58 protein-coding genes and 1 pseudogene (2 of these 59 only partly in view) are annotated in these 54,934 nt (G+C 60.8%); 31 read left to right on the forward strand and 28 right to left on the reverse strand.

Going from position 1 to position 54,934, the window contains the following annotated elements; all coding sequences use genetic code 11:
* A protein-coding gene (ilvD, locus tag ACQ4OB_RS07550) for a dihydroxy-acid dehydratase (RefSeq protein WP_102615414.1) crosses the window boundary here: on the forward strand, positions 1–168 show its end. 1,515 nt of this gene lie to the left of the window's left edge; 168 of the gene's 1,683 nt are visible here — the last part of the coding sequence; its start codon lies beyond the left edge, outside the window; it ends in the stop codon at positions 166–168.
* Positions 169–190: 22 nt separating this feature from the next.
* Here the strand turns inward: ilvD and ubiT are convergent, their stop codons facing one another.
* The 7 genes from ubiT to norR all read right to left on the reverse strand — a co-directional run bounded on the left by ubiT (position 191) and on the right by norR (position 6,894).
* The gene (ubiT, locus tag ACQ4OB_RS07555; RefSeq protein ID WP_074876082.1) at positions 191–661 is read right to left on the reverse strand and encodes a ubiquinone anaerobic biosynthesis accessory factor UbiT; all 471 of its coding nucleotides are present in this window, start codon (positions 659–661) and stop codon (positions 191–193) included.
* Positions 655–1,545 (reverse strand): U32 family peptidase, encoded by an 891-nt coding sequence (locus ACQ4OB_RS07560; protein WP_430955396.1) that lies wholly within the window; start codon positions 1,543–1,545, stop codon positions 655–657. The genes ubiT and ACQ4OB_RS07560 overlap by 7 nt, the downstream gene beginning before the upstream one ends.
* Before the next feature lie 10 nt (positions 1,546–1,555).
* Positions 1,556–2,551 carry a ubiquinone anaerobic biosynthesis protein UbiU gene (gene ubiU, locus ACQ4OB_RS07565; protein WP_074876078.1) on the reverse strand — a complete coding sequence of 332 codons (996 nt, stop codon included), beginning with the start codon at positions 2,549–2,551 and terminating at the stop codon, positions 1,556–1,558.
* Between the two features lie 76 nt (positions 2,552–2,627).
* Positions 2,628–3,863, reverse strand: a complete 1,236-nt coding sequence (locus ACQ4OB_RS07570; RefSeq protein ID WP_430955397.1) for a molybdopterin molybdotransferase MoeA — start codon at positions 3,861–3,863, stop codon at positions 2,628–2,630.
* Positions 3,860–4,414 carry a molybdenum cofactor biosynthesis protein B gene (moaB, locus tag ACQ4OB_RS07575; protein ID WP_430955398.1) on the reverse strand — a complete coding sequence of 185 codons (555 nt, stop codon included), beginning with the start codon at positions 4,412–4,414 and terminating at the stop codon, positions 3,860–3,862. The genes ACQ4OB_RS07570 and moaB overlap by 4 nt, the downstream gene beginning before the upstream one ends.
* Before the next feature lie 230 nt (positions 4,415–4,644).
* On the reverse strand, positions 4,645–5,292 hold the full coding sequence (gene pdxH, locus ACQ4OB_RS07580; RefSeq protein ID WP_430955399.1) for a pyridoxamine 5'-phosphate oxidase: 648 nt from the start codon (positions 5,290–5,292) through the stop codon (positions 4,645–4,647).
* Positions 5,293–5,364: 72 nt separating this feature from the next.
* The gene (gene norR / locus ACQ4OB_RS07585) at positions 5,365–6,894 is read right to left on the reverse strand and encodes a nitric oxide reductase transcriptional regulator NorR (RefSeq protein WP_074876070.1); all 1,530 of its coding nucleotides are present in this window, start codon (positions 6,892–6,894) and stop codon (positions 5,365–5,367) included.
* Positions 6,895–7,050: 156 nt separating this feature from the next.
* Between norR and ytfE the strand changes: the two genes are divergently transcribed.
* Positions 7,051–7,725, forward strand: a complete 675-nt coding sequence (ytfE, locus tag ACQ4OB_RS07590; RefSeq protein WP_430955400.1) for an iron-sulfur cluster repair protein YtfE — start codon at positions 7,051–7,053, stop codon at positions 7,723–7,725.
* A gap of 121 nt (positions 7,726–7,846) precedes the next feature.
* On the opposite strand, the gene ACQ4OB_RS07595 is transcribed toward ytfE, so the two are convergent.
* Entirely contained in the window at positions 7,847–8,287 is a 441-nt protein-coding gene (locus ACQ4OB_RS07595) for a CopD family copper resistance protein (protein WP_074876066.1), read from the reverse strand.
* A gap of 25 nt (positions 8,288–8,312) precedes the next feature.
* Entirely contained in the window at positions 8,313–9,503 is a 1,191-nt protein-coding gene (locus ACQ4OB_RS07600) for an NnrS family protein (RefSeq protein WP_430955401.1), read from the reverse strand.
* Between the two features lie 610 nt (positions 9,504–10,113).
* Here ACQ4OB_RS07600 and ACQ4OB_RS07605 point away from each other — a divergent pair.
* Together ACQ4OB_RS07605 and ACQ4OB_RS07610 are read left to right on the forward strand one after the other, a co-directional pair.
* Complete coding sequence (locus ACQ4OB_RS07605; protein WP_076031340.1) at positions 10,114–10,797, forward strand: Crp/Fnr family transcriptional regulator; 684 nt, start codon at positions 10,114–10,116, stop codon at positions 10,795–10,797.
* The gene (locus tag ACQ4OB_RS07610) at positions 10,794–10,991 is read left to right on the forward strand and encodes a protein DnrP (protein ID WP_430955402.1); all 198 of its coding nucleotides are present in this window, start codon (positions 10,794–10,796) and stop codon (positions 10,989–10,991) included. Before ACQ4OB_RS07605 ends, ACQ4OB_RS07610 begins: the two co-directional genes overlap by 4 nt.
* A gap of 81 nt (positions 10,992–11,072) precedes the next feature.
* On the opposite strand, the gene ACQ4OB_RS07615 is transcribed toward ACQ4OB_RS07610, so the two are convergent.
* From ACQ4OB_RS07615 to ACQ4OB_RS07640, 6 genes are all read right to left on the reverse strand, one after another.
* Complete coding sequence (locus ACQ4OB_RS07615; protein ID WP_430955403.1) at positions 11,073–12,914, reverse strand: nitric oxide reductase activation protein NorD; 1,842 nt, start codon at positions 12,912–12,914, stop codon at positions 11,073–11,075.
* Between the two features lie 76 nt (positions 12,915–12,990).
* Positions 12,991–14,421 carry a cbb3-type cytochrome c oxidase subunit I gene (locus ACQ4OB_RS07620; RefSeq protein ID WP_008156281.1) on the reverse strand — a complete coding sequence of 477 codons (1,431 nt, stop codon included), beginning with the start codon at positions 14,419–14,421 and terminating at the stop codon, positions 12,991–12,993.
* A gap of 3 nt (positions 14,422–14,424) precedes the next feature.
* Positions 14,425–14,865, reverse strand: coding sequence for a c-type cytochrome (locus ACQ4OB_RS07625; RefSeq protein WP_008156283.1), 441 nt, complete (start codon positions 14,863–14,865; stop codon positions 14,425–14,427).
* 263 nt (positions 14,866–15,128) lie between these two features.
* Entirely contained in the window at positions 15,129–15,386 is a 258-nt protein-coding gene (locus tag ACQ4OB_RS07630) for a cytochrome C oxidase subunit IV family protein (RefSeq protein WP_074876058.1), read from the reverse strand.
* 10 nt (positions 15,387–15,396) lie between these two features.
* Positions 15,397–15,984, reverse strand: a complete 588-nt coding sequence (locus tag ACQ4OB_RS07635; protein ID WP_430955404.1) for a cytochrome c oxidase subunit 3 family protein — start codon at positions 15,982–15,984, stop codon at positions 15,397–15,399.
* Positions 15,968–16,771 (reverse strand): CbbQ/NirQ/NorQ/GpvN family protein, encoded by an 804-nt coding sequence (locus tag ACQ4OB_RS07640; protein ID WP_074876054.1) that lies wholly within the window; start codon positions 16,769–16,771, stop codon positions 15,968–15,970. Before ACQ4OB_RS07640 ends, ACQ4OB_RS07635 begins: the two co-directional genes overlap by 17 nt.
* A gap of 199 nt (positions 16,772–16,970) precedes the next feature.
* Between ACQ4OB_RS07640 and ACQ4OB_RS07645 the strand changes: the two genes are divergently transcribed.
* From ACQ4OB_RS07645 to ACQ4OB_RS07695, 11 genes are all read left to right on the forward strand, one after another.
* The gene (locus ACQ4OB_RS07645) at positions 16,971–18,659 is read left to right on the forward strand and encodes a cytochrome D1 domain-containing protein (protein WP_430955405.1); all 1,689 of its coding nucleotides are present in this window, start codon (positions 16,971–16,973) and stop codon (positions 18,657–18,659) included.
* A gap of 24 nt (positions 18,660–18,683) precedes the next feature.
* Positions 18,684–18,998, forward strand: coding sequence for a c-type cytochrome (locus ACQ4OB_RS07650; protein WP_074876051.1), 315 nt, complete (start codon positions 18,684–18,686; stop codon positions 18,996–18,998).
* Between the two features lie 18 nt (positions 18,999–19,016).
* Positions 19,017–19,340 carry a c-type cytochrome gene (locus tag ACQ4OB_RS07655; protein ID WP_430955406.1) on the forward strand — a complete coding sequence of 108 codons (324 nt, stop codon included), beginning with the start codon at positions 19,017–19,019 and terminating at the stop codon, positions 19,338–19,340.
* Complete coding sequence (locus ACQ4OB_RS07660; protein ID WP_430955407.1) at positions 19,337–20,515, forward strand: cytochrome D1 domain-containing protein; 1,179 nt, start codon at positions 19,337–19,339, stop codon at positions 20,513–20,515. The genes ACQ4OB_RS07655 and ACQ4OB_RS07660 overlap by 4 nt, the downstream gene beginning before the upstream one ends.
* A 1-nt stretch (position 20,516) precedes the next feature.
* Entirely contained in the window at positions 20,517–20,975 is a 459-nt protein-coding gene (locus ACQ4OB_RS07665; protein WP_430955408.1) for an Lrp/AsnC family transcriptional regulator, read from the forward strand.
* A complete protein-coding gene (locus ACQ4OB_RS07670; RefSeq protein ID WP_076031349.1) occupies positions 20,972–21,487 on the forward strand; it encodes a siroheme decarboxylase subunit beta in 516 nt (171 codons plus the stop codon). Before ACQ4OB_RS07665 ends, ACQ4OB_RS07670 begins: the two co-directional genes overlap by 4 nt.
* Positions 21,480–21,923, forward strand: a complete 444-nt coding sequence (locus ACQ4OB_RS07675) for an Lrp/AsnC family transcriptional regulator (protein WP_430955409.1) — start codon at positions 21,480–21,482, stop codon at positions 21,921–21,923. The genes ACQ4OB_RS07670 and ACQ4OB_RS07675 overlap by 8 nt, the downstream gene beginning before the upstream one ends.
* Complete coding sequence (locus ACQ4OB_RS07680) at positions 21,898–22,413, forward strand: siroheme decarboxylase subunit beta (RefSeq protein WP_102615403.1); 516 nt, start codon at positions 21,898–21,900, stop codon at positions 22,411–22,413. Before ACQ4OB_RS07675 ends, ACQ4OB_RS07680 begins: the two co-directional genes overlap by 26 nt.
* Before the next feature lie 181 nt (positions 22,414–22,594).
* Positions 22,595–23,773 carry a heme d1 biosynthesis radical SAM protein NirJ gene (nirJ, locus tag ACQ4OB_RS07685; RefSeq protein WP_430955410.1) on the forward strand — a complete coding sequence of 393 codons (1,179 nt, stop codon included), beginning with the start codon at positions 22,595–22,597 and terminating at the stop codon, positions 23,771–23,773.
* 69 nt (positions 23,774–23,842) lie between these two features.
* Entirely contained in the window at positions 23,843–24,682 is an 840-nt protein-coding gene (cobA, locus tag ACQ4OB_RS07690; protein ID WP_102615401.1) for a uroporphyrinogen-III C-methyltransferase, read from the forward strand.
* Complete coding sequence (locus tag ACQ4OB_RS07695) at positions 24,679–26,172, forward strand: nitrite reductase (protein WP_074876033.1); 1,494 nt, start codon at positions 24,679–24,681, stop codon at positions 26,170–26,172. The genes cobA and ACQ4OB_RS07695 overlap by 4 nt, the downstream gene beginning before the upstream one ends.
* Before the next feature lie 13 nt (positions 26,173–26,185).
* Here ACQ4OB_RS07695 and ACQ4OB_RS07700 read toward each other — a convergent pair whose 3' ends face one another.
* From ACQ4OB_RS07700 to ACQ4OB_RS07710, 3 genes are read right to left on the reverse strand one after another with little or no spacing between them, the layout of a single operon-like run.
* Complete coding sequence (locus ACQ4OB_RS07700) at positions 26,186–26,824, reverse strand: response regulator (protein ID WP_074876031.1); 639 nt, start codon at positions 26,822–26,824, stop codon at positions 26,186–26,188.
* Positions 26,821–28,083 carry a histidine kinase gene (locus ACQ4OB_RS07705; RefSeq protein WP_430955411.1) on the reverse strand — a complete coding sequence of 421 codons (1,263 nt, stop codon included), beginning with the start codon at positions 28,081–28,083 and terminating at the stop codon, positions 26,821–26,823. The genes ACQ4OB_RS07700 and ACQ4OB_RS07705 overlap by 4 nt, the downstream gene beginning before the upstream one ends.
* Positions 28,084–28,085: 2 nt before the next feature.
* Positions 28,086–28,208, reverse strand: coding sequence for a hypothetical protein (locus tag ACQ4OB_RS07710; RefSeq protein ID WP_430955412.1), 123 nt, complete (start codon positions 28,206–28,208; stop codon positions 28,086–28,088).
* A gap of 158 nt (positions 28,209–28,366) precedes the next feature.
* Between ACQ4OB_RS07710 and ACQ4OB_RS07715 the strand changes: the two genes are divergently transcribed.
* The 6 genes from ACQ4OB_RS07715 to ACQ4OB_RS07740 all read left to right on the forward strand — a co-directional run bounded on the left by ACQ4OB_RS07715 (position 28,367) and on the right by ACQ4OB_RS07740 (position 33,497).
* Positions 28,367–29,551: an ABC transporter substrate-binding protein gene (locus ACQ4OB_RS07715; RefSeq protein ID WP_430955413.1), complete on the forward strand. Its 1,185-nt coding sequence runs from the start codon at positions 28,367–28,369 to the stop codon at positions 29,549–29,551.
* Between the two features lie 30 nt (positions 29,552–29,581).
* Positions 29,582–30,541 (forward strand): YVTN family beta-propeller repeat protein, encoded by a 960-nt coding sequence (locus tag ACQ4OB_RS07720; RefSeq protein ID WP_074876026.1) that lies wholly within the window; start codon positions 29,582–29,584, stop codon positions 30,539–30,541.
* Entirely contained in the window at positions 30,538–31,269 is a 732-nt protein-coding gene (locus ACQ4OB_RS07725) for an ABC transporter ATP-binding protein (RefSeq protein WP_430955414.1), read from the forward strand. Before ACQ4OB_RS07720 ends, ACQ4OB_RS07725 begins: the two co-directional genes overlap by 4 nt.
* Complete coding sequence (locus tag ACQ4OB_RS07730; protein WP_074876023.1) at positions 31,266–32,057, forward strand: ABC transporter permease; 792 nt, start codon at positions 31,266–31,268, stop codon at positions 32,055–32,057. Before ACQ4OB_RS07725 ends, ACQ4OB_RS07730 begins: the two co-directional genes overlap by 4 nt.
* A gap of 163 nt (positions 32,058–32,220) precedes the next feature.
* Positions 32,221–32,778: a PQQ-dependent catabolism-associated CXXCW motif protein gene (locus ACQ4OB_RS07735; RefSeq protein WP_076031358.1), complete on the forward strand. Its 558-nt coding sequence runs from the start codon at positions 32,221–32,223 to the stop codon at positions 32,776–32,778.
* Between the two features lie 56 nt (positions 32,779–32,834).
* Positions 32,835–33,497, forward strand: a complete 663-nt coding sequence (locus tag ACQ4OB_RS07740; RefSeq protein WP_074876021.1) for a response regulator transcription factor — start codon at positions 32,835–32,837, stop codon at positions 33,495–33,497.
* A gap of 124 nt (positions 33,498–33,621) precedes the next feature.
* On the opposite strand, the gene nahK is transcribed toward ACQ4OB_RS07740, so the two are convergent.
* From nahK to ACQ4OB_RS07760, 4 genes are all read right to left on the reverse strand, one after another.
* Positions 33,622–36,216 carry a hybrid sensor histidine kinase/response regulator NahK/ErcS' gene (nahK, locus tag ACQ4OB_RS07745; RefSeq protein ID WP_074876020.1) on the reverse strand — a complete coding sequence of 865 codons (2,595 nt, stop codon included), beginning with the start codon at positions 36,214–36,216 and terminating at the stop codon, positions 33,622–33,624.
* Positions 36,185–37,348 (reverse strand): nitric oxide-sensing protein NosP, encoded by a 1,164-nt coding sequence (gene nosP / locus ACQ4OB_RS07750; RefSeq protein ID WP_074876019.1) that lies wholly within the window; start codon positions 37,346–37,348, stop codon positions 36,185–36,187. Before nosP ends, nahK begins: the two co-directional genes overlap by 32 nt.
* Positions 37,349–37,620: 272 nt before the next feature.
* Positions 37,621–38,805 carry a porin gene (locus ACQ4OB_RS07755; RefSeq protein WP_074876018.1) on the reverse strand — a complete coding sequence of 395 codons (1,185 nt, stop codon included), beginning with the start codon at positions 38,803–38,805 and terminating at the stop codon, positions 37,621–37,623.
* Positions 38,806–39,014: 209 nt separating this feature from the next.
* Positions 39,015–39,821, reverse strand: coding sequence for a sulfite exporter TauE/SafE family protein (locus ACQ4OB_RS07760; RefSeq protein ID WP_430955415.1), 807 nt, complete (start codon positions 39,819–39,821; stop codon positions 39,015–39,017).
* 161 nt (positions 39,822–39,982) lie between these two features.
* On the opposite strand from ACQ4OB_RS07760, the gene ACQ4OB_RS07765 reads away from it, so the two are divergent.
* On the forward strand, positions 39,983–40,846 hold the full coding sequence (locus ACQ4OB_RS07765; RefSeq protein ID WP_074876015.1) for an MBL fold metallo-hydrolase: 864 nt from the start codon (positions 39,983–39,985) through the stop codon (positions 40,844–40,846).
* A gap of 148 nt (positions 40,847–40,994) precedes the next feature.
* Here ACQ4OB_RS07765 and bkdR read toward each other — a convergent pair whose 3' ends face one another.
* Positions 40,995–41,483, reverse strand: coding sequence for a Bkd operon transcriptional regulator BkdR (bkdR, locus tag ACQ4OB_RS07770; RefSeq protein ID WP_017339472.1), 489 nt, complete (start codon positions 41,481–41,483; stop codon positions 40,995–40,997).
* A 185-nt stretch (positions 41,484–41,668) separates the two neighbouring features.
* Between bkdR and ACQ4OB_RS07775 the strand changes: the two genes are divergently transcribed.
* The 6 genes from ACQ4OB_RS07775 (at position 41,669) to ACQ4OB_RS07800 (ending at position 48,567) form a co-directional block, all read left to right on the forward strand.
* Positions 41,669–42,904, forward strand: a complete 1,236-nt coding sequence (locus ACQ4OB_RS07775) for a 3-methyl-2-oxobutanoate dehydrogenase (2-methylpropanoyl-transferring) subunit alpha (RefSeq protein WP_074876013.1) — start codon at positions 41,669–41,671, stop codon at positions 42,902–42,904.
* 1 nt (position 42,905) lies between these two features.
* Entirely contained in the window at positions 42,906–43,964 is a 1,059-nt protein-coding gene (locus tag ACQ4OB_RS07780; RefSeq protein WP_074876011.1) for an alpha-ketoacid dehydrogenase subunit beta, read from the forward strand.
* Entirely contained in the window at positions 43,965–45,236 is a 1,272-nt protein-coding gene (locus tag ACQ4OB_RS07785; protein ID WP_074876009.1) for a dihydrolipoamide acetyltransferase family protein, read from the forward strand.
* A 3-nt stretch (positions 45,237–45,239) separates the two neighbouring features.
* Positions 45,240–46,622 (forward strand): dihydrolipoyl dehydrogenase, encoded by a 1,383-nt coding sequence (gene lpdA / locus ACQ4OB_RS07790; RefSeq protein ID WP_430955416.1) that lies wholly within the window; start codon positions 45,240–45,242, stop codon positions 46,620–46,622.
* 234 nt (positions 46,623–46,856) lie between these two features.
* On the forward strand, positions 46,857–47,876 hold the full coding sequence (locus ACQ4OB_RS07795; protein ID WP_102615392.1) for a branched-chain amino acid aminotransferase: 1,020 nt from the start codon (positions 46,857–46,859) through the stop codon (positions 47,874–47,876).
* Between the two features lie 163 nt (positions 47,877–48,039).
* Positions 48,040–48,567 carry a serine acetyltransferase gene (locus tag ACQ4OB_RS07800; RefSeq protein ID WP_074880639.1) on the forward strand — a complete coding sequence of 176 codons (528 nt, stop codon included), beginning with the start codon at positions 48,040–48,042 and terminating at the stop codon, positions 48,565–48,567.
* On the opposite strand, the gene ACQ4OB_RS07805 is transcribed toward ACQ4OB_RS07800, so the two are convergent.
* Complete coding sequence (locus ACQ4OB_RS07805; RefSeq protein WP_430955417.1) at positions 48,545–49,459, reverse strand: LysR substrate-binding domain-containing protein; 915 nt, start codon at positions 49,457–49,459, stop codon at positions 48,545–48,547. The genes ACQ4OB_RS07800 and ACQ4OB_RS07805 overlap by 23 nt on opposite strands.
* A gap of 105 nt (positions 49,460–49,564) precedes the next feature.
* On the opposite strand from ACQ4OB_RS07805, the gene ACQ4OB_RS07810 reads away from it, so the two are divergent.
* Positions 49,565–50,173 (forward strand): LysE family translocator, encoded by a 609-nt coding sequence (locus ACQ4OB_RS07810; RefSeq protein WP_008149720.1) that lies wholly within the window; start codon positions 49,565–49,567, stop codon positions 50,171–50,173.
* Here the strand turns inward: ACQ4OB_RS07810 and ACQ4OB_RS07815 are convergent.
* Positions 50,170–50,934 (reverse strand): ArsR/SmtB family transcription factor, encoded by a 765-nt coding sequence (locus tag ACQ4OB_RS07815; RefSeq protein WP_430955418.1) that lies wholly within the window; start codon positions 50,932–50,934, stop codon positions 50,170–50,172. The two genes, ACQ4OB_RS07810 and ACQ4OB_RS07815, sit on opposite strands and share 4 nt — an antisense overlap.
* 82 nt (positions 50,935–51,016) lie before the next feature.
* Between ACQ4OB_RS07815 and ACQ4OB_RS07820 the strand changes: the two genes are divergently transcribed.
* Positions 51,017–52,138 carry a cytochrome P450 gene (locus ACQ4OB_RS07820; protein ID WP_430955419.1) on the forward strand — a complete coding sequence of 374 codons (1,122 nt, stop codon included), beginning with the start codon at positions 51,017–51,019 and terminating at the stop codon, positions 52,136–52,138.
* A 21-nt stretch (positions 52,139–52,159) separates the two neighbouring features.
* On the opposite strand, the gene ACQ4OB_RS07825 is transcribed toward ACQ4OB_RS07820, so the two are convergent.
* Positions 52,160–53,041, reverse strand: a complete 882-nt coding sequence (locus ACQ4OB_RS07825) for a LysR substrate-binding domain-containing protein (RefSeq protein WP_074875995.1) — start codon at positions 53,039–53,041, stop codon at positions 52,160–52,162.
* A gap of 140 nt (positions 53,042–53,181) precedes the next feature.
* Between ACQ4OB_RS07825 and ACQ4OB_RS07830 the strand changes: the two genes are divergently transcribed.
* On the forward strand, positions 53,182–54,213 hold the full coding sequence (locus ACQ4OB_RS07830) for a D-cysteine desulfhydrase family protein (protein ID WP_074875993.1): 1,032 nt from the start codon (positions 53,182–53,184) through the stop codon (positions 54,211–54,213).
* 3 nt (positions 54,214–54,216) lie between these two features.
* Here the strand turns inward: ACQ4OB_RS07830 and ACQ4OB_RS07835 are convergent.
* Together ACQ4OB_RS07835 and ACQ4OB_RS07840 are read right to left on the reverse strand one after the other, a co-directional pair.
* Positions 54,217–54,372 (reverse strand): annotated as a pseudogene (locus tag ACQ4OB_RS07835) (FKBP-type peptidyl-prolyl cis-trans isomerase); the annotation flags it as partial.
* A 37-nt stretch (positions 54,373–54,409) separates the two neighbouring features.
* Positions 54,410–54,934, reverse strand: the 3' portion of a protein-coding gene (locus ACQ4OB_RS07840) for a hypothetical protein (RefSeq protein ID WP_430955420.1). The gene runs 15 nt beyond the window's last position; 525 of the gene's 540 nt are visible here — the last part of the coding sequence; its start codon lies beyond the right edge, outside the window — the gene reads right to left on this strand; its stop codon occupies positions 54,410–54,412.

The raw sequence follows: 54,934 nt of genomic DNA on the forward strand, positions 1-54,934 counted from the left end.
GACGCCGAAACACGGCAGATTACGGTCGATGTTTCAGACGCCGAACTGGCCGAGCGCAAAACCCGCTGGGTGCGCCCGGAACCCAAGTACAAACGCGGTGTGCTGGCCAAATACGCGAAGACCGTGTCCAGCGCCTCGGAAGGCGCCGTAACGGACAAATACCTCTAGGTGTTCAGGAATGGCCTGGCGGTTACCCTGCCGCCAGTCCCTTCCCGGCCCGCTCCAGATTGCGCCACAACCAAACCGGCAGAACATCAGGGTCAAGGCTGTCGATCAGGTTCTTCAATGCCAACCCCAACTCCGTATCGCCCTCAATCACCAAACGCCGGCGAAAGAACAACGTGTCCGGATCTTCCTGACGGCTCGCCAGCAATAAAAACTCGCGCCAGTTACCGCTGATCGTCACATGCGCCGTGGCGTGTTCGGCAATTCGCAACCCGTCACGAGTCAACGTCAGGAACCACGACAACCCCAGGTCCGGGATCCGCAAGCACAACCAACGCCCGCGCAAAACCTCAAACTCGCCATCGCGTAACGGCCCGGCGAGGCAGCGATTGAGCGCCTGTTGCAACGCCAGGCGCTGCACGGCAAAAGGCACCCGGCGCACCAACGGCAACAACCGGTCGGCGCCTTTCAGCAGCCATTTCTTTCGATTCAACACAGGCCAACCTCCTCGACACGCAACATACCGGCCTGGCCATGCCAGTAACCGTTGCAACCGTCGACGAACAACGGCGGTGTCTCGCCCAGACGAACCCGTTGATAGGCCGCGATCACCTCGGCCATGCCCTGAGCGCGGGGGCTCAGACGCAACAGATCGGCGCCACAGGCCACCAGCCCGGAGTAATCCGCCAGCAGATTGGTCACCTCCGCTGACATCGTTTGAATACCGTTGATGGTGAACAACGCCTGCCCTTCCTGACTGGTCAGCGGCAAGCCATCGGGGTAGTTGAGGCAGCAAAACCGGCAGTCGTCCTTGGGCAGGTTTTCCGCCCGTGCGGTGAAGCAGCGAGCGGAATAGGCCAACGGCAAATGCCCATAGGCAAAGATCTCGACTTCCGGCACCTCACGGCCCAGTTCGCGCACTTGCTCGAGCACATCGCCAATCAGCGCCGCGGAGCATTCCACCGGCGGCACCCACCGGGTCATCCCGCAGTCCAGCAGTTGCGCGAGGGTATGACCGTTGTACACATTCAGCGCCGGACCACCCACGAACGGCAATTTGCGCCCGGCCAGAAACTGCACCGCGCCCATGTCGTTGGCCTCCACCAGCAATTGGCCGTTGTCGCACAGCCGCCGCAGGCTGGACAGTTCGGACGCCGCTTCGATCAGCGTCAGGCTGGAGATCACCAACTGCGCCTGGCTGCATTCCTGCAACTCGCGCCCCAGCCCTAGCCATTGATCCAGCGAAAAGGCCCGGCGTTTCGAACACACGGTTTCGCCCAGGTAGATCACGTCCAGCGGCAAGGCCGACATTTCGGCGTAAAAGTTGCTGAGTTGCTCTTTATCCCAATAAAACAGGACCGGTCCAAGGCTGAGTTTCATGTCGCCTCCCTCATTGCCATGATCGATGGTAAGCACCCAGGGTGGTCTGGCTGCCTTCGGACAAACCGGCCAGCACCTTGCGCCATTCCTCCTTGACCCGAAAACTGCCCGGCGAGCCACGATGGGCATCCAGTGCCGCACGCCAGACGCGGGTGACTTGTTCGACATAGGCCGGGCTGCGTTGCCGGCCTTCGATTTTGACCGCCTCGACGCCGATGGCCGTCAATTCCGGCAGCAAGTCCAGGGTGTCGAGGCTGGTAGGTTCTTCCAGCGCATGAAAGCGTTTGCCGCCGACCAGGAAACGGCCCTTGCACAGGGTCGGGTAACCGGCGGGTTCTTCGGGGGTGTAACGGTCGATCAGCACTTCACTGAGCCGCGCGCTCAAGCCTTCGGCGTCGTCGCTCCAGCGCACCGCTTTGGCCGGTGAGCAGACGCCGCACAGGTTCGGCGACTCGCCGGTGATGTAGGACGACAGATGGCAACGCCCTTCGGCCATGATGCACAAGCTGCCGAAGCCAAACACTTCGATGGGCACCGGGCTGCTCGCGGCGACCTGGCGCACTTGCGCCAAGGACAACACCCGCGGCAGCACCGCACGTCGAATGCCGTAGCGTTGCGCGTAAAATTCCAGCGCCGCAGCATGGGTCGCCGAACCCTGGACTGACAGGTGCAGCGCCAGTTGCGGATGGCGCTGGCTGGCGTAGTTGAGTACTCCGGGGTCGGCGGCGATCAACGCATCCACACCGAAATCGGCGGCGCGATCGACCGCCCGTTGCCAGCGTTCCCAGCCCTTGGGTTGCGGGTAGGTGTTGACCGCGACGTAGAGTTTGCGTTGATGCTGGCGGATGTGGGCGACCGCCGCGTCGAACTGTTTGTCGTCCATGTTCAGCCCCGCGAAGTGCCGGGCATTGGTGTCATCGCGAAAACCGACATACACGGCATCGGCGCCTTCGCGCACCGCCGCTTTTAGCGCAGGCAGGTTCCCTGCCGGGCAGACCAGTTGCATGGGTGATCCTCATGGAAAAACGCGCTGCCAGTCTAGCGAGACCGGCAGGCGCGGCCTTGACGGCAATCAATTGCGATCAATGCATCAGGTCGGCGAAGGACAGGAACATCACGTTGTCGTGCTTGAGCACTTGCTGCTCGCACTCGATCACCGCCAGCCCATCGGCCCAACACGCGGCGCTCAACATCGCCGAACTTTGCTGAGGGTGCAGCTCCACGCGCAACTGGCCGTCAGCACCCGGCGTCAGTCGAGCCCGCAGGTACTGCCGACGCTTGTTGCGCTGCAACCAGTCGAACCCGGCGGGCACGGCCATTGGCAGCGGCAACACGTCTTTCACGCCCTGGGCCCTGAGCAGGAACGGTCGCACCACCACCAACGCGGTAATCAGCGCCGCCGAAGGATTGCCCGGCATGCCGATCCAGGGTTTGCCGGCCACTTCGCCGAAGGCCAGCGGTTTGCCCGGCTGAATCGCCAGCCGCCAGAAATCCAGGCTGCCGAGTTCCTCGATGGCCTGCTTGAGGTGATCTTCCTCACCGACCGAGACGCCGCCGGAACTCAACAACAAGTCGCATTCCGAGGACGCCAGGCTCAAGGCATGCCGGCTGGCCGCCAACTCATCGGCCATGACGCCATAGTCATGTACCTCGACACCCCAGCCACTCAACAACGCCGCGAGACAGTAGCGGTTGCTGTTGTAAATCTGCCCCGGCGCCAATGAGTCGCCGGGCTCACGCAGTTCATTGCCACTGCTGAGCAGGCACACCTGCAGCGGTCGATAAACCTCGACCCGCGCAATGCCCGCGCCGGCCAGCAACCCCACTTCTTGCGCGCGCAGGCGTTTACCGGCCTGGAGCAACAGGTCTCCCCGGCGAACCTCCTCCCCTTCCTTGCGCACGTGATCGCCAACGCTTACGGACGGGAACCAGACGCGCTCGCCATCGATCCGGCAGCGCTCCTGCGGCACCACCGTGTCGGCACCCGGCGGTAATGGCGCGCCGGTGAAAATCTGTACCGCCTGCTGTGCGAGCAAGGGGGATTTCGCCTGATCGCCCGCCGCAATTCGTCCGCCAATCGCCAAATAGCCGCCGTCCGGTGGCAGGTCAGCGGCTCTGAGGGCGTAACCGTCCATGGCGCTGTTGTCCCAGGCCGGCAGGTTGACGGGGGAATGAATGTCCGCCGCCAGCACCCGACCCAAGGCTTGATCCAGACCGATCTTTTGCGCCAGGGGCGGCGGCGGTGCCTGCTCCAGCAGATGGCTGATGGCCTCGTCTACCGGCATCAGTTGGCCGAGGTCGCACACCCGGCCAGTCATGAGCGTGTCTCGCAGGCGTCGATGACCCGCTGCGCTTGCGGCTTCAAATGCGGGGCGAAATTGCACGGGCCGGTGCGGCTGTCCAATTGTTCGAGCAGGATCTGGTTCCAGGCAGTTCGACACGCACCGGGCGAACCCGGAACGCAGCACACCAGCACGCCGTTGCTCATCCCGGCCAGTGCCCGTGACTGCAGACTGGACATGCCGATTTCCGCCAGGGACACCTGACGGAACAGCTCACCGAAGCCTTCCACGCGTTTGTCCAGTAACGGCAAGACCGCTTGCGGTGTGTTGTCGCGCGCGGTGAAACCGGTGCCGCCGGTCATCAGTATCACTTGAACCTGAGGGTCGGCGATCCAGTGAGAGACCTTGGCGCGGATCTGATAAATGTCGTCCTTGACCAGGTCACGGTCGATCAATACATGCCCGGCCGTTTGCAGCAAATCCGTCAGGGTCTGCCCCGAGGTGTCGGTGTCAAAGGTGCGCGTATCGCTGATGGTCAGCACGGCGATGTTCAGGGGTTCAAACGTGCGTTGCGCCAGATGGGCCATATCCAAGCCTTCCCGTAAATGAGGGTATGGGACAAAGCCTGAACCGGAATTCCCGGTGAGCCTATTCCTCCAAGGAGGTACCTCGACAGGGACATAAGCAGAATGTGTCGGGCACACAAAAACCTGTGGGAGCGAGCCTGCTCGCGATAGCGGTGTGTCAGGCAACATCAATGGTGACTGACACACCGCTATTGCGAGCAGGCTCGCTCCCACACTGTCTCCCATCGCTATCAGGGCGCCAGTCGGTTGCGCTGCCAAACACCATCGCGCAACCGGTAATCGAGGCGGTCATGCAAGCGGTCGGCACGGCCCTGCCAGAATTCCAGACGCTCAGGGCGCAAGCAGTAGCCGCCCCAATGTTCGGGCCGCGGCACGGTCTTGCCGGCAAAGCGCTGGATGGTTTGGAGCAACAGCGATTCGAGCTCGGCCCGATTGGCCAAAGGCCGGCTTTGCGGCGAAGCCCAGGCGCCCAGGCGACTGTCCTGCGAGCGGGAATCGAAGTACGCATCCGACAGCATTGGGTCGAGCCTGGAGACCTGGCCTTCGATACGCACCTGACGCTCCAGCCCCGGCCAGAAAAAGGTCATCGCCGCATGCGGGTTGGCAGCCAGTTGCTGGCCCTTGTCGCTCTGGTAATTGCCGAAAAAGGTGAAGCCTTCATCGCTCAAGCCCTTGAGCAGCAGGACCCGGCAGTGCGGGCGCCCTTCACTGTCGACCGTCGCCAACACCATGCTGTTGGCTTCGACAGGCGCGCGCTCGGTGTCGCGGGCCAGTTGCAGCCATTGCCGGAACATCGCCATCGGGTCGTCCAGCGCCGAGTCGTCTTGCAGGCCAAAAAGGGTGTAGTTACGGCGCATCTGGGCCAGGGAAAGGGGCATGACGGTGATCTCCAAAAAGGTTCTGCCCAGTGTGCAATGCACAGCGCAAGACCACCTTGACCACCATCAACCTTATTTGAGACGCAGACGCCGAGCCAGTTTGTGCAGGTTGCTGGGATCGACTTCCAGAATCCGCGCGGCGCTGGCCCAGTTTTCCCCGGACAGGCTCAAGGCCTGGAGGATTTTCTTGCGCTGGTAATCGTCGACCGCTTCACCCAGGGGCTGGAACGGCTCATCAGCCGTGACGTCCAGTGGATTTTCGACGACCGCACCCTGCCCGCCCACGGCACTGTCGAGGTCCAGAATCTCGGGCTCCAGGGTCATGATCAACGTGCGACTGGTGCCGCGACTGAGCTGCTTCAACGCGGCCCGGCTGATCACATGCTCCAGCTCACGCACGTTGCCCGGCCAGGTGTACGTCAGCAGCGCTCGCTCGGCCGCCGGCGACAGACGCAAACCGCGCAAACCGAGCCGCGCCCGATTGAGTTCAAGGAAATGCCCGGCCAGCATCAATACATCGTTACCGCGCTCGCGCAGCGGTGGAATCGGCACCGGGTACACCGAGAGCCGGTGATACAGATCGGCCCGAAACAAGCCGTCGCGGATGCTGTCCGGCAGGTGCCGGTTGGTCGCGGCGATGATGCGCACATCGACATGCAACGGCTTGTCGGCGCCGAGGCGCTGGATCTCGCCGTTCTGCAGGGTGCGCAGCAGCTTCGCTTGCACGGCCAATGGCAATTCGCCGACTTCATCGAGAAACAGCGTGCCACCGTTGGCCGCATCGAAACGTCCGGCACGGTCACTGGTGGCACCGGAAAACGCGCCTTTGACATGGCCGAACAATTCACTCTCTGCCAGAGACTCCGGCAACGCCGCGCAGTTGACCTGTACCAGCGGCTTGTGACTGCGACGCGACAGACGATGCAAGCGCCTTGCGAACAGCTCTTTGCCGACGCCGGTCTCGCCCAGCAGCAACACCGGCAATTCGGAGTCGGCCAGCACGTCCAGTTCATTGAGCAACTGATGCAGCACTTCACTTTGCCCGAGGATTTCGCCTTCATCCGCCGGCCGCCGCACGTCTTGAATATCGCTGCGGGACAAGCGCAGGCTGCGGTTTTCCTGCTCGAGCCGGGTGACTCGCACGGCGGCTTCGATCTGCAAGGTGCAGCGCTTGAGTTCTTCCCGCGCACGGCTGTCGAAGGTCCCGGCGTGCAGCGCATCGAGGGTGATCGCGCCCCAGATCCGCCCCTCCACGTACAGGCTCACGCCCATGCAATCGTGCACGGGCATCGGTTCGCCGGCGTGATGATCGAGCAAGCCGTCATAGGGGTCCGGCAGACGGCTGTCGGGCTCGAACCAGGTGGGTTCGCGCGACGCCATGATCGCCGCCAGCCGCGGATGCTGGGCGATGACGAACCGACGGCCCAACGCTTCATGCACCAGCCCCACCGTCGCCACCGGCCTGAGGCTGTCGTCGTCCAGACGCAGCAATCCCACGGCGCCACTGTTGAAGTACTCGCGCAGGGTCTGGACCAGTCGTTGCAACCGCACAGCATTGGGCAACTCGACAATCAGGTCGGCCGCCAGGCTTTCTCGCAGCATGGTAGTTATTACCCTCTATGGTTGGATTCACCCTAAAGCGTCCGGGTGTCTATCACCACAACTAAAAATAAATCTCTATTTTTCAATACGTTAAAGATGGCATGCCGGGTGCAATGAGCCTGGGGAACCGTTGAAATCCAAACAAGGAACCCCCTGATGAGCCTGACCCTACTGGAACAAAGCCTCGGCCAACTGGCTTGCGACATTCCCGGCGCCACGCGGATTTTCCACACCTTCAAACTGGACTTCTGCTGCGGCGGGCATAAAAGCCTGCGTGAAGCGGCCGCGGGCAAAGACCTCGACCCGGTGCTGATCGCCGATGCTCTGCACCGGCTGCAAGACACCGGCGAAACCCAACACGACTGGCGCAGCGAACCGTCAGAGCTGTTGATCGCCCACCTCCTGGCGCGCTACCACGCCCGCCATCGCGAGCAACTGCCGGAACTGATCCGCCTGGCCCGTCGTGTCGAGCAGGTCCATGGTGCGCGCAGCAGCTGCCCCAATGGCCTGGCCGATCTGCTGAGCGACATGCAACAAGAACTCGAAGGCCACATGCTCAAGGAAGAACAAGTGCTGTTCCCGATGCTGCAACAGGGCATCGGCCCTCAAGCAGCACCACCGATCCAGGTGCTGCGTTTTGAACATGATCAACATGGCGAAGCCCTCGAAAAGCTGCTCGCGCTGACCAACAACATCACCCCGCCGGCCGATGCCTGTAACACCTGGCGCGCCCTGTATCGTGGGCTGCTGGAGTTTCGGGATGACCTGATGCAACACATCCATCTGGAGAACAACGTGCTGTTTGTTAATGCCCTCAAACCCCGTCATTGATCGCCAACCAGTGACACCGCTTTCGCGAGCAGGCTCGCTCCCACCGGGGATGGAATTCCAATGTGGGAGCGAGCCTGCTCGCGAATAGCGTCACCTCGGAATTACGGGTTCTCCAGCGCGATCACCCGTGCCAATAGAACATCGCCTTGGCCAGGATCACGATCAACACCATGTGCCCGAGAATGCTGCGGCGAATCCAGCTGGCGCGGGTCGTGGTCAGTCGTGCGCTTTTCAGCCAGTACGCCAGCAGGAAGTAATGGCCGATGATGCTCAGGGCCAGGATGATTTTCAGACTCAGCAACGTGCCAAAACTGCTCGCCAGCGGCTGACTCAATACGCCGCGGTGTTGCCACGCCAGGCTGATGCCGGCGCCATACAACAGCAACACCACGCCATGCAGCACCTTGCGCGAACGCACTGCAATCGCTTGATCCGCCGTGGTTAGCGCGGTATCCGCCAACTGCTGGCGAGCGCGGTGCCAGATCACCACTTCAAAAAACAGCGTGCCGATGAAGGCAATCGCCGCGAGCAAGTGGGTGACCAGTAAAAAGGGATATAACACGGGCAACCTCCATCAATTCACGTGCTTAGCCCGGATGACCGTCGACACGGGCCCGCAGCAGCATCGGCCCGTAGCGCCAGGCGTACAGCGCAAACGCCAGCGCCCAACACAGACCGGCCAGCCACAACGCAGGCAGAGGAAAGAACAGGATCAACACCACCCGGCTCAGACAGGCCAGATTGAGCAGAATGAACGCCAGGGTCATGCCCGACGGCGGCTCCAGCGCACGACCGGTGTGGCCCAGGCTGACCCGCGCGATCATCGCCAGCACCAGGCCGCCCATGGCGCCGATGGTCAGGCAATGCACCGCCAGACTCGGATTGATCGGCACACCGAAATGCCACAGCGCCATTCCAAGACAGGCCGCTGCCAACCAGGCATAAGCCAGGTACAACGACCACAGCAGCGGCACGTGCCAGAGGGCCCGATCATGCCAGCGAACCAGGCGCACCAGATGCCCAGCGGCCAATGCGGCGAACAACAGGCCGACCCAGAGATTGGGGTCAAGCGCGAGTCCGGCGGCATATAACAACGCCACCAGCGGTGAGCCAATCAGCAGCAGCCAATCCAGCCACGGCCAAGGGGTCACGCCATCGACCTTGCCGAGACCGCGCTGGATAAAGAACGGAATGACGCGCCCGCCGATCAAGCCCATCATCGCCGCCACCAGCCAGAGGCCGGTCAGCACGCCTTGACGCTGCCAGGCTTCATGACCTTCGACCAGGCCGTAAAGGGACAACCCGTCGGCCGCCGCTAACAACAACAGCACCACCGCAATCGGGTAGTTACGTTTCTGCCGCACCTTCCACAAGGTGAAGCCCATGAGCGCCGCCACCACCAGCGGAAACGCCAACTCCAGCACCGCGAGCACCGGCCATGGCGCATTGACCAGCCAGGCCACGCGCGCCAACAACCACAGTAATGCCAGCGCGGCCAGGGGTCGCCCACTGAGGCCGGGACGACCGGTCCAGGTCTGCACCGCTGTCAGCAGAAAGCCCGCGATGATTGCCAAGCCGAAGCCGAACAGCAGTTCGTGTCGATGCCAGCCCAGCCAGCCACCCGCCGGCTGCCAGTCGGCAATCGAACCGCTGAAGGCGGCCAGCCAGAGTGGAATGGCCAGCACTGCCAGCAGGCAGCCGGCGAGGAAAAATGGCCGAAAGGCCAAACGTAACAGCGGCGCGATGGCCATCGCTTTACGGCGGTCGAGCACTTGCATAAAGCCACTCCTTTACCTTGCTGCTGACCTGACGCCAACCCGCACACGTCGAGGTAAGTCCGGGAGCAATGATCGGGTATTAGCGATCAATTGCCTTTGTCACAGATCAAGTGTGCAAAGGGCGTGCCCCGGATTCCAACTCAACCACTGTGGCGAGGGGGCTTGCCCCCATTGGAGTGCGAAGCACTCCCAAAACCGGTATCCGCGGTGCGTCAGATAGAACGCTTCAGCCGGTATTACGACTGCTACGCAGCCGAACGGGGCGGTGCGGCGGTCCGACAAGCCCCCTCGACACAGGGGTGATCGGATCAGGGTAAAAATGACCATTTAAGGGTTATTTAAACCATTAACCTCGTGGTCGTTTTTACCCTCCTTTCTGACAACCCTAATAAACAAGGGGTCTCCAGGCATGGCCCGCGTCTTGCTCAGGCTTTCAGCAATCAAAAAACCTTGATCCCTCTCGAATCCCCAGGAGTCGTCATGAAAAAAGTCATCCAGCCACTGGCCTGGTTCGTGGTGTTGACCTCGGTGCTGGCGTTGGCCAGCGGCGTCTCGCTGGGCCTCGTTTGACTTGATCGCCCCCCCTCCTCAACCTTCAGGATGAATTCTTATGGTGCTTCATCGCGTCCATCACCAGATTCTGCGCAGTCACCACTTGTTCGAGCCGTTGAACGAAGAACAGCTGGATGAACTGATGAGTACCAGCCACCTGCTCAGCATCGACAAGGGCGAACCGTTGTTCCGCCAGGGCGAGCCGGCCGACTCGTTCTATTTCGTGATTGCCGGCGCGGTGAAAATCTACCGCCTGACACCGGATGGGCAGGAGAAAGTGTTTGAGGTGATCGGCGATCGGCAAACCTTCGCCGAGGCGATGATGCTGATGGACACCCCGAACTATGTGGCCTCGGCCGAAGCGATCTGCCCGACTCAGCTCTATCGGTTATCCAACAGCACCTACATGCGCCTGCTGCAGAGCAACAGCCGGCTGACCTTTGCGCTGCTCGGCAAGCTCTGCGTTCGCCTGCATCAACGGGTCAACGAAATCGAAACCCTGTCCCTGAAAAACGCCACCCACCGGGTCGTGCGTTATCTGCTGACGCAACTGGTGCGCCAGCAAACCGTCGACAGCCAATTCGAACTGCCGATGGCCAAGCAACTGATTGCCGGGCATCTGTCGATCCAGCCGGAAACCTTTTCGCGGATCATCCGTCGCCTGATCGATGAAAACATCATCACCCAGGACGGCCGCCAGATCGCCATTCTCGATCGTCTGCGCCTGGAACAGTTCGAGTGAGTGCCATGCCCGTCTGTTTGTATTGCCAGCACACCAACCCCGCGCAAGAAACCGAGTGCAGCCAATGCGGCATGCCTCTGCCGGCATTGGCGGCACAGGCAGGGGAACGCCGGCTGCGCCGGTTCACGTGGTTCTGCATCGGCCTGACGATCTTCTGCGTGGTCATGTTTTTCTGGCTGCCACGCAGCATCTGATCCCCACACATTTCCCTGTAGCAGCTGCCGAGCCTGCGAGGCTGCTGCTACAAGGGCGTAGGTGACTAGGGACCGTGTCGATCACGGCTGGGTCAGCTGCCGATACAACTGCGGCAAGCGCAGGGGCAATTGCTCGGGCTGGCGGATCAAGGTGTAGCCATTGGCGCCGAACATGTACGGCAGGTAATCACCGGCCTCGCGATCAATCGTGATACAGAACGGCGTCAACCCCTGGCGCCGCGCTTGCAGCACCGCTTCGCGGGTGTCTTCAACGCCGTAGCGACCCTCATACAAATCCAGATCATTCGGTTTGCCATCCGTGAGCAGCAGCAACAGCTTGCTACGGCGCTTGCTCTTGCCCAGCAGTTGGGTGGCCTGGCGGATGGCGGCGCCCATGCGGGTGTAATACCCCGGTTTGAGCCCTTGAATACGACCACGGGTATTGTCGTCATAACGTTGGGTGAAGGACTTGAGTTCCTGCATGCGCACTTGATGACGGCGCAGCGAGGAAAACCCGTACAGGGCGAAATCATCACCCAGCACCGACAGGGTTTCGCCGAACAGCAGCAAACTGTCGCGGATCACATCGATCACCCGATGCTCATCGTTCAAGTGCGCGTCGGTGGACATCGACACATCAGCCAGCAACAGGCACGCCAGGTCGCGGCGTGTCTGCCGTTGTTCCATGAACAGACCTCGCTCCGCACACTGGCCATGCTCGCGTTCAACGTGAAAATCCAGCCAGGCCTGCATGTCCAACTCAGACCCTTGAGGTTGCTGGCGTAACCATTGGCGGTCATTGCGCAGGTGCTCGAACTGGCGGCGCAAACGGTGTGCCGGGGCCTTCAGCCGTGGCGGCAGTGGCTGCGCCTCACAGTCCCGGGGCACCATCATTTGCAGATTGACGAAGGCGTCCTGCATCTGCTGTTTGCGGTAGTCCCACTCCGGCAACTTGATGCCCTCGCCCAGGGGAATATCGTCGACATCGGCCGGCGGCAAATCCAGGTGCAGCTTGAGGCCGCCGCCCTTGCGCAGACGGGTGCGCGACAGGCTCAACTCGTCGAGGTCTTCGGCAACTCTGGCGGCGTCCGGGTTTTCGCTGTCGTCTGTCCAGCGATCCAGGTCAACGTGTTCGGTCCAGCTGAACAGATTCTCCAGGCGCACGATCAACAACCCGCCGTCGCGGCTGCCTTCATCGATCCGCTTGGCGCGTTTGCTTGCGCCTTTCTGCTCACCAGACGGGGTGGTCAGCGATTCTTCCGACTCGTCACCGAGGTCGGCGGCCTGCGGGCTGTCGAGGTTTTGTGGCGGGTACAGCCACAGCGGCAGCGGCCATGCGGCCCGTTCGCTGCGGGGAAAATGTTCGACGCTGCCCGGTTCGCGTAGCGCCTGGCATAACGCCCGTTCCAGCGCCGCTTCGCCGGGGCTCAATGTTGCTGGATCCGGGCGCAATTGCAGATGAGCATCGACCAAGCGTTCGTAGCGGGCACGCAACGCGGGATAGCGCCGCAACAGCTGTTGCGTCCAGCGTTGATTGTCCCGCCCCCAATGACGCATCTGCCCGGCCTGGGCCGCCAGCAACGCGAGCCAGCGATAGAGCTCCTCGTTCAGTGCGACTTCAGGAAACACTGCCAGGCTCGACGGCAGACGCAGATTGGCCTCGTCGCACCACGCCAGGGGCACTTGCTTGCAGGTGCCGGCGATCTGCTGCAGCACGTTGCGCCGCAACAGCAGATCACGTTCGCTGGCGGCTTCCACGCCGACGCCACTGGCCCCACCCATGGCGCGAAACAACAACGCCAGCGGCCGCTGCTGGTGGATCAGTTCGACCCGGGCCTCGGGAAAGTCCGGGCTGGCGCGACGGGTGATAAAGCGATGCCAGACACTGCCGACCCACTCTTCCAGTTCGACGGTAAAGGCCATGGTTTTTTTCCTCTGAAACCAATGTGAAACGGCCCGCTGTACCAGCCGGGCCGTCCTCCTTCAGGGTGTTATTGGCTCACGAACGAACAGCGGAGGCGGCAGTGGCAGTGATCCCCACTGGCACCCGACGCTTGAAGCTGAACAGATAGCAGATCAGCCCTGCGAAGAAACCGAGACCGGCGCCCAGACGAGCCCAGAACAGCACTTGCAGATGATCGACAGTGGCCATGAACGGTAACGCGACGCCATCTACCGGCCAGCGTTGCAGATAGATCTGCACGACACCGGCTGCGGTGAGCAACAGCGTGATCATCACCATCGATAGGGTCATCAACCAGAAACCCCAGATCTCGAGTTGCTGCGAACGCTCGTCCGCTGCCTCACCGAGCCCGCGCAGTTTCGGCATGGCGTAGCTGATCAAGGTCATCACGATCATCGCGTAAGCACCGTAGAAGGCCAGGTGACCGTGAGCCGCCGTCAACTGCGAACCATGGGTGTAGTAGTTGACCGGTGCCAGGGTGTGCAGGAAACCCCAGACGCCAGCGCCGAAGAACGCGGTGACCGTGGTGCCCTTGGCCCACAGCGTGGCGGCGCGATTCGGGTGGTCCCGACGACGGTTCTTGACCATGCTGAAGGCGAATATCACCATCGCCAGGAATGGTAGCGGCTCGAGTGCCGAGAAGATCGACCCCACCCACAACCAGACCTCAGGCGCACCGATCCAGAAGAAGTGGTGACCGGTACCGATGATCCCCGTTATCAGCGCCATGGCGATGATCACGTAGAGCCATTTCTCCACGACCTCCCGGTCCACGCCGGTGATCTTGATCAGGACGAAAGCGAGCATCGAACCCATGATCAGTTCCCACACGCCTTCTACCCAAAGATGCACCACCCACCACCAGTAGAACTTGTCACGGGCGAGGTTGCCGGGGTTGTAGAAGGAGAACAGGAAGAACACCGCGAGACCGATCAGCCCGGTCATCATGACCATGCTGACGGTGGTCTTGCGCCCTTTGAGCAAGGTCATGCCGATGTTGTAGAGAAAGCCCAGGCAGACCACCACGATGCCCATTTTGGAAATGGTCGGCTGTTCCAGGAACTCTCGCCCCATGGTCGGCAGCAGTTCGTTGTGGGTCAATTTGGCCAGGCCGGCATAAGGCACCAGCAGGTAACCGAGGATCGTCAGCACACCTGCGGCGGCGAATACCCAGAACAGGATGATCGCCAGCTTCGGACTGTGCAGTTCGCGGTCGGCCTCTTCCGGAATCAGGTAGTAGGCCGCCCCCATGAAGCCGAACAATATCCAGACGATCAGCAGGTTGGTGTGCACCATCCGCGCCACGTTGAAGGGGATGATCGGGAACAGAAAGTCGCCGATCACGTATTGCAGGCCCATGATCAAACCGAACAGTATCTGACCGAGGAACAGCATCAGGGCAAACACGAAGTACGGTTTGGCCACGGCTTGCGAGGCGAATTTCAGATGCGGATTAGCAATGCTCATGTCTTAGCCCTCCTTGTTTGGCGGCCAGCCATTGGTGTTGATTTTCGAGCTCCATTTGAGGAACTCGGCGATGTCATCCACCTCCTGGTCACTCAACTTGAACTGCGGCATCGCGCGTCGGCCCGGTACGCCCAGTGGCTGCATCTTCATCCAGGCATGCAGGAAGGGTTTGAAGCCCGCCTCCCCGCCGCGCCGCTGGAACACGTTGCCCAGCTCAGGCGCGAAATAGGCGCCCTCGCCCAACAGCGTGTGGCAGCCGATGCAATTGTTTTGCTCCCAGACCAATTTGCCGCGCTCGACTGATTCGGTTAACAACGCCTCATTACTGCGCTCTGGAAAGGTCTGTTCCGTGTGATAGGTCAAAGCCAGGAATATCAGGAAGAAGAAGATGCTTCCCCCGAAGTAGATGTTCCTGGCCATGCCTTTGGTGAAGGTGTCTGACATGGTCGCTTCCTCTTTGCTAGGCCCGTCCATCATAGGAAGCGAAGGGTTGAAACCTGCTTGATGGCGATCAAGAAAGGCAGATGGTTTCGGTCGGGTATTACACCTGAGCCAAACTCGGTCCTTGTAGCAGCTGGCGAAGCCTGCGTTCGGCTGCGCAGCAGTCGTAAAATCAGGCACTGCGGTGTATCAGATTGACCGAGGTGGCAGGATTTACGACTGCTGCGCAGCCGAACGCAGGCTTCGCCAGCTGCTACAGGGATCGTTTAACGGAACAAGATAAGCGTCAGGCCTACCACCGTTGCCAACACCAGCGCCCAGCTCAACATCAAGCGCCGCCACAGTCGCGGCGCGTGGCGCATCTCCATGAAGCCGTCGGTGATCAGCCACGCCTTGCCGACCGCCACCAGCAAAATCGCAATCGACAGCAACCACGTCGCCCCGGCCTGGGCCAGCACTACGGTGCATACGCTTAACGTCGCGAGCGCCGCCCAACAGACGAGCAAAACCCTGGAAACAGACATGAGAACCTCGTCAACTCAACACGTAGACCAGCGGAAACAGCACCACCCAGATCAGATCGACCATGTGCCAATACAACACGCCGGATTCAAACCCGCTACGGTTGTTGGCGTCGTACAGGCCACGGCGACAGCGCTCGGCCAGCCATCCGAGAATGACCATGCCGAGTACTACGTGGAGAAAATGAAACCCGGTGAGGATCCAGTAGAGCGTGAAAAAGGTGTTGTGCTCCATGCCCAGCCCCGAGGCGAGCAAGTGCCGATATTCGGTGAGTTTCAACCCCACGTAGACACTGGCAACGAGCAACGCCATCAGCAGGAAAACCGCGCCATGACGAGGCCGCGAGCGCCTGACCTGCTCCTGCGCCAGTGCAGCGAACAGGCCCGCGGTGAGCAGGCTCAGGGTCATCGCCAAGCCGGTTGAGGTGTTCAGCAACAGGCGGCTTTCACTGAACATCTGCGGCTTGAGCGCCTGGGTCGCGGCGAACGTCAGGATCAGGATGGCGAACACCGACAGCTCGGCCAGAATGAAAAACCACATCGCCAGATCGCCCGGCAAGTGGCGACGCGAGACGCCCGCGGACTCAACCGAAGTGGACATCAACCACGTCCATCAGCGCGGCAACGGTCAGCGGATCATCGCTCAGCGGCTCGGCCAGACAAGCCATGCAGGCCTCGCGCGGGCTCATGCCGGAGCCGATCATGCGCGCGGTAAAAATCAACAGCCGCGTTGAGGCGACCTCCTCCAGATCATGCTGATCGAGCCGGCGCAGTGCCTGCCCCAGCCGCACCACTTGCGCCGCCAGCGCGCTGTCCACCTGTGCTTCCCGAGCCACGATGCGTTCCTCATCGGCCACTGGCGGATAGCCGAAGCGCATCGCCACGAAGCGTTGGCGAGTGCTGGGCTTCATGCCTTTGAGCAAGTTCTGGTAGCCGGGGTTGTAAGACACCACGAGCATGAACGACGGCGGCGCCTTCAGCACTTCGCCGGTGCGTTCCAGGAACAACTCGCGACGATCATCAGCCAGTGGATGCAGTACGACCACGGTGTCCTGGCGCGCCTCGACCACTTCGTCGAGGTAACAGATGCCGCCTTCACGCACCGCCCGGGTCAGCGGTCCGTCCTGCCACCAGGTGCCCTGGGCGCCGATCAGGTGACGGCCGATCAGGTCGGCCGCGCTCAGATCATCGTGGCAAGCCACGGTGTACAGCGGCAGTTTCAGCCGGTGGGCCATGTGCTGGACGAAACGGGTCTTGCCGCAGCCCGTCGGGCCTTTGATCAGCACCGGCATGCCGTGTCGCCAGGCTTGTTCGAACAGCGCCTCCTCATTATTCAGTGGTTGGTAGAAGGGTTCGGTCGGGTGTTCGCAAGACGGGGTACGGTCCATGGGCTGTCTGTTCCAAAAGCGGATTCAAGGAACACGCTACGGGCCCCTGCGACAACCTGGCAAGTGAGATGGCCGGCAAACTTGATCGTCGTCAAGCGGACATTGGCCTGCTCGGGCATAGCCTTGCACGGCACTAAGAACCTGCGTTCTGCGCTGCCGTTTCAGCACATCGCAAAGGTCTTGCCTGAGGAGAAATGGAATGCTGATCAGCAATAGAAAAACGTTTGCCCTGACCCTCGTCACATTGTGTTCGTCACTGGCCCTGGCGGTGAGCCATGCCGCCAGCGCTGAAGAGCCCGCCGCCGCGGCCGCCCCGCCCATGGTCAAAACCGCGGGTGCTCCCGACATGAGCCAAGCCGAGTTCGACTCGTCCAAGGAAATCTACTTCCAGCGTTGCGCAGGCTGCCACGGCGTGCTGCGCAAAGGGGCGACGGGCAAACCACTGACGCAAGACATCACCCAGTCTCGCGGGCAACCGTTCCTGGAGGCCTTGATTACCTATGGCTCGCCAGCGGGCATGCCGAACTGGGGGACGTCCAATGCGCTGACCAAGGATCAGATCACGTCAATGGCCAAGTTCATTCAGCACGCGCCGCCGACGCCGCCGGAATGGGGCATGGCCGAGACGCTGAAAACCTGGAAGGTACTGGTCAAACCCGAGGACCGCCCGAAAAAGCAGCTGAGCAAACTCAACCTGCCGAACCTGTTTTCGGTGACGTTGCGCGATGACGGCAAGATCGCCCTGATCGATGGGGACAGCAAGAAGATCGTCAAGCTGATCGAGACCGGTTACGCGGTGCACATCTCGAGGATCTCTGCCTCGGGTCGCTATCTGTTGGTGATTGGCCGAGACGCGCGGATCGATATGATCGACCTGTGGCCGGTGGAGCCGACCAAGGTCGCCGAAGTCAAAGTGGGCATCGAGGCGCGCTCGGTCGAGACCTCCAAATTCAAGGGCTACGAAGACAAATACACCATCGCCGGTTCTTACTGGCCGCCGCAATTCACCATCATGGACGGCGAAACCCTGGAGCCGAAACAGATCGTTTCGACCCGCGGCATGACCGTCGACAAGCAGGAATACCACCCCGAACCCCGGGTCGCGGCGATCATCGCCTCCCACGAATGGCCGGAGTTCATCGTCAACGTCAAGGAAACCGGCAAGGTCATGCTGGTCAACTACCAGGACATCAAAAACCTCACCGTCACCTACATCGACGCCGCGCCCTTCCTGCATGACGGTGGCTGGGACAGCACGCACCGCTACTTCATGACCGCCGCCAACAACTCCAACAAGGTCGCTGTGATCGACTCCAAGGAGCGCAAGTTGACCGCGTTGGTGGACGTCGGCAAAACCCCTCACCCGGGTCGCGGCGCCAACTTCAACCACCCAACCTACGGCCCGGTCTGGGCCACCAGCCACCTGGGGGATGACGGTATCTCGCTGATCGGCACCGACCCGACCAAACACCCGCAATACGCCTGGAAACAGGTCGGCTCACTCAAGGGCCAAGGCGGCGGATCGCTGTTTATCAAGACCCATCCCAAGTCTCGCCACCTGTACGTCGACACCACCCTCAACCCGGACGCCAAGCTCAGCCAGTCGGTGGCGGTGTTCAACCTCGACAAGCTCGACGCGGGCTACACCGTGCTGCCCATCGCCGAATACGCCGGCATCAAGCAAGGCGCCATGCGCGTGGTGCAGCCGGAATACAACAAGGCTGGCGATGAAGTCTGGTTCTCCGTGTGGAGCGGTCAGGCAGAGGAATCGGCGCTGGTAGTGATCGACGACAAAACACTGAAGCTCAAATCAGTCATAAAGGACAAACGACTGATCACACCCACCGGCAAGTTCAATGTCTACAACACCCAACACGACATCTATTGAGCTCCATCAATGCAAGGAAACACCATGAAAAATACTCTGTTTTCACTGTTCGCCCTGACCGCTGCGCTGAGTGTGCAGCCGGCCATGGCCCAAGACGCGCAGGAGCTGTTCAAGAGCAAACCCTGCGCAGCCTGCCACTCCATCGACACCAAGATTGTCGGCCCGGCCCTCAAGGAAGTGGCGGCCAAGAACGCTGGTGTACCCGGGGCCGTGGACACCCTGGCCAGCCACATCAAGAACGGCACGCAAGGCAATTGGGGTCCGATGCCAATGCCGGCGAACCCGGTAACGGATGAAGAAGCAAAAATTCTCGCGACCTGGGTACTGACACTCAAATAACCGCCTGGAGGGCGTCTGATGGTTTATCGACACGCTGTGATTCTGGCGGCCCTCCTCCTCATTTGCGCAACCGCGGTTGCGGCGCCGGACGCCCAGCGTCAGGCACAACTCGAACACCTGCTGACCCAGGACTGCGGCGCTTGCCATGGCCTGCACCTGACCGGCGGGCTGGGCCCCGAACTGACGCGCCCAGCGCTGGCCGGCAAGTCACGGGACAGCCTGATTGCCACCGTCACCCATGGCCGGCCCGGCACGGCGATGCCCGGTTGGGCGCAGTTGCTCAGCCCCGATGACATCCGTTGGCTGGTCGATCTTCTTCTCCAGGGAAATCCCGCACCATGATCCGTTCAATCCTGCTGTCAGCGGCGACCGGGCTGTTGTTGTCCGCTTGCGTTCAACCACCGTTGCGCGGCACCGGCGACTTGGGCGTGGTGGTGGAGCGCGCCAGCGGTAGCGTGCAAATCATCGAAAGCGACACCCGCACCACGCTGGCCCGACTCGAGGGTTTCGGCGACCTGTCCCATGCCTCGGTGGTGTTCTCCCGTGACCAGCGCTACGCCTATGTGTTCGGCCGCGACGGCGGGTTAAGCAAAATCGATTTGCTGGCCCAACGTATCGACCACCGAGTCATTCAAGGTGGCAACAGCATTGGCGGCGCCATCAGTCAGGACGGCAAGTTGATCGCGGTGTCGAACTACGTGCCCGGCGGGGTCAAGGTGTTCGATGCCGACACCCTGCAACTGGTGGCCGATATTCCGGCCACGGCCCTGGCCGATGGCAGCAAGCGCTCGCGGGTGGTCGGCCTGGTCGACGCGCCGGGGCAACGTTTTGTGTTCAGCCTGTTCGATACCGGCGAAATCTGGACCGCCGATTTCAGTCAGGGCAGCACACCGCAGATCAGCCGTTTCACCGGTATTGGCTCGCAACCCTACGACGCCCTGATCACCCCGGATGGCCGCTATTACATGGCCGGGCTGTTCGGTGAAGACGGCATGGCCCAACTCGACCTCTGGCATCCAGAGCGCGGTGTGCAGCGCGTACTCGGCGACTACGGACGCGGCCAGGTGAAACTCCCGGTCTACAAGATGCCGCACCTGGAAGGCTGGGCTGTCGCCGATAACCAGGCCTTTGTGCCCGCCGTTGGCCAGCATCAGGTGTTGGTGATGGATTCACGCACCTGGCAGCAGACCGCGGTCATTCCGGTCGCCGGCCAACCGATATTCGTCACCTCGCGCCCGGACGGTCGGCAGCTGTGGGTCAACTTCGCCTACCCGGACAACGATCGGGTGCAGGTCATCGACACCGAAACCCATGCCGTGGTCGCGGATCTGAAGCCGGGGCCGGCGGTGCTGCACATGGAATTCACCGCACGCGGCGACCAGTTGTGGCTGTCGTTACGCGACGGCAATCAGGTTCAAGTCTGGGATCCGTACCGCCTGAAGCTGCTGAGCACCCTGCCAGCCTCCGCGCCGAGCGGCATCTTCTTCAGCAGTCGTGCGCAGAAAATGGGGTATTGAAATGAACCTTGAATTGCTCAGCCGCCAACTCATCGAGCGCTTTCAGCACGGCATGCCGTTGTGCCCGTCACCGTACAAGGAGATGGCGCGGATTCTCGGTTGCCGCGAATCCCAAGTAATGGCCTGCTTGGAAGAAATGGATCAGGCCGGCACCCTCTCACGCATCGGCCCGGTGTTCGAGCACAGCCGCGCCGGGGCCAGCACCCTCGCCGCCCTCGCCGTGCCCGCCGACCGCCTGCAACAGGTGGCCGATCGCGTCAGCCAGTACCCGGAGGTCAATCACAACTACGCACGGGAGCATTTCTACAACCTGTGGTTTGTGCTGACCGCCCCTGATCGCCAACACATCGACCGTGTGCTCAAGGAGCTTGAGAACGACACCGGCCTCATGCCGCTGGACCTGCCGATGTTGACCGCTTACCGCATCGACCTCGGTTTTGCCCTGGGAGAAAAATCATGACGCCCGGATTGAGCCCCCAACAAGTGCTGGATCTGCGTCGGCACCTCGAAGGCGGATTACCGTTGGTAGCGCGCCCGTATCAAGCCCTCGCCGAACGGATAAACACAGACGAAAACCAGGTGCTCGAACAAATGCGCCAGTGGAACGAGCAAGGGCTGTTTCGCCGTATCGGCCTGGTGCTGCACCATCGCGCGCTGGGCTTTACCGCCAACGCCATGCTGGTGCTGGATGTTCCTGATGCGCTGATCGACGAAGTCGGCCAGCGCCTGGGAAGAGCACCCGGCATCAACCTCTGCTATCAACGGCCACGGCGTTTGCCGCAGTGGCGGTACAACCTGTTTTGCATGGTGCACGGGCGTCGACGTGATCAGGTGGAGGCGCAGATTCAGGCGTTGCTGGAAGAGCATTTGCTGAGCGATTTGCCCCATCAATTGCTGTTCAGCACCCAGGTCTTCAAGCAGTGCGGCGGCCGCTTTGCGCCCTCGCGTACAGGCGCACCGACCCATGGATGACCTCGACCGTCGACTGATCAACCGTTTGCAATTGGGCCTGCCGCTGGTGCGCCACCCTTGGCGGGTATTGGCTGCGGAACTGGAGAGCAGCAGCACTGAACTGCTCGAGCGACTGCATACCCTGCTCGATGACGGAATGCTCACGCGCTTCGGCCCGATGTTCGACATTGAACGACTGGGCGGCGCCTTCACCCTCGCCGCCCTGGCGGTGCCGGAAGAACGTTTCGACGAGGTCGCCGAGCAACTGCATGACCTGCCTGAAGTGGCGCACAACTACCGACGCGAACACGCCTGGAACATGTGGTTCGTGCTCGCTTGCGCAACTGAACATGACCTGACCGAAGCCCTGAACCACATCGAAACCCTGACTGGCTTGCCGCTGCTCAACCTGCCCAAAGAGGAGACCTACCATGTCGGTCTGTATTTCCCGGCCTGAAGACACACTCGTCCAGCGCCTGATCGTGTTGACCCAGGCGGGTCTGCCTTTGCTGGAAGACCCGTGGGCGTGGCTCGCCGAACAGCTGGGGCTGAACATCGACGCCACCCTGGATCTGCTCAAGCGCTTGCAGGCCGAGGGCGCGATTCGGCGGATCGCCGCCGTGCCCAATCACTACCGCCTCGGCTATCGCCACAACGGCATGACGGTCTGGGATGTGCACGATGCCGACATGCCGCGCCTCGGCGCGCTGATCGGCGCGCAACCCTTCGTCAGCCACTGCTATCGCCGTCCACGCCGAACCGACTGGCGCTACAACCTGTTCGCCATGGTTCACGGCCGCAGCGGCGATGAAATCAACAATTACCGCGAGCACCTGCGCCACTTGCTGGGTGACGCTTGTGCGGCCGACGAAATGCTGGTGAGCAGCCGCATCCTGAAGAAAACCGGCTTGCGCTTAACACCAGTCAGTCCAACACAGACCTTGTAGCAGCTGCCGAGCCTGCGAGGCTGCGTTCGGCTGCGCAGCAGTCGTGAAATCAGACAGTGCGGTGTTTCAGATAAACCTCGCACACAGGTTCTACGACTGCTGCGCAGTCGAACGCAGCCTCGCAAGCTCGACAGCTGCTACGGGTATCCGCGCTGAACACACCTGACTCAAGGAGAGTTGCATGTTGAGGATCAGCCAATACCTGCGTGCGTTAGCCGGCCAGGCGTCTGCACCCAGGACCAGTCCACCGGGCAGCAATCGGGCGCCGGTGGTGATCTGGAACTTGCTCAGGCGCTGCAACCTGACCTGCAAACACTGCTACGCCACCTCGGCCGACAGTGTCTTTCGCGACGAACTGGATACGCCCGCCGCGCTGACCGTGATCGACGACTTGCACGATGCCGGCGTCAAGGTGTTGATTCTTTCCGGTGGCGAACCGCTGTTGCGCGAGGATCTGTTTGTGCTCAGCGCCTACGCCCGGACCAAGGGTTTCTTTGTGGCGTTGTCCACCAACGGCACGCTGATCGATGAGCACAACATCGCGCAGGTCAGCGCAGCGAATTTCGACTACGTCGGGATCAGCATCGATGGCCTGGAAGCGACCCATGACGCCTTCCGCCAACTCAAGGGTAGCTTCGCCCGTTCCATGCAGGCGATCCGGCTCTGTCGCGAACAAGGCATTCGCGTCGGGCTGCGCACCACCCTGACCCAGGAGAACCATGCGCAGCTGCCGCAACTGCTGGCGCTGATGAACGAGTACGACGTGCAGAAGTTTTATCTGTCGCACCTCAACTACAGCGGTCGCGGCAAACGCAGTCGCAAACTCGACGCGCACCAGCATATGAGCCGCGAGGCCATGACGTTGATCTTTGAGCGGGCCTGGGAAGACATCCAACAGGGCCGCGACAGCGATTTTGTCAGCGGCAACAACGATGCCGACGCCATTCTGCTGCTGCAATGGGCAGCCCTTCGTTTGCCCGAGCATTACCCACGCCTGGAAAACATGCTCCGCGCCTGGGGTGGCAACGCCTCCGGCAGTGGCATCGCCAACATCGACAACACCGGCGAAGTGCACCCCGACACCTACTGGTGGCAGCACTCGGTGGGCAATGTCCGGCGCACGCCGTTCCGCACGTTGTGGCTGGATCAGCCGGATGCCCTGCTGTTGCGCTTGCGCGAACATCCCCGCGCCGTCGGTGGCCGTTGCGCGCAATGCCGCTGGTTGTCCATCTGCAACGGCAACACCCGCACACGCGCCTGGGCCGAAGGAGATCTGTGGGGCCAGGACCCCGGCTGCCACCTCAGCGATGACGAAATCGGCGTGCCGCCGGTGACGACCATCCCTTGCATCACCCACTGAATAGCCCGTCCGGCCAACCACCTGACAAAGGTGGGGCCGGCCAACCTGATGAAGCACCAAGGACGTCCCATGCCTCCATCGATTGCTATACCGGCCACACTTGAGTCCCCGTTCCGACCGGGCGAAGTTGCCCTGGTCGGCGCCGGCCCCGGCGACCCACGCCTGCTGACCCTGCGCGCCTGGAGCCTGTTGATGCAGGCCGACGCCGTGGTGTACGACCGGCTGATCAGCCCCGAATTGCTGACCTTGATCCCCCTGACCTGCGCCCGCCATTACGTGGGCAAGGCCAGCGGCTGCCACAGCCTGCCCCAGGACCAGATCAACGAACTGCTGGCCGACCTCGCCGATCAAGGGCAGCGCGTGGTCCGGCTCAAGGGCGGCGACCCGTTCATTTTCGGTCGCGGTGCCGAAGAGCTGGAGTACTTGCTGCAACGCGGTGTTGATTGCCAGGTGGTGCCGGGCATTACCGCCGCTTCCGGCTGTAGCGCTTACGCGGGCATACCCTTGACTCACCGCGATCTGGTCAACTCCTGCCGATTCATCACCGGTCATTTGCAACGCGATGGCGAGTTGTCGTTGCCCTGGAGCAGCCTCGCCGACAGTAGCCAGACCTTGGTGTTTTACATGGGCTTGTCGAACCTGGGCATCATCGCTAAACGCTTGATCGAAGCCGGGATGTCAGCCGACACGCCGGCGGCGCTGATCAGCAACGGCACGCGGCCCGACCAGCATGTCGCCCGAGGCAAGCTGCACCAATTGCCGACCCTGGCGCTGGATTGTCCACCGGGCATTCCGACATTGACGGTGATTGGCACCGTGGTCGATCTGTTCGCCGCAGAACAACTGGAATACCCGGCGCGGCTGTACCCGGCGCAAGCTCTGCAACGTCAGGCCAAGGTGGCGATATGAGGCGAATCCTCCTTGCCCATCTGTTATGGATCAGTGCCGCCCAGGCCGGCGCAGCGGTTCCGGCACTTGAACACGCGGCGCATAACTATCAGCAGCATTGCCAGAGTTGTCATGGCACTAACCGTCTCGGCGGTGCGGGGCCGGCGTTGTTGCCGGAGAGTCTCAGCCGGATCAAGCCTGATGAAATTCGTCGGGTGATCCAGAACGGCCGACCTGCGAGCCAGATGGCTGGTTATGCCAACGTGTTCAGCCCCGCTCAGATCGACGCGCTGGTCGATTACCTTCAGCAACCACCCGCCACCCCGCCCACCTGGAGCAATGACGACATTGTCGGCAGTCACTCGATGCTCGCGGATCTCGGCAAATTGCCCACCACGCCCCAGCATGGCGCCGATCCGCTGAACCTGTTCGTGGTGGTGGAAGCCGGCGACCATCACATCGACATCCTCGACGGTGACCGCTTCGAGGTGTTGGCGCGGTTTGCTTCGCACTTTGCCGTGCATGGCGGACCGAAGTTTTCGCCGGACGGACGCTTCGTCTACTTCGCCTCCCGTGACGGCTGGATCAGCCTGTATGACCTGCACAACCTGAAGCTGATCGCCGAAGTCCGCGCCGGCCTCAATACCCGCAACCTGGCGGTGAGCAAGGATGGACGCTGGGTGCTGGTGGGCAACTATTTGCCGGGTAACGTGGTGGTGCTCGATGCCCGCGACCTGTCGCTGGTCAAAACCATTCCCACGATCGGTCAGGACGGCACCGCGTCACGGGTCAGTGCGGTCTATTCCGCCCCGCCGCGGGACAGTTTCATCGTGGCGCTCAAGGACGTGAAAGAAGTCTGGGAACTGTCCTGGGCCGGCACACCGGATTTCGAACCACGGCGGATCCCGGCCGGGGACGTTCTCGACGACTTCTCCTTTTCACCGGACTACAAACAGCTGCTGGCCACCTCGCGCAAGGCCCAGGGCGGCCAGGTGATCGACCTCGACAGCGGCAAGGTGATCACCGACATCCCGCTACCGGGGATGCCGCATTTGGGCTCGGGGACTTATTGGAAACGCAACGGTGAGTGGGTGTTCGCCACGCCGAACATCAGCAAGGGGCTGATCTCGGTCATCGACTTCAAGAGCTGGAAACTGATCAAGGAAATCCCGACCCTGGGGCCGGGGTTTTTCATGCGCAGTCACGTCAATTCACGGTATGCCTGGAGCGATGTGTTCTTTGGGCCGGACAACGATGCGATTCACTTGATCGACAAACAGACGCTGGAGATTGCCCACACGCTGCGTCCGATGCCGGGCAAAACGGCTGCTCATGTCGAGTTCACTCGCGATGGCCGTTTCCTGCTGCTGAGCATCTGGGCCACCGACGGTGCGCTGATCGTCTACGACAGCAACACACTCAAGGAGATCAAACGTATCCCGATGAACAAGCCTTCGGGCAAGTACAACGTGGGGAACAAGATTGAGTTTGCCGAGGGGACTTCGCATTAGGGTTTGGATCGGGTCAACTCGCCACCCGCACCACCCCCATATCAATCCCCAAATGCACCAGTTCGGTATGGGAAGTCACCTGCAACTTACTCTTGAGCAAGGTCAGGTGATTGGAAACAGTCTTGCTGCTAATGCTCAGCTGCTCGGCAATTACCCGCGCCGGGGTACCTTTGGCAAGCATCACGAAAATCTCCAGTTCACGCTGAGTCATGCTCTGCAAGCGCGGATCACTGGCATCCTGTTGCGGATGACACGCGAGCTGAGTGGCCAGCGGCTGCTCAATGTAGGCATGACCGGCGAGGATGCGCTGCACGGCCTCGATCAGCACTTCGGGTGCCGAGCTTTTGGTCAGGTAGCCCGAAGCCCCGGCGTCGAGCGCCTGGCGCACCAACGGCAGTTCATCGTGCATGCTGAAAAACAGCACCCGCAGTTGCGGCAAGCGCTGACGCAATCGCCGGGTGGTTTCCAGACCGCTGATCCCCGGCAGACCAAAATCCATGATCACCAGATTCGGTACGGCTTCGTGTACCCGCGTCAGCGCCTCCTCGCCCGTCGCCGCTTCACGGACTTCCATTGCCGGCAACAACGCTCGCAACAGACTGGCATAGCCCTGACGGACCACCGCATGGTCATCGACCAACAGGATATTCATGACACCTCCCAAGACATGCTCAACGTCAGCGCCCAACCGGCGCCGGGGTGACTGATGACTCGCAACTCGCCGCCCAGGCTGCGCGCACGTTCGAACATCGAATACAAACCGACACCCGGCCGCTGCGGCTGTTGCGCGCCTCGTCCGTTATCCCGAATGAGCAAGCGCAAACGGCCGCCGTGGAATTGCAGGCGGACCCGCACCTGGCTGGCCTCGGCGTGCCGGGCGATGTTGGTCAATGCTTCCTGCAACAAACGATACAGATGGGTTTTGTTCGGTGCGGACAGCGGCGGGAGCTGCGCGCTGACCCGTAACTGGCAATCGATGCCTTGCCGGCCCTGCCATTGCTCCACCAGCAAACCGAAGGCTTCGGCCAGCGGCAGGTGTTGCAACACCACCGGATAGAGGTCGTGCACCAGCGCCCGGAAGCCCTGTTGCAAATGTTCGCAGTTGTGCTCCAGTTCCCGCACCGTGCGCTCCACCACCCCGGGTTGATCGGCCACCAGTCGCAACAGGCAGGCCTGAGCGCGAATGCCCGCCAGGTATTGGCCGAGGTCATCGTGCAGGGTCTGCGCCAGATGGGTGCGTTCCTGCTCCTGCACCGCTAATAACGCCTGAGTCAGTTGGGTCTTGTCGGCGCAAGCCTGCGCCAAGGCAGCGGTCATCTGATTGAAGTGCACCGCCAGTTGCCGCGCTTCCGGCACACCTTCAGCGCGCAATCGCACCTTGAGTTGCCCACCGGAGACCTGTTGCAACGCGCGCAACAATTCATCGAGCAAGCCCATGCCCCGGCGCACGGCCCAGCGGATGGTCAACAGACTCAACAGCAACGCCAACCCACAGAGGCTCAGCAGCTGTAGCAAGGAATCCCGGACTTCGTCGATTTCATCCCGCGGATCGACCGCGATCTGGACACGCCGGCCATCCTGCAAATCCAGCACCTGGGCGCTGTGTTGAGTTTGGGCAAACAACAAGCGCCCGAGCCAGGCGTCGAGCCCATCCTGAACCGGCAGCCGTGACGCCTCGCCGGGTTCCAGCCAGCGCACCCGCACATGCCGCAAACTGCCTGTCAGCCGGGGTTGCAGGCTGGCGGGGTCACGCTCGGCGGTTTCGCTCAAGTACTCGACCACGGCTTCGGCGGATTGCAATTCACGCTCCACGTCCGCCAGCGCCTGGTGCACCAGCAAGCCCATGCACGCCAAGGTGACCAAGGCGAAAAATCCGCCGACCCAGAGGTTGATCCGCCACAGGGCCGACATCCCTAGCGCTCCGGTGTCATGGGCAGGACCAGCAACGGCGCGGGACGCGGGCCGTGGAGCTTGTCGACGCCGATCAGGGTCAGGATCAGCAGCAACGGCAGAAGCAGCGCTTTGAGAATACGCATGATCGATCTCCTCCCGTGTGATGGCCGTTATCGCCCATGCTAAAACTGCGCCACCCCGGGCGAGCTACTACCTTGGTACTGGCTCACTGGTACTTTCTGCATATTTCCTTCTGCCTCACAGCGTTCCTATGCTGGCGCTACCTGTAATGGAGTGCCCTATGCGCCAGCTTGCCCCTTACGCCCTGATCTATCTGTTGGCGATTGCCTGTGCCGCCGGGCTGGCGACCCAGAGCCAGGCTGCCGAGGCGCCGTTGCAGGTGCAGATCGGCTACCTAGGCTATCGCCCTGATCCGGGCCCGTTGCTGTCGAACGTCATTCCCGAGCCGGTCGATGCCGGCCTGCGTGGCGCCGAACTGGCGATCACTGACAGCAACAGCACCGGGCGTTTCCTCAATCAGAGCTACAACCTGGTCAGCGCCAACGTCGACAATCCGGATGCCCTGGTCGAAGCGGCCAAGGCTCAACATGCCCAAGGCCTGCGCCTGTTTGTCGTCAATGCGCCAGCCGCCAGCCTGCGGCAACTCAGCACCGTGCTGCCCGACAGCTTGCTGTTCAACGCCGGCAGCCCCGACGACAGCCTGCGCACCAGCGACTGCCTGCCGAACGTGCTGCACAGCCTGCCAAGCCGGGCGATGCTCGCCGATGCACTGGCGCAATTTTTGGTGCTGCGCAAATGGCAACGGGCGCTGCTGATCGTCGGCCCGACCCCGGACGATCAAGCCTATGCAGCCGCCCTGCGCCGCGCCGCCAAACGCTTCGGCCTGACCCTGGTCGCGGAAAAAGCCTGGAGTTTCGACAATGATCAGCGCCGTAGCGCCCAGGCCGACATGCCGCTGTTCACCCAGACCGCCGAGTACGACGTGGTGCTGGTGGCGGATGAACGGGGTGATTTCGGCGAATACGTGCCTTACCAGACCTGGTACCCACGGCCGGTCGCCGGCACTCAGGGACTGACCCCGGTGGGCTGGCACAAAACCGTGGAAACCTACGGCGCCGCCCAATTGCAGAAACGCTTCGAAGCCCTGGCCGGACGCTGGATGAATGACCGCGATTTTGCCGCCTGGATCGCCGTGCGCAGCATCGCCAGCGCCGTGAGCAAACTGCGTCAGGTTGATCCGGTGGCAATCCGTACGCTTGAGATCAGCGATCAATTGCCGCTGGACGGTTTCAAGGGTCGCAAGCTCAGCTATCGGCCGTGGAACGGTCAGTTGCGCCAACCGATTCCCATCGTGCAGCCCCGGGCGCTGGTCAGCACGTCGCCGCAAGACGGCTTCCTGCACCCCTTCAACGAGATGGACAGCCTCGGCTACGACAAACCCGAGGTCAGCTGCCGTTTTCCCTGACCCGATAATTAAAACAACAAGGAATCTGCCATGCGCCGCACCCTGCTTTCCTGCGCTCTGCTGCTCGCCGCCGGGCACGCCGCTGCCAGCACCGCTTGGGTTTCCAACGAAAAAGACAACAGCCTGAGCCTGATCGACCTGCAGACTCTGCAAGTCACCGACACCCTGCCCGTCGGCCAGCGCCCGCGCGGTCTGCTGCTGTCCCACGACAACAAGCTGCTGTACATCTGCGCCAGCGACTCGGACCGGGTCCAGGTGATGGATGTGGCCACGCGCAAGATCATCAAGGAACTGCCCTCGGGCAAAGATCCTGAACAATTCGCCCTGCACCCGAATAATCGCTGGCTGTACGTTTCCAACGAAGACGATGCGCTGGTGACGGTGATCGACACCGAAACCTCCAAGGTGCTCGGGCAGATCAGCGTCGGTGTCGAACCTGAAGGCATGGCCGTCAGCCCCGACGGCAAGTGGGCGGTGAACACCAGTGAAACCACCAACATGCTGCACTGGATCGACACCAGCACTCAGACTCTGGCCGATAGCACTCTGGTGGATCAGCGACCGCGCTTCGTTGAGTTCACACCCGATGGCTCGAAGCTCTGGGCTTCGGCGGAAATCGGCGGCACGGTGACCATTCTCGACGTCGCCAGCCGCAAGGTCCTCAAAACCCTGACCTTCCAGATCAAGGGCGTGCACCCGGACAAAGTCCAGCCAGTGGGGATCAAGCTCAGCGCTGACGGCAAGTACGGTTTCGTCGCCCTCGGCCCGGCCAATCATGTGGCGGTGATCGATGCCAAGACCTTCGAAATTCTTGATTATCTGCTGGTCGGCCGGCGGGTCTGGCAGATGTCGTTTACCCCGGATCAAAAGCAATTACTGGCCACCAACGGCGTCAGCGGCGACGTGTCGGTGATCGATGTCGACAGCCTCAAGGTGACCAAGTCGATCAAGGTCGGGCGTTATCCGTGGGGCGTGGTGGTGACGCCATGAACGCACTCGAAGTCAGCGAACTGAGCTTCGCTTATGGTGCGAAAGAGGCGTTGCGCCAGGTGAGTTTCACCCTGGCGCCCGGCCGCTTTGCGGCGCTGCTCGGTCCGAATGGCGCGGGCAAATCGACGCTGATTGCCCTGCTCACCCGGCTCTATGATTTACAGCGCGGTGACATCCGCGTCGGCGACTGTTCGTTGCGCAACGCCGCACGTCCGGCGCTCAAGCAATTGGGTGTGGTGTTTCAGCAAAGCACGCTGGACCTCGACCTGAGCGTCGAGCAAAACCTGCGTTATCACGCCGCGCTGCATGGCATGTCGCGGCGCCAGACCGGCCTGCGGGTCGACGCCGAACTGGCCCGTCAGGCCTTGACCGAACGCCGTCGCGAACGGGTTCGCGAACTCAACGGCGGCCACCGTCGCCGAGTGGAAATCGCCCGCGCTCTGCTGCATGAACCGCGCCTGCTGCTGCTCGACGAGGCCAGCGTCGGCCTCGACCCGGCCAGTCGGCTGGCGCTCAATCAACACATTCGTAATTTGTGCCGCGAACAGAACATCAGCGTGCTCTGGACCACCCATTTGCTGGATGAAGTGCAGCCCAGCGACGACTTGCTGATTCTCCATCAGGGCCGGTTGGTGGCCAGCGGACAGGCCGATGCGCTGAGTCTGGAGCACGGTGGTGACCTGGGTTCGGCCTTCGCTCGACTGACCACTTCAGGAGCCGCCCAATGAATGCCTACTGGCAATGTTTCAGCGGCATCGTGCTGCGCGAATGGCTGCGTTTTGTGTTGCAGCGCACTCGGTTTCTCAGCGCGCTGGTTCGGCCGTTGCTGTGGCTGCTGGTGTTCGCTGCCGGTTTTCGCGCGGCACTGGGGATCGCGATCATCGAGCCCTACGACACCTATATACCCTACGAGGTCTACATCATTCCTGGACTGGCCTGCATGATCCTGCTGTTCAACGGCATGCAAGGTTCGCTGTCGATGGTCTACGACCGGGAAATGGGCAGCATGCGCGTGCTGCTGACCAGCCCCCTGCCCCGGACTTTCCTGTTGTGCAGCAAACTGTTGGCGACTTCGTTGATTTCGTTGTTGCAGGTGTACGCCTTTCTGGCGATTGCCTGGGTGTACGGCGTGCAGCCACCGGCCATGGGGCTGTTGATCGCCTTGCCGGCGTTGCTGCTGGTGGCGTTGATGCTCAGCGCGCTGGGTTTGTTGCTGTCCAACGCGATCCGCCAGCTGGAGAACTTTGCCGGGGTGATGAATTTCGTGATCTTCCCGCTGTTTTTCCTGTCGTCGGCGCTGTATCCGCTGTGGAAGATGCGCGAGTCCAGCGAGTGGCTGTATTGGTTGTGCGCATTGAACCCGTTCACCCATGCGGTGGAACTGGTGCGGTTTGCCTTGTACGAACGCTTCAATCCGCTGGCACTGGCGGTATGCGTGGGGCTGACGCTGGTATTCGCCCTGCTCGCCGTACTCACCTTCAACCCGCAACACGCCGCCCTGCGCAAATCCAACTAATGCCGTGTAACCCTGATCGTTCCCACGCAGAGCGTGGGAACAATCAATCAGCGATCAACGGTTCGAAATTACTACTTTAGTACCGGTTTTCCTGTCTATCGTCGCATTCCAATCGCACCGAGACTGGCATGTAATAGGTTCATAACTATAAGGATTGAACCCCATGCCGCGTGCCCGACGTCGTCTGCTGCGCCCTTCTCTCGCTGCGCTATCGCTGAGCCTGTTGCTGGGCGTCGCGCAGGCCGAAACACCGCTGTTTTCCGCCGACGGCTATCGCATCGGTCTGTACCGCAGTCCGACCCCGAATCACGTACAGGGCGCCGACATCATCGATACCGCCGCCCTGCAAACCCTGCTGACCCAGACACCCCGTCCGGTGCTGATCGACGTCTACCGCCGGCAATGGCTGCAAGGACGTTTCATCGAGGACCAGCCCCACGAAAGCCTCCCCGGCAGCCATTGGCTGGCCAATACCGGCGACGGTGACCTGACGCCTGACTGGCAGGACTATTTTGCGCGTAAGCTGAACACATTGACCGCAGGTGATCTTGCACAACCGCTGGTCTTCTACTGCCGCTCCGATTGCTGGCTGAGCTGGAACGCCGTGAAGCGCGCCGCCGCCATGGGCTATAAGACTCTGTATTGGTATCGCGACGGCCTGGACGCCTGGCAGGCAGCCAACCTGCCCGTAACGCCTGCCCAGCCCGAGCCCTTCCCCTGACCTTTACGCGTGCGAGTTGTTGCCACACCCTAATCAAAATAATGAGGTGAAAGGCTATGTACAAAATTCTGATTGCCGATGATCACCCGCTGTTTCGCGAAGCCATTCATAACGTCATCAGCGATGGTTTTCCGGGCAGCGAGGTGATGGAAACCGCCGACCTGGACAGCGCCCTGGTGCTGACGCAGGAACACGATGACCTGGACCTGATCCTGCTCGACCTGAACATGCCCGGCATGCACGGCCTCAATGGCCTGATCAATCTGCGCAACGAGGCGCCGACCATTCCGGTGGTGATCGTCTCGGCCGAACAGGACAAACAAGTCGTGCTGCAAGCCATCACTTACGGCGCGGTGGGCTTCATCACCAAATCCTCGCCACGGGTGCAGATGACCGAAGCCATCCAGCAGATCCTCAACGGCAATGTCTATTTGCCGCCGGATATCATCCGCACGCAAAAAAGCGGTACAAGGCGCATGAACGATGCCCCGAGCTTCCCACCTGAGCTGCTACAGGCCTTGACCCGCAAGCAGTTGCTGGTGCTCGAGCGCATGACCAAGGGCGAGTCGAACAAACAGATCGCCTACACCCTGGAAATCGCCGAAACCACCGTCAAGGCCCACGTCTCGGCGATCCTGCGCAAACTCAATGTGCACAACCGGGTGCAGGCGATCTTGAGTGCCGGCGACATTGATTTCGGGTCTTACTTACGCCGCTGATGTCTGATGATGATCGTTCCCACGCTCCGCGTGGGAATGCAGCCCGGGACGCTCTGCGTCCCTCCAGAGCCGAACGCGGAGCGTCCGTTGAGGCATTCCCACGCGGAGCGTGGGAACGATCATCTCAAGGCCTGCCGAGCAAATGACTCATCGCGGTCTTGAGCTTCATCGGCCGCACCGGTTTGTGCATCAGGGTGTGGCCCAACTCGCGGATCTGCTGTTTGAGTTCGTTGCTGTAGTTGGCGGTGATCATCATCGCCGGGATCGCCGAACCGCGACGGGCGTTGATCCGGGCCACGGCATCGACGCCGTTCTGATCGTCGTCCAGGTGATAGTCGGCGATCAGCAAATCGGCTTCTTCGTGATAGTTGTCCACTTGCCGCGCCAGGTCCTGCTCGGACAGCGCCGTGACCACCAGACACCCCCACCCTTCGAGCAAGGTGCGCATGCCGGCGCAAATGGCCGCGTCGTTGTCCAGCACCCAAACCCGCGCCCCACGCAGGCGTTCAAGCATCGGCTCACTCATCAACAGGCTCGGCAGCGCCTTGGGGGCCGTAGCGCTGAGGGGCACTTCGACCGAGAACATCGAGCCCTTGCCCGGCCACGAACGCACATGAATACGGTGGCCGAGAATCCTCGCGATCTTTTCCACGATCGCCAGACCCAGGCCTAACCCGCGATCCTGATCCGGTCGCTGCACATCACCACGTTTGAATTCCTGAAAAATCTCCTCGAGGCGGTTTTCGGCGATGCCCATGCCGCTGTCCCAGACCTCGATCGACAGGCGCTGGTGATGACGCCGACAACCGAGTACCACACGTCCGCTGTAGGTGTAGCGAATGGCATTGCTCAGCAGGTTTCGAAGAATCCGCGCCAGCAACTGAATGTCGCTGCGCACCAAGGCGGAACAAGGGATGAAATGCAGTTCCAGGCCTTCACTGCGAGCCACCTGGGTGTACTCGGCCGCAAGGTTTTCCAGCAATTCGCTGAGGGCAAATGGCGCAATGTCGGCCTTGATCACCCCGGCATCCAGCTTGGAGATATCGACCAGCGTACCCAGCAGGTTCTCCACGTCTTCCAGGGAGTTGCTGACATTTCGCACCAAAATGGCATTGGCCACCGGCTCCCGCCGTTCGAGCAACGCGCTGGTAAACAGCCGCGCGGCGTTGAGCGGTTGCAGCAGGTCATGACTGACGGCAGCGAGAAACTTGGTCTTCGACAGGTTGGCTTGTTCGGCCTCGAGCTTGGCTTCACGCAGGCGAGATTCCGCCCGCCGACGCTCGTCGATTTCGCGCAGCAACTGGTCATTGAGGGTGGTCAGTTCTGCCGTGCGTTCGCGCACCCGCAACTCAAGATTCTGATAGGCCTGGTGCAGCGCCTCGGCGGTGCGGCGGCGTTCGGTGATGTCGCGGATCAGCACGAAAATCCCCACCACTTCCCCGGTGGCCAGGCGATTGGGCACATAGGAGCGCAGCATGTAGCGCTCCTGATTGTTGATGTTGGTTTCGGCAAACTCGAACGTTACGCTCTCACCGGCCAAAGCCCTGGCGACGTAGGCTTCCAGGCGCTGGTAATGCTGTTCGCTGTGGACTTCGCGCAGGCTCTGCCCAAGCATCACACCCCGAGGCCAGCAGTACCATTCTTCGTACACCTTGTTGGTGAATTCGTAGACCAGATCGGCATTCAGGTAGGCAATCAGCGCCGGCACATGGTCGGTGATCAGGCGGATCCAGCGCTCGCTTTCGCTCAGCGCTTCGGCGTGTTGGTAGCGTTCGGTGATGTCGGTGAAGGTGTTGACGAAACCGCCGGTGGGCAACGGATGGGTGCGAATTTCCAGCACCCGGCCATCGTAGAGGCGCTGCTCGCATTCCAGCACATGCCGTCCGTTCAGATCCCGGCTGGCCGGGGTCAGCAGATTCAGCTCGCTGTCGCCGATCACTTCGGCAAACGGACGATGGGCCGCCACCGGGGCCAGGCCGCTGAGTTCGAGGAAACGCCGGTTCCACAACTCCAGAATGCCCTCGGCGTTGACCATGGCCACGCCTTGGGACAGGTTGTCGACCGCCCGTTGCAACAAGTGGGATTTCTGCGCCACCGCCTGCTCGCGGCGCACGGTTTCGCGGAGTTTGACGTCGGTAATGTCGGTGAACAGGATCACCCGCCCGCCTTCCTGGGTGGGGCGTTCGCTGACTTGCAACCAGCGACCGTCCTGCAGGCGATAAAGCAGGTTTTCGTCGGCATGCCCGCGCGGCTCTTCAGTGAACAGCCCGGTGGCGGACATCAGTCGCTTGACCTCGGTCAGGCGCATGCCGGCGTTGATCCGCACCCGGCTGTTGCCCCAGAACGCCTTGAAACGGCTGTTGAACAACACGATCCGCTGGTCCGCATCGAACAGCACGAACGCGTCGGAAATGCTCTCGATGGCATCGATCAAATGCTGATGCGCGGTTTCTGCTCGCAGGCGTGCCTCGCTGAGCAAGCGATTGCCCGACTTGAGTTCAGCCATGGCCTGGTTCAAGGCGTCGGTGCGCTCACGCACCTGCTCGGCCAGCACCACAGAATGCTGGAACGCCGCGTACGGGTCATTGCCGCGGGTGATGCCGGACTCGATCCGCTCGATCAGCGCGCCATTGATGCGCTGCAGTTTGTGGTTGTCGCGCTGCAGGCTGGCGATCTGCGCTTGAAGCTCAACGATGTCCAGGGGACCGGCCTCGGGCAATGGCAACCCCGGTGAAGGTCTGGTTGATGTGCATGCCATTGAACTGTTCTCCGTAGGTGTTGAAACCCATCACCCGCTGGTCACGCAAAAACGTTCCGATCTGCTCCAGACTGCCGCTGTCTTCCAGTTCCATACGCCTTAGAAAGCAGTCGCAGCCGATGGTCAGCAACAGATCGCCAAGGCGCTCCTGCAAGCCTTCGAACAGGGTTTGCAGGTTTGGCAGCATGGGGCCGGGCTTCATGACAGTAAGGACGATGCCGTTTTCCACCGCACAGTAGAAACTCAGGCTCAGGTCCGGATGAACCTGCTGGATCGCCCTCACGTAATACTGATCGTTGATCCGCACGGCCAAGGGGTGCGCGGCGAAGATCCGGTGATCGAGCTCCGCCACCGGCACACCAATGTGCCGGGCGTATTCCTCGGCGGCCGGTTCGGCATTCAGTTCAAAGACCCGGCGTGAGGCGCTGTCGGCCCCGGTGACCACCAGCTTTTCCGCCCGCGGCAGAATGTGGTGGGTGGTAAAAACTTCGAAATCCAGCCAGGTATTGACCAGTACCACCACCGCCGCGCCGCTGTGGAACTCGCCGTTGAAATAGACGTGGGTATGGGTCAGGTAATTGTCGTCGCCGGCAGAACCGCCGAAATGCGGGATGTCGCCCAATGCTGCACTCAGGGCCGCGAGGACCATTTCTTCACGACTGGACAAGCCATCGAGCAGGGTCAGGGCAAAGCTGTTGCCCTTGATCGGCGCCAACGTGTTGCTGCGACAGCCACTGACCAGGCGCTCGACCATTTGCTGGGCGTCGATCAAGCTGAAGCGCTCCATCTCGCAGATCAGTTCGGCGTCGATGGAAAAATGCCGGTGGTCGAAGCCGACCGCGGTCACGCAGTTGCGGCCATAGCCCAAGGGTGTGATTTCCCCGGCACTGGTGCAACCCACCAGGCGTATACCGCCGAAGCTTTGTTGCAAGGCCTGGCCCAGCGCCTGCAAGTCGTACTCGGCGGAACAGAAGAACAGCACGAAGCCCAAGTGCGGATGCAACAGTTGTCGCGCCAGCTCCTGCGCCACTTGCTGGGCATCGGTGGCCTGGGACATGGCACTGACCACACCTTCACTCTGGACCTGCTGCATCGTCGCCTCCCGCAGGTGCGCATGTATGAGGCTGGAGTGTACGAAGCCTGTGAGCTGCGACGTATGCTACTTGGGTAGCGGGTAGCCGCTTCGATGGGATGAGAGTCGGCAAATTGAGTACTTGATGACTGACGCATTTGTGGCGAGGGAGCTTGCTCCCGCTGGACTGCGAAGCAGTCCCCAACCGGCCGATGCGCGACCAGGATCGGGACCGCTACGCGATCCAGCGGGAGCAAGCTCCCTCGCCACAAGTAAGCGACGTCGCTACAGGGTTACCAGGTCAGCACAGCCCCCACCGCAAAGGTGTCGGTGTCTTCATCCTGGTCGCTGGTGTCGTGGCCGTTGATTGCGAACTGGTTGTACTCGGCCACCAGCTTGAGGTTGTCGTTGATGTCATGGAACAGCGCAACGCCGCGCGTTTCGTAATCCGCGCCGCTGCCGACCACGCCATTGCCGTCGTCGTTGGTCTTGCCGTAAGACAAGGCCAGTCGGTTCTTGCCCAGTTTGTAGGAGCCCTGCAGCAGGTAACCGTCACTGTCGACATTGCGCAGGGTCGGTTCGCCAGCGTTGTTGGTGAAAAACGGGTTGATGCCTTTGGCCTGGAAGCCGGAGCCTGTAAGGGACAAACCGCCCATTTTCGCCTGCACGCCATAGCCGACGCCTTTGGAGGTGACGGACTCGACGGTGGAATCGGTATTGTCCGACGTCTGGTAGCTGCCGTTGACCCAGCTGTAGATCTTCGCCCCGGCGAGGTCGAACTGATAGGTGATCTCGCTTTCGGTACGCGGGTTCTCTTGGTACGCCTTGCCGGTCGGGCTGCTGTCGTTGGTGTCCACCGGGTCCATGATCCCCACGGCCACTCGCAAACCCTCCATCACCGGCGTGCGGTAGGTGATCTGCGACGTCGGGAACGGGTACGGATAACCCGTGCCGATATTGCCGAACGACACCCCGCCACCGTCCACCAGCCCCAGGGTATCGCTGACCTGGCCGTAACCGGCGAGCAACTCATCGAGCAGGATGTTGGAACGGGCGAACAGGCCGAAGTCCTTGCCGACCAGCACTTCGCCCCACTCAGGGTTGGCCACCGTGCCGTAGAACTGACGCACGTCGATGGCGGTGTCGGTGCCGTTGGTTTCGCTGTCGTTGATGGTCACCCAGAAAGAAGACCGGGCGCCGAGCTTGAGGTCATCGACCTGCTTGCCCATGTTGAAGCCCAGGTAGTTGGGCAGAAAACCCATTTTGACCCGCGCTTGCTTGCGGTCGAACTGGTCGCCGGCACGGTCCACATCGCTGTTCACGTAAAAAGCGTTGATGTAGCCGTCGGTGGAAAACGTGGTCTGGTCCTTGTCGTACAGCACGATCTCGGCTTGGGCCATCGAGCTCAAACCGAGGGTCGAAAGGCTGGCGATGAAGGCAGGCAAGAAACGATGCTTGATGTTCTTATTGTTGTGCATGACGCGCTCCGCAGCGGGGGACTGGATGTCGGAGGCGATTATCGAAAGCTGACCGGCGGCGTCATACGCTGCCTTGGAGGCGGTTTTGAAATGCTTTGGAGTGGCAGGTGATGCGCGGCAAGTTCGGTGTAAGACCGTCCGTCGACGAGGCCCGGAACTTAAGGCGTACGCCTGTGGAACGGACTGGCGTCCACAGGAACCGGTACTTGCTAAACGCCCGCTCTAAACAGCATGTAAGCGGCGACCACGACACAGATGCTGGCGAAGCCGATCTGCAATGCCCGGGCCGGGACTCGCGCACAAAGTCTTCGGCCAATGATCATGCCGACGATGCTCGCGACGATAAACGCCACGCCCAAACCGTCGATTCGCACCCCGGCCTGAAACGCGCCAATCACGCCGATGGCGGAAATCAGGCTGATCACCATCAACGACGTGGCGACGATGCCGCGCATCTGCACATCGGTCAGTTGCTTGAATGCAGGGACGATCAGGAAGCCGCCACCGACCCCGAGCAGCCCCGATACCACACCGGTCACCGCGCCCAGTGCCGCGAGGGTCGCGGTGCATTTGGCGGTCCAGGAAAAGCGCCCGGTCTGCTGATCGAGCATGCAGTTCTTCTGGCCCCAGTTGGCGTGGCCGTGGTCGCTTGGCCCTTCGTCCTGGCGCTCTCGGCGCAGCATCCGCCAGGCCACCATGACCATTAGCAGGCTGAACAGGATCATCAGGATTTTTTCCGGCAACTGATTGGCGAAGTAGATGCCGATCGGCGAAAAAATCGCCCCCAGCAGAGCGATCAGCAACGCTGCGCGATAACGCACCAGGCCATGGCGCAACCCGTCAATGGCGCCGACAGCCGCCGCACTGCCCACCGCGAACAGGGCGACCGGCGCGGCTTGCGTCATGGTCCAACCCAACCCCAGCACCAGCGCCGGCACCGCAAGAATGCCGCCACCGGCGCCGGTCAAACCGAGAACCAACCCCATCACCACGCCAAAAAAACTTGCCAGCAACATAAAACACTCGTGATCCGCGAAAAAAGCCGGGAACGCCCGGTATCGATGACTGACAGGATAGAGCCCGCGCAGCTTTTTTGATTAATTGAATTGATGCGGGCTGGTCAGCGCAGGGAGAATGAAACTACCCTCATGGCTTGTCCTAAAAGAAAACGGCCACCATGCCTGCCTTGATTGAAGCTTTTTTAGACCCTGCCTCGTCGACCTACAGCTACGTCATCTACGAACACGATGGCGGACACTGCGCCATCGTCGACCCGGTGCTCGATTACGACCCCGCCGCGGGGCGAACCGCCACCACCCAGGCCGACAAGATCATCGCCTTCGTTCGCCAGCATCAGTTGCAGGTGCAATGGCTGCTGGAAACCCACGCCCATGCCGATCACCTGTCCGCTGCGCCGTATCTGCGTCGGGAACTGGGCGGGAAGATTGCGATTGGTCAGTCGATCAGCAAGGTTCAAAGCGTGTTCAAGACCCTGTTCAACCTTGAGCCGGAATTCTGTATCGATGGTTCGCAGTTCGATCATCTGTTCGCGCCGGATGAATCGTTCCGCATCGGCAATCTCAAGGCCACGGCCCTGCATGTTCCCGGCCATACGCCAGCGGACATGGCTTATCTGATCGACAGCGATGTGATTCTGGTGGGCGATACATTGTTCATGCCGGATGTGGGCACCGCGCGCTGCGACTTTCCCGGCGGCAACGCCAACCAGATGTTTGCCTCGATTCACAAGCTGCTGGCCTTCCCTGCCGGCGTCCGACTGTATGTCTGTCATGACTACCCGCCCGAGGGGCGTAAACCGCAGTGCATGAGCACGGTGGGTGAACAGCGCAAAAGCAACATTCACATTCATGACGGCATCGACGAAGCCACGTTCGTTGCCATGCGCACCCGGCGCGATGCGGGGTTGGGCATGCCGACGCTATTGCTGCCGGCGATCCAGGTGAATGTGCGGGCGGGGAATTTGCCGCCGGCTGAGGGCAATGGCGTCACCTATTTGAAGATCCCTCTGAATAAACTCTAACGATCGAACACGTAACCCGTAGCAGCTGTCGAGCACCGCGAGGCTGCGTCCGCGGTTTACCTGAAGGAACTCGGTTGTAGGGTCTGCGACTGCTACGCAGCCGAACGCTGCCTCGCGGTGCTCGACAGCTGCTACAGGGGATTTGCGTTTAGTTCGCGAGGGTTAACCCATTCGCCGGCAACGGCAACGCCGTCTTATACCGCACCTGCTTGAGCGCAAAGCTCGAGCGGATATTGGCAACGCCGGGGACTTTGGTGAGGAAGTCCATCATGAAGCGCTCCAGCGACTGAATGGTCGGCACCAGTACGCGAATCAAGTAATCCGGGTCGCCGGCCATCAAATAGCACTCCATCACTTCCGGGCGATCCGAGATCGCTTCCTCGAAATGCTGCAACGCCTCCTCCACCTGTTTTTCCAGGCTCACATGAATGAACACATTCACATGCAGCCCCAGCAAATCGGCATCCAGCAGCGTCACTTGCTCACGAATCAGGCCCAATTCCTCCATCGCCTTGACCCGGTTGAAGCACGGGGTTGGCGACAGATTGACCGAGCGTGCGAGGTCGGCGTTGGTGATGCGCGCGTTCTCCTGAAGGCTGTTCAAAATGCCGATATCGGTACGGTCCAGTTTGCGCATGAGACAAAACCACCTGTTTTTTATGTTTATGCAGATTTTTTATCCTCAAATGATCACCAGCGCAATGAAACAGAGAGAAATATTCTTCTTGGCCCGGCCTATGATTGTTGTAGGACAAGATTTCTTTCACCGAAGAATGACGGTCAGCTCACTACAAGAAATTCACAAGATCGAGCGTAGAAGCCATGAACCAAGCGTACGAACCGCTGCAACTGCACGTTCCCGAACCATCGGGCCGTCCAGGCTGCAAAACCGACTTCTCCTACCTGCGTCTGACCGACGCCGGCACGGTGCGCAAACCCCCAATCGACGTTGAACCGGCCGACACCGCTGATCTGGCCAAGGGCCTGATTCGCGTGCTCGATGACGAGGGCAATGCCCTCGGTCCCTGGGCTGAAGGCGTGCCGGCCGAGATCCTGCGCAAAGGCATGCGTGCCATGCTCAAGACGCGGATCTATGACAACCGCATGGTGGTCGCCCAGCGTCAGAAAAAAATGTCGTTCTACATGCAGAGCCTTGGCGAAGAAGCCATCGGCAGCGGCCAGGCCCTGGCGCTGAACGTCGATGACATGTGCTTCCCGACGTACCGCCAGCAAAGCATCCTGATGGCGCGCGAAGTGCCGCTGGTGGACCTGATCTGCCAGCTGTTGTCCAACGAGCGCGATCCGCTCAAGGGCCGTCAGCTGCCGATCATGTATTCAGTCAAAGACTTCGGCTTCTTCACCATTTCCGGCAACCTCGCCACCCAGTTCGTGCAAGCCGTGGGCTGGGGCATGGCCTCGGCGATCAAGGGCGACACCAAAATCGCCTCGGCCTGGATCGGCGACGGCGCTACCGCCGAATCCGACTTCCACACCGCCCTCACCTTTGCCCACGTTTACCGTGCGCCAGTGATCCTCAACGTGGTCAACAACCAGTGGGCGATCTCCACGTTCCAGGCGATTGCCGGTGGTGAAGCCACCACGTTCGCCGGTCGTGGCGTCGGTTGCGGCATTGCCTCCCTGCGGGTCGATGGCAACGATTTCGTCGCGGTCTACGCCGCCTCTGCCTGGGCCGCCGAACGCGCCCGCCGCAACCTCGGCCCGACCATGATCGAATGGGTCACCTACCGCGCCGGCCCGCACTCGACTTCTGATGATCCGTCCAAATACCGTCCTGCCGACGACTGGAGCTACTTCCCGTTGGGCGACCCGATTGCGCGTCTCAAGCAGCATCTGGTGAAAATCGGTCAGTGGTCCGAAGAGGAACACGTCGCCGTCAGTGCCGAACTGGAAGCCGAAGTGATCGCCGCACAGAAAGAAGCCGAGCAGTACGGCACCCTCGCCGGCGGCCAGATTCCGAGCGCCGCGACCATGTTCGAAGACGTCTACAAAGAGATGCCGGAGCACTTGAAGCGCCAGCGTCAAGAGTTGGGGATCTGACATGAACGATCACAACAACAATATCGAGTTGGAAACCGCCATGACCACGACCACCATGACCATGATCCAGGCCCTGCGCTCGGCCATGGATGTGATGCTTGAGCGTGACGACAACGTCGTGGTGTTCGGCCAGGACGTCGGCTACTTCGGCGGCGTGTTCCGCTGCACCGAAGGCCTGCAGAACAAGTACGGCACCTCCCGCGTATTCGACGCGCCGATCTCCGAAAGCGGCATCGTCGGCGTCGCCGTCGGCATGGGCGCCTACGGTCTGCGGCCGGTGGCCGAGATCCAGTTCGCCGACTACGTTTACCCGGCGTCGGACCAGATCATTTCCGAAGCCGCCCGCCTGCGTTATCGCTCGGCCGGCGAGTTCACCGCCCCGATGACCCTGCGCATGCCTTGCGGCGGCGGCATCTACGGCGGCCAGACCCACAGCCAGAGCATCGAGGCGATGTTCACCCAGGTCTGCGGTTTGCGCACGGTGATGCCGTCCAACCCTTACGACGCCAAAGGCTTGCTGATCGCCTCCATCGAAAACGATGACCCGGTGATCTTCCTCGAGCCAAAACGCCTGTACAACGGCCCGTTCGACGGTCACCACGAACGCCCGGTTACCCCGTGGTCGAAACACCCGGCCGCGCAAGTGCCGGACGGTTACTACACCGTGCCGCTGGACGTCGCCGCGATCACCCGTCCGGGCAAGGACGTGACCATCCTGACTTACGGCACCACCGTTTACGTGTCGCAAGTGGCGGCTGAAGAAACCGGCATAGACGCCGAAGTCATCGACCTGCGCAGCCTGTGGCCGCTGGACCTGGAGACCATCGTCAAGTCGGTGAAGAAAACCGGCCGTTGCGTGATCGTGCACGAAGCGACCCGCACCTGCGGTTTCGGCGCCGAACTGGTCGCCCTGGTGCAAGAGCACTGCTTCCACTACCTGGAAGCGCCTATCGAACGCGTCACCGGTTGGGACACTCCCTACCCGCACGCACAAGAGTGGGCGTATTTCCCTGGTCCGTCCCGAGTGGGCGCGGCTTTGCATCGGGTTATGGAGGTCTGAATGGGCACGCACGTTATTAAAATGCCGGACATTGGTGAAGGCATTGCAGAAGTTGAACTGTCGGTTTGGCACGTCAAAGTCGGCGACATGGTCGTCGAAGACCAGGTACTGGCCGATGTCATGACCGACAAGGCGATGGTCGACATCCCTTCGCCGGTGAACGGCAAGGTGATTGCCCTGGGCGGACAGCCTGGCGAAGTCATGGCGGTTGGCAGCATCCTGATCAGCATTGAAGTCGAAGGCGCGGGCAACGTTAAAGAGTCGGCGCAGCCTGCACCGGTTAAAGAAGCGCCGGTGTCGGCACCGAAAGTTGCCACCGCTGTCGAGAGCAAACCGGTTGTTGCCGCAGCGCCGCGAGCTGCCGTATGCCAGGGCCCGATGGTCGCTCGCGAAGCGGATGAGCGTCCGCTGGCCTCACCGGCCGTGCGCAAACATGCACTGGACCTCGGCATTCAATTGCGTCTGGTGCGTGGCACCGGCCCTGCCGGTCGGGTGCTGCACGAAGACCTCGAGGCCTATCTGGCTCAAGGTCAGCAGCCGCAATCCACCGCTGTCGCCGCTTACGCCCAGCGTAACGATGAAGAACAGATCCCGGTCATCGGCATGCGCCGCAAGATCGCCCAGCGCATGCAGGACGCCACTCAGCGCGCCGCTCATTTCAGTTATGTCGAAGAAATCGACGTCACCGCCGTGGAAGAACTGCGCGCTCACCTGAACGAAAAACACGGCGCGACCCGCGGCAAGCTGACCTTGCTGCCGTTCCTGGTCCGCGCACTGGTCGTTGCCCTGCGCGACTTCCCGCAGATCAACGCCCGTTACGACGACGAAGCCCAGGTCATCACCCGCCTCGGCGCGGTGCATGTCGGCATCGCCACCCAAGCTGACATCGGTTTGATGGTGCCGGTGGTCCGTCACGCCGAAACCCGCAGCCTGTGGGACAGCGCCCAGGAAATTTCGCGCCTTGCTACCGCTGCCCGCAATGGCAAGGCCAGCCGCGATGAGTTGTCCGGTTCGACCATCACCCTGACCAGCCTCGGCGCCTTGGGCGGTATCGTCAGCACCCCGGTGCTGAACCTGCCTGAAGTGGCGATCGTGGGCGTCAACAAAATCGTCGAACGGCCGATGGTCGTCAAAGGCCAGATTGTGATTCGCAAGATGATGAACCTCTCCAGCTCCTTCGATCACCGCGTGGTCGATGGCATGGATGCGGCGCAATTCATCCAGGCCATCCGTGGCTTGCTCGAACAACCCGCAACCTTGTTTGTGGAGTAAGACATGCAGAATTTGAACACCACGCTGCTGATCATCGGCGGCGGCCCTGGCGGTTATGTGACGGCGATTCGTGCCGGTCAGCTGGGCATCTCGACCATTCTGGTCGAAGGCGAATCCCTGGGTGGCACGTGCCTGAACATCGGCTGCATTCCGTCCAAGGCGTTGATCCACGTCGCCGAACAGTTTCACCAGACGCAGCATCACAGCCAGCATTCGGCGCTGGGCATCAGCGTGTCGGCGCCGACCCTCGATATCAGCAAAAGTGTCGAGTGGAAGGACGGTATCGTTGATCGCCTGACCACCGGCGTGGCGGCGCTGCTGAAAAAGAACAAGGTTCAGGTCATTCAAGGTTGGGCCAAGATCGTCGACGGCAAAACCGTCGACGTCGGCGACACGCGCATTCAGTGCGAACACCTGGTGCTGGCCACCGGTTCGAAAAGCGTGAACCTGCCGATGCTGCCGATTGGCGGCCCGATCATCTCCTCCACCGAAGCCCTGGCGCCGACGTCCGTGCCGAAACGGCTGATCGTCGTCGGTGGCGGTTACATCGGTCTGGAGCTGGGGATCGCCTATCGCAAGCTCGGCGCTGAGGTCAGCGTGGTCGAGGCTCAGGATCGCATCCTGCCGGCCTACGACGCGGAACTGACGCAGCCTGTGCATGACGAACTGAAAAAATTCGGCATGAAGCTTTACTTGAAGCACAGCGTCCAAGGCTTTGATTCTTCTAGCAATACACTGCAAGTTCTTGATCCGAATGGCGACACCCTGAACCTGGAAACCGATCAGGTACTCGTCGCCGTCGGCCGTAAACCGAACACTCAGGGCTGGAACCTCGAAGGTTTGAACCTGGACATGAACGGCCCGGCGATCAAGATCGACAACCGCTGCCAGACCAGCATGCGCAACGTGTATGCCATTGGCGACGTGAGCGGCGAACCGATGCTCGCGCACCGGGCCATGGCTCAGGGCGAGATGGTTGCCGAACTGATCAGCGGTAAATCCCGCGAATTCAACCCGACCGCCATCGCCGCCGTGTGCTTTACCGACCCGGAACTGGTGGTGGTCGGCAAGACCCCGGACGACGTCAAGGCGGCGGGCCTGGACTGCATCGTTTCCAGCTTCCCGTTTGCCGCCAATGGTCGGGCGATGACGCTGGAATCGAAAAGCGGCTTCGTGCGGGTCGTGGCGCGGCGTGACAATCATGTGATTGTCGGCTGGCAGGCGGTCGGTGTGGGCGTGTCGGAATTGTCGACGGCGTTCGGCCAGAGCCTTGAAATGGGCGCCCGACTGGAAGACATTGCCGGCACCATCCACGCGCATCCGACACTCGGCGAGGCGGTACAGGAAGCGGCGTTGCGAGCCCTCGGCCACGCGCTGCACCTGTAACCGCTTCATCTGATCGTTCCCACGCTCCGCGTGGGAATGCCTCAACGGACGCTCCGCGTCCGCGTTATGGACGCGGAGCGTCCCGGGCTGCATTCCCACGCAGAGCGTGGGAACGATCAAAGGAACGAATTGCGGGCTGCGAAATGGGCCCGGAATGAAGTATTGTTGTCCCCATCCAGAAAAACGTCAGAAGCCTTGAACCGTTTCGGCGGTTGTTAAGCGATAGAGGGTGTCATGGGTAACGAAAGCATCAATTGGGACAAGTTGGGTTTTGACTACATCAAGACAGACAAGCGCTATCTGTCGCACTGGCGTAATGGCGAGTGGGACAAAGGCACCCTGACCGAAGACAATGTGCTGCACATCAGCGAAGGCTCCACTGCCCTTCACTATGGCCAGCAATGCTTCGAAGGGCTGAAGGCCTATCGTTGCAAGGACGGTTCGATCAACCTGTTCCGCCCGGACCAGAACGCCGCCCGCATGCAACGCAGCTGCGCGCGCCTGCTGATGCCACAGGTGTCCACCGAGCAGTTCGTCGAAGCCTGCAAGGAAGTGGTCCGCGCCAACGAGCGTTTCATCCCGCCTTACGGCACCGGCGGCGCGCTGTACCTGCGTCCGTTCGTGATCGGCGTGGGTGACAACATCGGCGTGCGTACCGCCCCCGAGTTCATCTTCTCGATCTTCGCCATCCCGGTCGGTGCCTACTTCAAGGGCGGCCTGACCCCGCACAACTTCCTGATCTCCAGCTACGACCGCGCCGCCCCACAAGGCACCGGTGCAGCCAAGGTCGGTGGTAACTACGCGGCCAGCCTGATGCCAGGTTCCCAGGCCAAGAAAGCCCACTACGCCGACTGCATTTACCTGGACCCGATGACCCACACGAAAATCGAAGAAGTCGGCTCGGCCAACTTCTTCGGGATCACCCACGACAACAAGTTCGTGACCCCGAATTCGCCGTCGGTCCTGCCGGGCATTACCCGCCTGTCGTTGATCGAGCTGGCAAAATCGCGTCTGGGCCTGGAAGTGGTCGAAGGCGACGTGTTCATCGACAAGCTGTCCGACTTCAAGGAAGCCGGCGCTTGCGGTACTGCTGCGGTGATCACCCCGATCGGCGGCATCAGCTACAACGATCACCTGCACGTGTTCCATAGCGAAACCGAAGTCGGCCCAGTCACCCAGAAGCTCTACAAAGAGCTGACCGGTGTACAGACCGGCGACATCGAAGCGCCAGCGGGCTGGATCGTCAAGGTTTGATTTGACGGGACCTGATCCCCAGCGGCACATAACCCATCCATCGCTTTCGCGATGGGTGGGTTTTTTATTGCATTAGGGATGGCCATTCAGGGTCCGTACCCATTTCATAGCTCACTTGTTAAACTAGCCCATTTTTTCAGAGCCGAAGGCTAGGGACTGCGCCGTGAATTTAGAAACTTTGACGATGCATTGGAAATCGGAAGTTTCAAACAAGAAAAAACCGGGTAGTCGTATCGGCCTGATCACCAATATTCTTAAACGAACCAGAAAGAGCAACACGCTCAGATACTTGTTCATATTCAGACTGGCGCAGTATTTAAATGCTCGCAAAGGTTTGTGCCGCGTTTATGCGAAACGGCTGGAAAGAAAGAGCAATCTAAAGTACGGAGTTGACATAAATATCGATGCCCAAATAGGCCCCGGCTTTCGTATCGGCCATTTGCCTGGGATCGTTATCACTGGCCATGTGCGGATCGGCCGAAACTTCTTTATCCGTCAAAACACTACCATTGGCATTAAAACCATGGGACTAGCTGAATATGACCTCAAGATCGGCGATAACGTAAGTATCGGGGCAAATAGTTGCATCATCGCGGACACCCTCTCAATTGGTGATGACGTTACTATCGGGGCCATGTCCTTCGTCAATAAAAACATTCCCGCAGGCACTACTTTTTATAACGCCCGATAATCGTGAGTGCATCCCGTTCTATCTGAGCAAACAACCACTCCACAAACACCCGTGTCTGCGCCGTCACATTAGGCGCGACACCGTAGTAATAACGCGGCAACGGCATTCGCAATTCGGGCAATGGGCAAATCAGGCGACCGCTAGAGAGATGGGTGCCCAGCAAAGAGGTGGGGCACAAGGCAATGCCCTGTCCTTCCACGGCGGCCTCAAGCACCAGGTGCATGTGGTCAAACTGCCGGGTGACCTGAGAGGCTGACTGGCCTTGACCAAAATGCAGGGCCCAGTTGTGCCAATCTTCGCGACGCGCCTTGGCGGTCAGTAACGTGTGACGGCTCAGGGACGCGAGGTCTTCAAGGGCCAGGCGCTCAATCAGCGAAGGTGCCGCGACCAGCAACAGTTCGTCTTCGAAGAGCGCTCGCGCCTCAATCGCCGGAGCCCAGTCATCACGACCACGGCGAATGACGATGTCGAACCCGTCGCGGGCATGATCGGGGGCCTGGGTCTGGGTCATCACTTGCGGCTTGATGTCGGGGTGCTGCGCGATGAAATCTTCCAGTCTGGGCGCTAGCCACAGCATCGCAAAGGATGGGCGGACATTGATCTTCACGGTCGGCAGCGAGGCATGTTGCTTGAGCGCAGCGGTGGCGTTGGCAATCTGCGCCAGCCCGGCACTGACCTGCTCATAAAAGCGTTGACCCGCCGGCGTCAGCACCGATTGCCGGACACGCCGCTCGAACAGCAGCACACCCAGGTGCTCCTCAAGCAATTTGATGTGCCGGCTGACGGCACTGTGACTGACATGCAGCTCTTCGGCCGCCAGGCTGAAACTCTGATGGCGAGCAGCAACAGCAAAGGCGCGAACAGCATTGAGGGGCGGTAGTGGATTGATCATGTGTCTAATTTAGTCACATATGCAGCGCAATTAAAGCGTTTGTCACGCCCACGTCGTCACGCCAATCTGCTCGCACGCAGCCAGCGCCACCTGACGGAGCAAGACATGAACAGCTACGGACTCTTTCTATTGTTCGCCACCCTGACCATTTTGAGTCCGGGGCCTGGCGTTGTCCTGACCCTGTCCAACGCGGTGCGCCATGGCTGGACCGGGGCAGTGCCGGGCATTCTGGGGATCGCATCGGGTGCGTTTATCGTCGCCGCCATCAGCGCCACCAGCGTCGGCCTGATCCTCAGCACTTCCGCCAACGCCTTTACTGCGTTGAAATACGCAGGGGCCGCCTATTTGCTGTACCTGGGTTACAAGAGCTGGCGCTCGGCAGGTTTCAACACGCTGCTTGAAACACGTCCCTCAAGCCCGGGCTACCGCTTCCTGGAAGCGGCTTCGATCCAGTTTCTGAACCCCAAGGCCGTGTTTTTCTTTCTGGCGGTGTTCCCGCAATTCATCGACACCTCAGCGCACTTCTCCACCCAGTTTTTCAAACTGGTCGCCTCCTATGGCGTGCTGGTGATCCTCGTGCATGGCAGCTATGCCTTGCTCGCCAATGCTGCCAAAGGCTGGTTGTCGAGTCCGAAAGGTTCCTGGCTGGCGGCGAAAGTCTCGGGTGTGACCTTCGCCGGTTTCGGCGTGCTGATGGCCTCGGCCAGTCGCTAAGGTGCAGACCTGGCGATCGCTCGACGCCGGGGCTCGGTGAGCGCGGTTTGTGTTGTCGATACCTGAACTGGCAGTTCAACAGCGAACCGGCTGCTGAGCTCCTTGCATCCCGTCGCCGTCAACGTCAGCACGCGGCTGTCCAGGTCTTGAGTTACCCATTTGCGCGTGATCGCCGTTTTCAACAACGCCGCCCCCAGCGATCCACCCAGATGCGGGCGGCGCATGCTCCAGTCCAGGCACGGGCAGGCAAAACGGCGGCGCAGCGTGCTCAAATCCTTGACCTCGATACCCAACCCTTCAAACAACGCCTCACCGCTTTGGCTCAACTGATAAGCCTGTTCATCGGTTGCCAGCAGCCACCCCGCTTCGATCATCCGGTCATGCAGCAGCACCGCCAACGTGCCGGCCATGTGGTCGTAACACGTGCGGGCGAATTGCAGGCGATCCGGGGTGCGCGAATTGAAGGTCGGCGTAGCGTTCTGCCCGATCACCATCAACGCTTCCAGCGCCTGGGCGACGCGCTTGTCCGTCAGGCTGTAATAGCGATGTCGGCCCTGCACGTGCAGCCGCACCAGCGCCAACTCCTTGAGTTTGGCCAGATGCGCGCTGGCGGTGGAGGCACTGACTTCGGCAATCGCCGCCAACTCAGTGCTGGTGCGGGCGTGGCCGTCCATCAGCGAACAGAGGATTTTGGTCCGGGCCGGTTCCGCGATCGCTGCAGCCACCTGGGAGACGCCGATGTCGTGCTGTTCTACGTTCATATTTCGTTCCCGGACGAATCAAGGACTTTTCGGACTGGAGATAGTAGCAACACTTTTCCAACCACGAACAAGGCTGCGACCCATGGACCCGATCATCGCTGCGACTCATGCCGATCCTTATCCCTATTACGCGCAACTGCGCGCGCAGGGCGGGATGGTTTTTCACCAAGGACTGAAAGTGTGGGTGGCGACTAGCGCCCGAGCCGTTGCGGCGGTGCTCGCGCATCCTGACTGTCATGTCCGACCGTCCCACGAACCAGTGCCCAAGGCTATTGTTGGCGGAATGGCCGGCAAGGTCTTCGGTCGGTTGATGCGGATGAATGAGGGCGAACGGCAGCGCTGCCCGAGGTCGGCGATACAACCAGGATTGGCGTCTATTGATGCAGATGAAGTCAATGCGCTCGTCGGCGCTCGCCTGATCACTGCAGACGCCGATGGGTTGTACAAGGCAATGTTCCGCGGGCCGGTTTGCGTGGTGGCTGCATTGCTGGGGTTCTCTGCGGCTCAAAGCCGCGCTATCAGCGAACTGACCGGGGACTTCGTCGCGTGCCTGTCGCCCCTGAGCGGTCAAGCGCAACTGGAGGCGGCGCACGTTGCGGCGGAACACTTGAGCGGCTATTTGATTGAGCTACTGGATGACCCGAACAATCAGAGCGCCCTGCTCGCCGGGATCCGCCAGCGCTTCGCGGCAACCTCTGGCGACGTTGAAACGTTGATCGCCAACCTGATCGGGCTGTTTTCCCAGACCTATGAGGCCACCGCGGGGCTGATCGGCAACGCGTTGTTGGCGTTGATTAGAACCCCCTCGTTGCACAGTGAATCGACATCCTTGGACGACTTGATCGCTGAAGTTCAGCGCTTCGATCCGTCGGTGCAGAACACCCGCCGGTTTGTCGCTGCGCCTTGTGAAATCGAGGGGGTAAGCCTGAACCCTGGCGACGTGATTCTGGTGATGCTGGCTTCGGCCAATCGTGATCCGCAGCTCAATGACCATCCCGACGTCTTTCTTCTGGATCGTCCAGACCGGCGCAGCTTTACCTTTGGTGCGGGGCGGCATCAATGTCCGGGGCAGGTGTTGGCCTTGAGTATTGCCTGCGCCACCTTGAGGGAGATTCTGACGTTAAAACCTGCGTTGGATCGCCTGACCTGGCATTACCGGCCTTCGCTTAACGGGCGTATTCCGCTGTTTAGTGATTTGCCGTAAGACCACGTCAACACGCAACGGTCACGCCAGTCGCTGCGCAACAAAATCGATAAAGGCTTTCAACTTCGGCAGTGATTTTCGCGAGCGTGGATACACCATCTGTACCGGCTTGGGTGGCGGCGCATAGGCGTCCAGAATCCGCACGAGTTCGCCTTTGGCCAACGCGGCCGACACCAGGAAATCGGGCTGCATCAAAATCCCCTCTCCGGCCACGGCCGCCTGCAGCAGCACTTGGCCGTCATTGCTTTTCAACACCGCTCCTTCGGGCCAGGGAACCTCGCTTGCGCCGTTTTGCAAAGGCCAGGCAAAACGATTGCTCCAGGACGTGTGGGTGAGGATTCTGTGTCGGTGCAGGTCTTCGGGGGACTGAGGTACCTGCCATTTTTCCAGATACCGGGGCGATGCGCAGATCACCATTCGATACGGTGGCAATGGCTTGGCCAGCAGATTCACGCCGATCAGTTCGGAAATCCTGAACGCCAGATCGAATGACGTCTCGTACAGGTCCACCACTTCGTTGCTCAGAATCAGCTCGACCTGGATCTGCGGATAACACTGCATGAACGCCGAAACCAGAGGACCGACCAATGCCACGCCGAGGGTCATCGGTGCGGTGATTCGCAACAGTCCGCTGGGCTCCGGGTTCGACGCCTCCACCCGGCTGAACGCGTACTTCACCTGCTCCAGTGCCCGCTTGGCTTCTTCATAAAACAACCGACCTTCCCCGGTGATGGATTGGCGTCGGGTGGTGCGTTGAATCAATTTGGTATTGAGGGTTTTCTCCAGGCTTTGAATATGCCGTCCAACCATGACCGCCGACATCCCGACATCACTGGCCGCATCGGCAAAGCTGCCTGCCTCGACCACGGCGACGAAAACCTCCATTTGCCTGAGTTTGCTCATGACCATGCCTTGTGAAGGGAGAAAGCGGAACGCTTGATTAAGTACATCAGGTTAAAGGAGTAATAACCGGCAATGCGTTTATCACGAAGGGCGTCCTCCATAGAGTCACATTATTAAAGGTGAACAACGAGGCTCCATTGATGCAAACCCTACTGGACACGTCACTGAGTTGTTTTGCGCGGGCAGAGCTCCTGCAAGGCACCACGCCCATTCAGCGCGCTGAACGCCTCGAACACCTGCTGGGCTTGAAGCCGCAGGGAATCGGCCTGTTTCTCAAGCGCGACGATCATATGCTGATTGGCGGTGGCGGTAACAAACTGCGCAAACTCGAATTTCACATCGGCGCAGCGCTGGCGGCCGGAGTCGACACGGTGATCACTGTGGGCGGCATTCAGTCCAACCATGCGCGCCTGACCGCCGCGGTGTGCGCGCGCCTGGGCCTTGCCTGTGAACTGATTCTGACCCGCGCGGTACCCAAAACCGATGTGGATTACGAACTTAACGGCAACGTCCTGCTCGACCAATTGTTCGGCGCACAGCTACAGGTGCTTGCCGGCGGCAGCAACTCACTCGCCGTGGCCGAAATACGGGCCGCACAACTTCGGGATTTGGGGCGCAACGTGCTGGTGATTCCCACCGGTGGTTCAACGCCGCTGGGCAGTCTCGGTTATGCGCGCTGCGCAGCGGAGATCGCACAGCAAGAGACGGAACTCGGCCTCAGCTTCAATCAGGTCGTGGTGCCCAACGGCAGCGCCGGCACTCACGCAGGGCTCGCGGCGGGCTTCCAGTTGCTGGGCCGAGGCACCTCGATCGTCAAGTCCTATTCGGTTTTGTCCGATCGAGACACGTCAGCGGACAGAACCCGGCAATTGACCCAGGACGCATTGGCACTGTTGGGTAGCAAGGCCGTCGTTCAGGCTGAAGAGATCGCCATTGACGGCAGTCAGTTGGGCGACGGTTACGGTCTGCCAACGCCAGCCATGCAGGAAGCAGTGCGCCTGATGGCTCGCGCCGAAGGCCTGTTGATCGACCCGGTGTACTCCGGCAAAGCGTTTGCCGGGCTGTTGGCCGATCTCAGACAAGGACGCTACCGTACCGGAGACAACGTGCTGTTCGTGATGACCGGCGGAACACCGGGTTTGTATGCCTATCGGGAGACCTTTCAGTCTTAGCGGTTAATCATCCCGCGTCAGCACTTCCAGCAATTCAATCTCAAAAATCAGGTTCGAATTCGGCGTGATCTTGCCCATGGTCCGTTCACCGTAGGCCAGATGCGCCGGCACCAGCAATTTGCGCTTGCCGCCGACCTGCATGCCCATAATCCCCTGGTCTCAAGTATTTCATATGTAGCTTTGAAAAATTCAGGCTTCAGGCAGCTGTAGAAGATTCCAATTCCAAGAAGTATTCTCGCCCCAGCGGAGTGAGGTCGATGTAGTTGTAATGCATCCGGTCACGAGCAAGGTAAATGAGCTGCTTACGTGAGAGATTGTCGAGAGCATTTTGCGCTGCGATTCTGGATAGCTGCGAATACTGCCTCACTTCGTCGATTCCAAATTGACGGCCGTCTTGAATCGCCTTCCCCACCACGACAAATGCGACAGTTTCGTCTTCAGACAAGGGCGATCCCTCCGGCTCCGACGGTGTTTCTTTCTCGAAATACTTGGCGTAAATGAGAATCAGAACGGGCACCAGTAGCAAGACAACTAGTACGAGCAGAATCAAGACTATCCAGAAAGGCAAAGTAACGTCCCGTGCCAACCACCGGCCCACGCTCGCTACCCATTCCCACAGGCTGTTCATTGCAGAACTGAAAAACGTAAGCTCCAGCTTCTGCTCCACAGCCTTTGTGACCAGCACAGTCACAGTGATACTGACAAGCCCTAGAATCGCTTT

Source organism: Pseudomonas sp. ES4 (genome assembly GCF_050586665.1).
GTDB classification, from domain to species: domain Bacteria; phylum Pseudomonadota; class Gammaproteobacteria; order Pseudomonadales; family Pseudomonadaceae; genus Aquipseudomonas; species Aquipseudomonas frederiksbergensis.

Bases quoted from the DNA above. Each gene is read 5' to 3' on its own strand.
- ACQ4OB_RS07560 (WP_430955396.1), bottom strand. From the start codon at position 1,545: ATGAAACTCAGCCTTGGACCGGTCCTGTTTTATTGGGATAAAGAGCAA.
- ACQ4OB_RS07720 (WP_074876026.1), top strand. From the start codon at position 29,582: ATGCGCCGCACCCTGCTTTCCTGCGCTCTGCTGCTCGCCGCCGGGCAC.
- nosP (WP_074876019.1), bottom strand. From the start codon at position 37,348: ATGCAGCAGGTCCAGAGTGAAGGTGTGGTCAGTGCCATGTCCCAGGCC.
- ubiU (WP_074876078.1), bottom strand. From the start codon at position 2,551: ATGCAACTGGTCTGCCCGGCAGGGAACCTGCCTGCGCTAAAAGCGGCG.
- ACQ4OB_RS07795 (WP_102615392.1), top strand. From the start codon at position 46,857: ATGGGTAACGAAAGCATCAATTGGGACAAGTTGGGTTTTGACTACATC.
- ACQ4OB_RS07820 (WP_430955419.1), top strand. From the start codon at position 51,017: ATGGACCCGATCATCGCTGCGACTCATGCCGATCCTTATCCCTATTAC.
- ACQ4OB_RS07640 (WP_074876054.1), bottom strand. From the start codon at position 16,771: ATGGACCGTACCCCGTCTTGCGAACACCCGACCGAACCCTTCTACCAA.
- ACQ4OB_RS07710 (WP_430955412.1), bottom strand. From the start codon at position 28,208: ATGCGTATTCTCAAAGCGCTGCTTCTGCCGTTGCTGCTGATCCTGACC.
- ACQ4OB_RS07805 (WP_430955417.1), bottom strand. From the start codon at position 49,459: ATGATCAATCCACTACCGCCCCTCAATGCTGTTCGCGCCTTTGCTGTT.
- bkdR (WP_017339472.1), bottom strand. From the start codon at position 41,483: ATGCGCAAACTGGACCGTACCGATATCGGCATTTTGAACAGCCTTCAG.
- ACQ4OB_RS07715 (WP_430955413.1), top strand. From the start codon at position 28,367: ATGCGCCAGCTTGCCCCTTACGCCCTGATCTATCTGTTGGCGATTGCC.
- ytfE (WP_430955400.1), top strand. From the start codon at position 7,051: ATGAGCCTGACCCTACTGGAACAAAGCCTCGGCCAACTGGCTTGCGAC.
- ACQ4OB_RS07615 (WP_430955403.1), bottom strand. From the start codon at position 12,914: ATGGCCTTTACCGTCGAACTGGAAGAGTGGGTCGGCAGTGTCTGGCAT.
- ACQ4OB_RS07785 (WP_074876009.1), top strand. From the start codon at position 43,965: ATGGGCACGCACGTTATTAAAATGCCGGACATTGGTGAAGGCATTGCA.
- ACQ4OB_RS07730 (WP_074876023.1), top strand. From the start codon at position 31,266: ATGAATGCCTACTGGCAATGTTTCAGCGGCATCGTGCTGCGCGAATGG.
- ACQ4OB_RS07755 (WP_074876018.1), bottom strand. From the start codon at position 38,805: ATGCACAACAATAAGAACATCAAGCATCGTTTCTTGCCTGCCTTCATC.
- ACQ4OB_RS07825 (WP_074875995.1), bottom strand. From the start codon at position 53,041: ATGAGCAAACTCAGGCAAATGGAGGTTTTCGTCGCCGTGGTCGAGGCA.
- ACQ4OB_RS07830 (WP_074875993.1), top strand. From the start codon at position 53,182: ATGCAAACCCTACTGGACACGTCACTGAGTTGTTTTGCGCGGGCAGAG.
- ACQ4OB_RS07645 (WP_430955405.1), top strand. From the start codon at position 16,971: ATGCTGATCAGCAATAGAAAAACGTTTGCCCTGACCCTCGTCACATTG.
- ACQ4OB_RS07625 (WP_008156283.1), bottom strand. From the start codon at position 14,865: ATGTCAGACACCTTCACCAAAGGCATGGCCAGGAACATCTACTTCGGG.
- ACQ4OB_RS07655 (WP_430955406.1), top strand. From the start codon at position 19,017: ATGGTTTATCGACACGCTGTGATTCTGGCGGCCCTCCTCCTCATTTGC.
- ACQ4OB_RS07650 (WP_074876051.1), top strand. From the start codon at position 18,684: ATGAAAAATACTCTGTTTTCACTGTTCGCCCTGACCGCTGCGCTGAGT.
- cobA (WP_102615401.1), top strand. From the start codon at position 23,843: ATGCCTCCATCGATTGCTATACCGGCCACACTTGAGTCCCCGTTCCGA.
- ACQ4OB_RS07695 (WP_074876033.1), top strand. From the start codon at position 24,679: ATGAGGCGAATCCTCCTTGCCCATCTGTTATGGATCAGTGCCGCCCAG.
- ACQ4OB_RS07670 (WP_076031349.1), top strand. From the start codon at position 20,972: ATGACGCCCGGATTGAGCCCCCAACAAGTGCTGGATCTGCGTCGGCAC.
- moaB (WP_430955398.1), bottom strand. From the start codon at position 4,414: ATGGCCCATCTGGCGCAACGCACGTTTGAACCCCTGAACATCGCCGTG.
- nirJ (WP_430955410.1), top strand. From the start codon at position 22,595: ATGTTGAGGATCAGCCAATACCTGCGTGCGTTAGCCGGCCAGGCGTCT.
- ACQ4OB_RS07680 (WP_102615403.1), top strand. From the start codon at position 21,898: ATGTCGGTCTGTATTTCCCGGCCTGAAGACACACTCGTCCAGCGCCTG.
- pdxH (WP_430955399.1), bottom strand. From the start codon at position 5,292: ATGCCCCTTTCCCTGGCCCAGATGCGCCGTAACTACACCCTTTTTGGC.
- norR (WP_074876070.1), bottom strand. From the start codon at position 6,894: ATGCTGCGAGAAAGCCTGGCGGCCGACCTGATTGTCGAGTTGCCCAAT.
- ACQ4OB_RS07735 (WP_076031358.1), top strand. From the start codon at position 32,221: ATGCCGCGTGCCCGACGTCGTCTGCTGCGCCCTTCTCTCGCTGCGCTA.
- ACQ4OB_RS07570 (WP_430955397.1), bottom strand. From the start codon at position 3,863: ATGACTGGCCGGGTGTGCGACCTCGGCCAACTGATGCCGGTAGACGAG.
- ACQ4OB_RS07635 (WP_430955404.1), bottom strand. From the start codon at position 15,984: ATGTCCACTTCGGTTGAGTCCGCGGGCGTCTCGCGTCGCCACTTGCCG.
- lpdA (WP_430955416.1), top strand. From the start codon at position 45,240: ATGCAGAATTTGAACACCACGCTGCTGATCATCGGCGGCGGCCCTGGC.
- ACQ4OB_RS07600 (WP_430955401.1), bottom strand. From the start codon at position 9,503: ATGCAAGTGCTCGACCGCCGTAAAGCGATGGCCATCGCGCCGCTGTTA.
- ACQ4OB_RS07605 (WP_076031340.1), top strand. From the start codon at position 10,114: ATGGTGCTTCATCGCGTCCATCACCAGATTCTGCGCAGTCACCACTTG.
- ACQ4OB_RS07740 (WP_074876021.1), top strand. From the start codon at position 32,835: ATGTACAAAATTCTGATTGCCGATGATCACCCGCTGTTTCGCGAAGCC.
- ACQ4OB_RS07665 (WP_430955408.1), top strand. From the start codon at position 20,517: ATGAACCTTGAATTGCTCAGCCGCCAACTCATCGAGCGCTTTCAGCAC.
- ACQ4OB_RS07815 (WP_430955418.1), bottom strand. From the start codon at position 50,934: ATGAACGTAGAACAGCACGACATCGGCGTCTCCCAGGTGGCTGCAGCG.
- ACQ4OB_RS07760 (WP_430955415.1), bottom strand. From the start codon at position 39,821: ATGTTGCTGGCAAGTTTTTTTGGCGTGGTGATGGGGTTGGTTCTCGGT.
- ACQ4OB_RS07630 (WP_074876058.1), bottom strand. From the start codon at position 15,386: ATGTCTGTTTCCAGGGTTTTGCTCGTCTGTTGGGCGGCGCTCGCGACG.
- ACQ4OB_RS07705 (WP_430955411.1), bottom strand. From the start codon at position 28,083: ATGTCGGCCCTGTGGCGGATCAACCTCTGGGTCGGCGGATTTTTCGCC.
- ACQ4OB_RS07675 (WP_430955409.1), top strand. From the start codon at position 21,480: ATGGATGACCTCGACCGTCGACTGATCAACCGTTTGCAATTGGGCCTG.
- ACQ4OB_RS07765 (WP_074876015.1), top strand. From the start codon at position 39,983: ATGCCTGCCTTGATTGAAGCTTTTTTAGACCCTGCCTCGTCGACCTAC.
- ACQ4OB_RS07725 (WP_430955414.1), top strand. From the start codon at position 30,538: ATGAACGCACTCGAAGTCAGCGAACTGAGCTTCGCTTATGGTGCGAAA.
- ACQ4OB_RS07780 (WP_074876011.1), top strand. From the start codon at position 42,906: ATGAACGATCACAACAACAATATCGAGTTGGAAACCGCCATGACCACG.
- ACQ4OB_RS07700 (WP_074876031.1), bottom strand. From the start codon at position 26,824: ATGAATATCCTGTTGGTCGATGACCATGCGGTGGTCCGTCAGGGCTAT.
- ACQ4OB_RS07660 (WP_430955407.1), top strand. From the start codon at position 19,337: ATGATCCGTTCAATCCTGCTGTCAGCGGCGACCGGGCTGTTGTTGTCC.
- ACQ4OB_RS07775 (WP_074876013.1), top strand. From the start codon at position 41,669: ATGAACCAAGCGTACGAACCGCTGCAACTGCACGTTCCCGAACCATCG.
- ACQ4OB_RS07810 (WP_008149720.1), top strand. From the start codon at position 49,565: ATGAACAGCTACGGACTCTTTCTATTGTTCGCCACCCTGACCATTTTG.
- ACQ4OB_RS07620 (WP_008156281.1), bottom strand. From the start codon at position 14,421: ATGAGCATTGCTAATCCGCATCTGAAATTCGCCTCGCAAGCCGTGGCC.